Here is a 57,671-nt window from a genome sequence, read left to right as displayed (position 1 = left end):
TCGCGCGGCCAAAACCGTGCGGTCCTTCGCGCAATGCCGTCGCAAATAGGATCGCAGCCGCCAGCGTCGCCAGCGATGTGGCGATCACAACCGCCTGCCAAGCGATGCCTGCGGTCAAGGCGCGGAACAAATGCGGCATGGACGATCCAAGGGTCAGCGCCCCGATCAAGAACCCCAGCGCCAGCCCGCGCCCCAGCAAAAACCACGTCGCCATCAGCTTTAACGCGGGGGGATAAACGCCCGCCAGCGCGATCCCGGTGACGAACCGCGCCGCAATCGCGCCGCCCGGCGACGGGTCCAGCAAAAGCGCCGCGTTCGCCGCGCAAGCGATCAAGGCGCTGACGGCCATCAGCGTTTGCATGCGCACCATATCGGGCAGGTTCACGATACTTGACGCCATGGCCCCGGCCACGAACCCCAGCTGCACCGCATTGGTCAGCCATGCCGCTTGCGATGTGCTTAGACCCCAATCCAATACCAGTTCTGGAATGATCGCTGTTGCGGAAAACCACGTTGTCATGACGCCCACGACCCCAAGACAGATCAAAGCAAGCGCGCGCCAGCGGCCCGTCGCGGGCGCGTCAATCGGATTGGTCATTGTTGGGATCCTGTGCCGCTTCGTTACGGGCTGAAATACGCGGGTTTCACCCCCGGCGGCAACTGCGTTGCACGCGGGTCACGCAGCGATGATCACGCCAGCAATGTCGATTCAGGCAAAGCGGCAGCCTTGCGGTCAAACGTATAGCAGGTCGCCGCCCCCGCATCGCGCCCGGCCAGCGCGATCATCTGATCCGCAAACCCCGGACCGCCATGGCGATATCGCGACAGCGCAAGACCGACACGGTCAGGGTTTTCGACCAAAATCTCCTCTGCCTCTAGTACGGCATCAAGCGCCTGCGCGATGGTCATGCGGTCAAAGCGATAGGCGCGTTCCAGCACCCAAACGGTTTCGATCATAACTTCGCGGCTGATAAAGGCAGGGGCCTGCGGCGTGAGCGTGTCAATCAACCCTACAGCAAGCGCAGCTTGTGCGGCATCGTCTAGCGTCAGAAACCGCACCAGCACATTTGTGTCGATCGCAATCACCTGCCGTCACTGCCCCTGGCGGCAATTGCCTCTTCCATCGCCTCTAGACTGACAGGTGCCGCGCCATCCCGCCGCAGCATCCCAGCAAGTGACGCAGCAGGCCGGCTGCGCATCAAACGCACTTCTCCGCCATCAAGGATCAGATACCGCACCCGGTCACCCGCCTGCAACGAGAGCGCCTGCCGCACGTCGCGGGGCAAGGTGGTCTGGCCTTTTGTGGTCAATGTTGATTCTTGCATCACGATCCTCCTGCGCCTTGAATATAACCCCTTCGCCTTACTAAATCAATATTCGCATTACGAATGGCAATTCTGCCGCCCGGACTGGCCGAGCGGCAGTCGCAGTATTTAAACGTCCGGCAGCCCTGGCAGGATCTTGTCCATCGTCGCGGGCAAATCACGCACACGCACGCCTGTTGCGTCATAGATGGCGTTGATGATCGCCGCACCAGCGCCGCAAATTCCCAACTCTCCGATGCCTTTGGCCTGCATCGGGTTGGCGTAGGGGTCACGCTCTGCGATGAAGTTCACGCTAAGCTGCGGCACGTCGGCGTTTACCGGAATGTGGTATTCCGCCAGATCGTGGTTCACCAGATGACCGTCACGGGTGTCTTGGATCAGCTCTTCGGTCAGGGCCATGCCGATCCCAAACGTCATCCCGCCAAGGCACTGCGACCGCGCGGTTTTCGCGTTCAAGATGCGGCCAGCGGCAAAGCTGCCGTGCATCCGGCGCAGGCGCACCTCGCCTGTCACGCTATTTACACCGACCTCGCAAAAGAATGACCCGAACGTGGCCTGACGAAAGTCCTTCTGCGTCTTCCCCGGCTCAATCGCGCCTTCGACGACCATCGGCGCATCGCCAATCAAGTCGGTCAATGGAGTCTGTTTATTCGCAAACGTCGCAGTGCCATCCTTCAGCGTCAAATCGCCCTCGTTGCAGTCCAGCTTGGCCGCAATGGTCTGGCGCAGCTTTTCGCAGGCCAGATAGACCGAAGAGCCAGCCGAGGACGCACCCCACGACCCGCCAGAGCCTGCGGATTTTGGCAGCTTGCTATCGCCAAGCCGCGTCTCGATCCGGTCCTGCGGCACACCCAGCATTTCGCCGGCAATCTGCGTTAGGATCGCATAGGTGCCGGTGCCGATATCCGTCATATCGGTTTCGATCAGCAGCGTGCCGTCCGGGTTGAGGGTTACACGCGCATGGCTTTCGCCAATCATGTTCACCCGCGCCGCCGATGACATACCGTAGCCAATCAGCCATTCGCCGTCGGTTGCGCCCTTCTTGCGGTCCGCCCAGCCAAAGATGGCCGCACCATCGTCCAGCGCCTCGGCCAATTTGTGTGACGAGAACGGTTTGTCCTCGCCCGGGGAACGGTCCGGGATATTGCGCTTGCGCAATTCCACCGGGTCGATGCCGGTCGCGACGGCCAGTTCGTCCATCGCGATTTCCAGCGCGGTCAGGCCGACGGCCTCTCCTGGTGCGCGGACAGAACCGGCGCAGGTCTGGTTCACGCGCACGATTTCCATATGCGTTTCGCGGTTTTCACCCTTGTAAAGAAAGGGGGTGGCCTGCGTGACGGGCTCTGCGAAGGATTCGTCCGGCAGCTGCGACACACGCGCGGTGTGACCGATCCCCGTCAGAACACCGTCTTTGTCGGCAGCGAGCTGGAAATCCTGCACCGTTTCAGACCGGCGCATCACGTTTTCGAACACCTGCTGGCGCGTCAGCATCACGGACACCGGCACGCCCAGCTCTTTTGCAGCTACCGCCGCCGCGACGGCATCAGGGGAAATCCCCAGCTTCGATCCAAACCCGCCGCCGACATATGGCGCGAGCAGATGAACCTTTTCGGGATCGATCCCAAGGGAGTCCGCGACCTCGTTCACGTTGTATTTCAGCATCTGGTTCGACGCATGCAGGGTCAGCTGATCGCCATCCCACCATGCAATCGCGCTATGCGGCTCCATCGGGGCAGAGTTGTGGCCCGGCGTCGTGTAGCGCTGATCGACGGTAAAGGCGGCATCCTGCATCGCAGCCTTCAGATCACCCATAGAGGATTGTTTTTTCTCGGGCCGCTCGACCGCGACACCGTCCGCTTTGGCGTCCGGGACAGCCGTGCCTGCCGTCATCCGTAATTCCAGCGACTGCGCGCCATGGCGTGCGGCCTCAAAGCTATCGGCGACGACCAAGGCGACGGGCTGGCCGATATAGTAAATCTCGGAACTGCCCTGCACGGGGGCCTTATTCGCCGTGCCCTGCGCCGGGTTGCGCAGGAACTTGTCGCCCCACATCACCTTGCGCACGCCGGGCAGCTTTTCAACGGCTGCCGCCTCGACCCCGTCCAATGTGCCCCGCGCGATCGTTGCGCGGACAAGCACGCCGTGCAGCATGCCGGGCTGGTGCGCCTCGTGGGCATAGGTGGCGGTGCCAGTGACTTTTAGCGGTCCCTCTGGCCGGTCCATCGCCGTGCCAAGCAAGCCTTGCGCCATATCGTCCAGCCGGTTGCGGTCGTCCGGCTTGTCCATTTTCAGATGAGCGTTCATGCCGCGTCCTTTCCGCAAAGTTCCTTCAAAGTGGCAATCAGGGTGCGGCGCGTCAGCGGCACCTTGAAGGCGTTGTCCTTTTGCAGCTTGGCATCCGCGAGCAGGATGTCAGCCGCCTTGGCGAACAACTCCGGACTAGGTTTTTGCCCGATCAGCGCCTTTTCAACCGCCGGGTTACGCCAAGGTTGCGATCCGATGCCGCCAAAGGCCAAGGCCGCATCAGTGATCGTGCCTTCGTCCATCTGCACACGCGCCGCAACCGACACCATGGCAAAGGCATAGGACGCACGGTCACGCACCTTGCGATAGGTCTGCGCACCCTTGGCGGGCGCTGGTAGCGTCACAGCAATGATCAGGTCAGAGGGTTCGAGCACGGTTTCGATATGGGGCGTCTGCCCCGGCAGGCGGTAGAACTCCGACAGCGGCACAGAGCGGACCGCGCCGCCCGCGCTTTCAATTTCAACCACGGCATCAAGCAGGCGCATGGCAACGGCCATGTCGCTGGGATGGCTGGCGATACAGGCGTCAGAGGTGCCAAGGATTGCGTGCAGACGCGTCGCGCCTTCCATCGCCTGACATCCACTGCCCGGCTCGCGCTTATTGCAGGGCATAGCTGTGTCGTAGAAATAATAGCACCGTGTGCGTTGCAGCAGATTGCCACCCGTCGTGGCCTTGTTGCGAAGCTGGCCAGAAGCCCCGGCAAGCAGCGCCTCGCTGAGCACCGGATACTGTTTGCGCACCGTCATGTCGGCGGCCAGATCAGAATTGCTGACAAGCGCGCCAATGCGCAGCCCGCCGTCGACTTCCGTGATCTGGTGCAGGTCCAGCCGGTTGATGTCGACCAGCTTGTGCGGGGCCATCACCTCCAGCTTCATCAGGTCCAGCAGATTGGTGCCGCCTGCGATGAAATTTGCCCCCTGCCCCGCGGAGCGGGTGGCGTGGGTCGTGCTATCAGCGCGGATATAATCGAAAGGTTTCATTTGCGCCCCTCCGCGGTTTCACGGATTGCGTCGACAATGTTGGGATAGGCAGCGCAGCGGCACAGGTTGCCCGACATCCGCTCTGAAATCTCGGCGTTGGTCAGGTCCACGTCGCCGGTCAGGTCAGCGCTGACATGGCTCGGCCAGCCGTCCTTGACCTCTTGCAACATCGCAGTCGCCGAACAAATCTGGCCGGGGGTGCAATAGCCGCATTGGAAACCGTCGTGTTTCACAAATGCGTCTTGCAGGTCGGACAGGTTGCCGGGCTGACCAAGCCCCTCGATCGTCGTAATCTCGTCCCCGTCGTGCATGCAGGCCAGCGACAAACAAGAGTTGATGCGCCGCCCGTTCACGATCACGGTGCAGGCCCCGCATTGGCCATGATCACAGCCCTTTTTCGTGCCGGTCAGGTCAAGGTGGTTGCGCAGCGCGTCCAGCAATGTGGTGCGGCTGTCGGCGTCAAGCTGATGCTCTGTGCCATTGATCGTTAGGCTCGTTTTCATCGGGCCGTCCTTTGTTGGGAATGTCGGGCAATGCAGTATTCTGCTGTGCCCGATCAACCCACGCATCGGCCGTCTGGTTCCGCGAAAAGTGTAAAACGCGTCAGTCGTTCGCCTGATATTCCTGCAGTTGAACATTAGGCCCAGCAAAGCGTTCAACCATTGTAACTGTGCCTGCCTGCATCGCAAAATATGTCAGCGTTGCCAAAGCGATAGCTGCGAAGGCACCAGTAATAAAAGCGGTCATTCCGCAGGCCCTCCGTTGCGTCCTTCAAGCTCGTTTAGCCAGATTTCATGGTGTTCCTTGGCCCAATTCCGGTCCACCCGGCCGCCCCACATCGCCCAAAAGGCACCCTGCATCCCGACCGTCCCTATATAGATGTGGCCGATAAAAATCGCGATCAGCATGAGGCCGATGATGGCATGCACCAGCATGGCCCAAGACATCGTACCAAGGCTTGCCCAGTAGTAGGGAAACATCAGCGTCACGCCGGACACGACCATCAGTGCGCCGCCCAAAACCGCCGACCAAAAGATCAGCTTTTGCCCCGCGTTGAACTTTTTCGCAGGCGGGTTCGGCCCGCCGTCAGTCGCCATACCCCCCATGACGCTGAGCCATTTTAGGTCGCGCCATTCGGGAATGTTGCGGCCCATCCACATCACCGCCATCAGCAGGATACCTACAGCAAAGGACGGGAAAAACATCATGTGCCCCCAGGTCGAAATCCATCCGGCCCAGCCCAAAACCGTCTCTCCGAATGGCATCAACAGCGTTTTGCCATAGGCAATCGTCAGCCCCGTCAGCGCAAGGGCAATGAAGCTGATCGAGGTCATCCAGTGCACCGTGCGTTCAAACAAATTGAACCGTTTCACAGTGCGGTTGCTGCGCCCATGGGCAATTGGCACCCGGCCACGCACCGCCAAAATCAGCGCAAGCAAAAACCCCATACCAAGGATCGCCATCGCCCCCAGATGCACCGCCAGATCGGCCACACCAAGGCGCCAGTCGCGGGCAAAGGGACGCTCGAATAAGGCGGCGTTGGCATAGGGCAGCGACGAAATCCCCTCGGTCTGCTGCGCGGGTCGCAGCAAGGCGCCGGTGTCATCGCCATAGATCGACCAGCTTTGCGTCAGCTTTTCGCCGTCAGCCATCGGGCTGGTCGTCATCATCGTATCCGGCACGACGTTATAATCGGGCCGCTGTTGGTCAGGCGAAGGCCCAGTCGCGTAACGTTCGGCCTGAAATGTTGTGCGATCAGCCAATGCCTGTCCGGTCAGCAAAGCGCTTGGTGCGTCCTGCGGGCCCATCTGAGTGCCGTTATATTCCGTCACGCCCCACCGGATTTCAGGCACAGTGCGGGCGTCGCCGTCAAAAATTTCGAACACCTGCCAGACCAAGGCAATCGCCAGTAAAAACGCCACGATGGCACCGCCGATGCGGTAGCGGACGAAGTCGCGCCCGTGGACAATTACCTCGTCGCTCATGCGCCATCCTCCGGGTAATAGGCGGTTTTCCAGCCCCAAGCGCCAGAGCCGAAGCCCCGTGCCACGACGCGTTCGCGGTAGATGTCGGCGATGACTTCGCCGTCGCCAGCCAGTAGGGCGCGGGTCGAACAGACCTCGGCGCAGATTGGTAATTTGCCTTCGGCAATACGGTTCCGGCCATATTTGGCAAACTCTGCGTCAGAGCCGTTCTCTTCTGGTCCGCCCGCACAATAGGTGCATTTGTCCATCGTGCCGCGCGTCCCAAACAGGGTTGCGCGCGGGAACTGCGGTGCGCCAAAGGGGCAAGCGTAAAAGCAATAGCCGCAGCCGATACAGGTATCTTTGTTATGTAGCACGACGCCGATATCGGTCTGATAAAGCGTGCTGACAGGGCAGACCGCAACGCAGGGCGCATCAGTGCAATGCATGCAGGAAATTGCGACGGATTTCTCGCCGGGCTGGCCATCGTCAATGGTTACAACGCGGCGGCGCACCATGCCCCAAGGCACCTCGTGTTCGTTCTTACAGACTGTCGCGCAGGCATTGCATTCGATGCAGCGGTCCGTGTCGCACAGGAATTTCAAACGTGCCATTAGACAGCCTCGATCCGGCAAAGCGTTGCCTTGGTTTCTTGCATTTGTGTCACGATATCATAGCCATAGGTCTGGATCGTGTTCGTTGCCTCGCCAAAGACATAGGGTTCTGTGCCTTCGGGATATTTCGACGTCAGGTCCTCGCCCATCCAGAAACCGGCAAAGTGGAACGGCAGGAACACGGTCCCCTCGCCCACCCGTTTGGTCACGAGCGCCTTCACTTTAATCCGGCCATTTGGTGACGCGACCCAGCAGTCGTTGCCATCGGTCACGCCAGCGCGACCCGCATCGGCTGGATTAATCTCGACGAACATATGCTGCTGAAATTCGGCCAGCCACTTGTTTGACCGTGTCTCGTCGCCGCCGCCTTCAAATTCCACAAGTCGGCCAGAAGTCAGCTGGATCGGGAAATCCTTTGAGTAATCAATCTTCTGGATGCTTTCATACAGCACCGGCACACGCCATTTGCGCTGGTCTTCATAGGTCGCATATTCAGGCAACAGATCGCGGCGGTTGGTCAGCAGCGGCTCTCGGTGCTTGGGGATTGGATCGGGGAAGGTCCAGACCACGCAGCGCGCCTTGCCGTTGCCATAGGGCGCCAGACCATGGGCAATCATCACGCGCTGGATGCCGCCGGACAGGTCCGTTTTCCAGTTCACCCGCTGGATTTTATCGCGCAAAGTTGCGTCGTCGGGGGCCTTTTCCTGCGGGTTATCCGCCAGATACGCCTTGATCGCTGTCAGCGCGTTGGCCGGATAGCTGCTGAAGTGTTCCGCAACCATCTGCTGGTCGCTGTTCAACGTATCGCCATCAGCGCCGCCCCAGCTTTCGTTGATATTGTCCGACCCGCCGGACTGCTGTTGCAAGGCCGCCAGCGTCAACTGATCCATCGCGATCTGCGCTTCATCTTCGGTCATGTTGAACATGTCATGCTTGAAGCGGTCAGCGCCGATGCTGATGATCATCAGCCGTTCTTTGGCGGTCAGCTCGTCAGACCAGCCAAGCGCATCCAGCATGCCAAGCGTGCCTTCGGGGTAGCCATCCTTGATCTCTGAATCGGCAGGAAAGCTGCCCTCAGCCAGCAGGTTCTCTCCGTCATGTTCAACGCCCCAGCGCGCGCGGAAGGGCAAGCCACCCTTGGCCACGGGCATTGTGGTGTCATACAGGATCGGCGTGCCGGGGTGCTTGTCCTCAGGGTTGCCCCATGTTGGCCATGGCAGGCAGTAATAGTCGCCCAAAACAGGTTCAGACATGCCCTTGAGCGTGATGGAGTCAAACTTGTCCTGGTGCTGCATATGCAGCTTGAGCCGCTCTGGGCTTTGGCCAGTATAGCCAATGGACCAAGTGCCTTTGTTGATCTCGCGTAGCATATCCTCTGCGACAGGCTCTTTGTTCTGCACATCGATATGCTTGAACATTTCGTCTGCAAACCCAAAGGCTTCGGCCAGCAGGTAGGTGATCTCGTAGTCCGACTTCGCCTCGAACAGCGGATCGAATACCTTGTCACGCCATTGCAGCGACCTGCTAGAGTTCGTCACCGTTCCGTGGATTTCAGCGGTCGAGGATGCGGGCAGCAGGTACACGTTGTCCTGCTTGTTCGACATAATCGCGACCTGCGTCGGATGCGGGTCAATCACGCAAAGCACATCGACTTTATCCAGCGCCTCGCGCTGCTCTGGCCCGCGTGTGATAGAGTTCGCGGCATGGCCCCAGAACATCATCGCTTTGACCGGATTGGGTTGGTCTAGGTTTTCTTTTGCCTCTAAAATCGCGTCCATATAACGCGACAGCGGCATGCCTTCGGCCTGCATCAGATCCTTGGATGCGAAGCGGCTGACCATCCAATCATAATCCACATCCCAAACGCGGCACCAATGCTTCCAAGCGCCCTCGTCCAGCCCGTAATAGGCAGGCAGGCTATCACAAGACACGCCCATATCGGTCGCGCCCTGCACGTTGTCATGACCGCGAAAGATGTTGGCACCGCCACCCGATTTACCGATATTGCCCAGCACCAGTTGCAGGATCGACGCCGCGCGTGTCTTGGACGACCCGACCGTCGACTGCGTCAAACCCATGCACCAGATCAACGTGCCGGGGCGGTTTTCTGCCAACATCCGGGCCACGCGGGCCGTCTGTTCGGCGGGAATGCCCGAGACACGCTCGACCTCTTCCAGCGTCCATTTCTGGACCTCTTCGCGGATCTGGTCCATGCCCCAGACACGGGCGTTGATGTAGTCTTTGTCTTCCCAGCCTTGGGCGAAAATCTCGCGCACAAGACCCAGCATAAAGCCGATATCGGCGCCGGGGCGGATGCGGACATATTCGTCGGCGTGGGCCGCGGTGCGGGTAAAGCGCGGATCGACGACGATCATTTTGCCGCCATTTTCCTTGCCTGCCAGCACATGCAACATCGACACCGGGTGCGCCTCGGCGGGGTTGCCGCCGATGATCAGGATGGATTTGGCGTTGCGGATGTCGTTGAAGGTATTCGTCATCGCGCCGTAGCCATAGGTGTTCGCCACCCCGGCCACAGTCGTGGAATGGCAAATGCGCGCTTGGTGATCGACGTTGTTGGTGCCCCAAAAGGCAGCGAACTTGCGGAAGATATAGCTTTGCTCGTTCGAGTATTTTGCCGACCCTAGCCAATAGACGCTGTCAGGCCCGAACTCTTCGCGAATTCCCAGCAGCTTCTCGCCCAGCTCTGAAATCGCCTGATCCCAGCTGATGCGGGTCCATTCGCCAGCGACCTTTTTCATCGGGTATTTCAGGCGGCGATCACCGATTGCGATCTCTCGCATGGCCGCACCTTTGGCGCAGTGGGTGCCTTGATTGATGGGGCTTTCAAACGCGGGCTCTTGCCCGGTCCAGACGCCATTTTCGACCTCTGCCCAAAGCGAACACCCGACCGAGCAGAACTGGCAAATCGTCTTGTGATACGTCATGCCCAGCTTTGGCGGTATGGCACTTTGCGCCTGCGCGACGCGCCCGGCCGTTGTGGCCCCGATGGACCCTAGCGCCAAACCAGCAAGGCCAGAGTTGCGCAGAAAATCCCGGCGCGTCGTGCCCGTGCGCGGCGCGGGGGCGGTTATAGTGGTCGTGCGGCGGCGAAGCATCGCGGTCTTCCTCTTAGGGTCAGCTGCGGGCCAGCTTGTAATAGGTGGCGACGTGATCCGTCGTGTTGAACAGCGGCTGCTTTGGGTCTACGGGCGCTGGCTCTTGCACAGCAGCATTGGCCGTGCCCCCCAGCGCCAAACTGGCAGAGGCAAGCGGGACACCCGCAAGAAGGCGGCGGCGCATGGGATCGGGAGTATCGGTCATGGTGTTAACCTTGTCAGGACTAGGTTTAGTTCTAGACCGGACGACGCGCGCAACAACCCTTGCGCCGATCACAACTTCTTAAGGCCTTAACCTGCCGCAAGTTGCGCCGCTTTTTTCAGTGTTCGCCTAGAAACTAGAAACCTGTCAAAGATCTAGGATACGCGCCGTCCGTAAATCGGGACTGAAATGCACAACGTCGCAGGCCTGCCCGGCCGCCAAGCGCCCCTCAGTCCCAGCCACGCGCAGCACGCTGGCGGGGGCAGATGTTGCCATGGCAATTGCACGCTCGCACGTCACAGCGCCCTGCGCGACCATAAAGGCAATCGCCTGCGGCAGGCTTAAATCGGCGCCCGCCAAGGTGCCGTCCGCCAGCGTCAGTTGACCTTTCGCCCGTGTGATCTGACGGCCATTCAGCGCAAAGGCGGTCTGATCCGTGCCCGCAACCGCCATTGCGTCGGACACCAGAAACAACGCGCCCCGCGCCTTAGCCCGCACCGCCGCCCGCACGGCGGCAGGATGCACATGGATACCGTCAGCAATGATCCCCGCGGCCCCGTCCCCGTCAAGCGTCGCGCCGACAAGCCCCGGCGTGCGGTGGCCCAGTCCGCTCATGGCGTTGAACAGATGCGTCGTGCAACGTGCGCCGGCGGCAAAGGCCGCCGCGCAGGTGTCGAAGTCCGCGTCCGAATGACCAAGCGAGACAATGACCCCTGCCGCCGTCAGTCGCGCAATTTGGTCTGGCGTGACCGTCTCTGCCGCGACCGTCACCATCAGGTTACGCAGCTTACCTGCGGCATCGCAAAGGTCGTTCAGGTCGCCCTGTGTCATCGGGCGGATCAGGCCGGCAGCATGGGCCCCTTTGCGGGCGACGCTAAGATGCGGCCCCTCTAGGTGCAAACCCAGCAGGTCGGGCAATGCAACCCCGGCGGCAATCGCAGCGCGTGTCACATCGGGCGTGTCCGTAATCAGCGTCGGCAGCATCGCACTGGTACCAAGGCTGCGGTGCGCGGCGATCATAGTACGCAGGGTATCTGCCGTTGGCGCGTCGTTGAACATGACGCCTCCGCCGCCATTGACCTGCAAATCAACCAGCCCCGGCGCAAGGATGCCCGGCGGCATCGCCCGCACCTGCGCGCCCTGTGGCACCTGCGCTGCAATTCCGCCGCAGACGCCGTCCTGTACCACAAGCACGGCAGCGGGATGCAGCCGCGTGCCGTCATGCACGTCGCATCCTGTCAGCGCAATCAACCCCATGCGCCGCGCCGCGCCAGCAACAGCGCCCCGTCTAATGCGCTGCCCGCCGGATCAGAAAACTGCCGTCCAGCGCGCGCCATCCAAGGCCGCAATGCGGTGCCCAGACCGCCCGTCATCACCAGTGGCAAACGATCGTCATGGCCCAAGGCAAGCAGGGCCCGCTCTATCCACGTTGCCGCTTGCGCCATGATCGCGGCGGCTGCGGGATCGGCTTGCGCCGCCTCTGTCACAACCGGGGCCAGCGCACCATAATCCGCTGGTCGCGCCGCCCCGGCAAAATCCACGATGGCATCCGTATCGCCATCCCAGCGCGCCAATACCGCCTGCGCCATTGGCCCCATCGGCTGCATTTCGTCAACCGCTTCCAAGGTCGCGCTGAGCCCCGCACGCCCCAGCCAAGCCGCGCTGGCGTGATCGGATAGCTGCAAGCCCCAACCGCCGACAGCCTTCACTGTGCCGCCGCGCGCCATACCGACAAAGCTCCCCGTTCCCAGCGCGGCGACAGCGCCATCCCGGTCCCCCAGCGCGCCAGTGATCATCGAAGGGCGATCCTCTGTCACTGTGCAGCGTAGCAGTCCCAGCCGAGCGGTCATATCCTGCGCCTGGCACGGCTTTCGCATCCCGGCCAGCCCCAGAAAGCCCCCAGCGACATGGTTCATGTCCGCACTTGCGGCATCCATCGCCTGCGCAATGGCATCCGCAATATTGCTGCAGGCCCCATCAAAATCGCTCGTCGCGTTGGCGGGCCCGCCATGCCCCGTTCCAACGATGCGGCCCTGCGCATCGCACAGCGCCGCACGGCAGCCACTGCCGCCGCCGTCCACCCCAAGGCAGAGATCCTGTTTCACGCCTGCCGCCTCGCTTTTGCACTACCGCGTATTTTGCGGCAGCGGCGCGGTGCACACAAGCCCGCGCGTCAATACGTGGCGCGCCCGCCGGACAGATCGAACACTGCGCCTGTGGTGAAAGAGTTCTCTGGCGATACCGCCCAGACGATCATCTTGGCGGCCTCTGCCACCTCTAGAAACCGGCCGCGCGGGATCTTGGACAGCATATAGTCGATATGCTCTTGGCTCATCTGATCGAAAATCCGCGTGCGCGCGGCGGCGGGCGTGATGCAATTGACCGCGATATCCAGCGTTGCCAGTTCTTTACCCAGCGATTTCGTCAAGGCAATGACGCCCGCCTTGGACGCAGAATAGGCGCAGGCGTTGGGGTTGCCTTCTTTGCCCGCGATGCTGGCGACGTTTAGGATGCGCCCGTAACCCGCCGCCTTCATCCCCGGCACCACGGTGCGGTTGACGTTAAAGGTACCCGTCAAATTGACGTCGATCACCTTTTGCCACGCCGCCGGATCGTAGCTTTCAACAGGCGCGTTCGGCCCTGCGATCCCGGCAGAATTCACGCAGATCAGCGGAACACCAACCGCGTCGCAGGTTGCAGCATATGCCGCCTGCACACTGGCCAGATCGGTGATGTCACAACTTATCGCTGTGCCGCCAAGCCCCTCCATCGCGGCGATGTTCGCCGCATCCATGTCCCAGCTGACAACGCGCACGCCGCGCGCGGTCAGCGCTTGCGCCACGGCATATCCGATGCCCTGCGCAGCCCCTGTGACGACGGCAATTTGACCCTGCATTTCCATCATCCGCGCCCGATAAAGGGCATGGCGCTGGCCATCACCGTCATGAATTGCACGTTTGCGTCCAGCGGCAGTTGCGCCATGTGCAGCACGGAAGACGCCACATGCGCCACGTCCATCACAGGCTCGACCGCCATGCTGCCATCCGCCTGCGGCACGCCCTTGGTCATCGCCACCGCCATATCCGTCAGCGCATTGCCAATATCGATTTGCCCGCAGGCGATGTTGAACGCGCGCCCGTCCAGCGACAACGTCCGCGTCAGCCCGGTAATCGCATGTTTGCTCAGCGTATAAGGTGCCGATCCCCAGCGCGGCACAGAGGCCGAAACGCTGCCGTTATTGATGATGCGTCCGCCTTGCGGGTCCTGCTTGCGCATGATGCCAAAGGCCGCTCGTGCCGCGATCACGGCGCCCATGACGTTCACATCTATAAGGTTTCGAATGTCATCCACGGCCAGCTCGTCAATCGGCGCGCCTTTCAGGCTGACGCCTGCGTTGTTGAACAGCGCATCAATCCGGCCCCAAGCCGCCAGCGCCTTGCCGAAGGCTGCATCAACGGCTGCCGCGTCAGTCACGTCGCAGGGCAAGACCAGCGCGTTGCTGTCGCCCTTTGTCTGGGTCAAAGGCGCGCTTCTGCGGCCCACAAGCCCCACATCCCAGCCCGCCGCGATAAACGCCTGCGCCGTCGCCCGGCCCACGCCAGAGCCTGCGCCCGTAATGATAATGCTTGGCATGTAAACTCCCCCTTAGTGATTGTCGCGCGGCAGATCGTGGGCGATCCGCTGATAGGCCGTCGCCAGTTCCAGACAGCCGCCCTGGGCCAACTGCCCCACATGTTTGCGGTAGATTTCTTGCCAAGGCGTCTGGTGATGCAGGACCGGTTCCACCCAATCGGCGCGTCGCTGCGCCCATTCGGCGTCATCAACCAGCGCGTCCAGACGGCTTTCATTCAGGTCCAGTCGTACCCGGTCACCGGTTTGAAGCAGCGCAAGGCCCCCGCCAACAACCGCCTCTGGCGAGGCGTTCAGGATTGACGGGCTTTCAGACGTGCCACTTTGGCGCCCATCCCCGACAGTCGGAAGATGGTTAATACCCTGCCGGATCAGCGCATCAGGCGGCTGCATATTCACCACCTCGGCGCTGCCGGGGTAACCGACGCAACCAACACCGCGAATGAACAAAACCGTCTCGGCGTCGATCCCCAGATCGGTATCGTTGATCCGGTCATGGTAATCTTCCGGCCCCTCAAACACGACGGCGCGGCCTTCGAAAATTCCCTCTGCCCCCGGCGTCGACAAATAGCGCGCGCGAAAATCAGGAGAGATCACAGAGGTCTTCATGAGGGCGCTATCAAACAGGTTGCCCGATAGAACAAGGAACCCCGCCTTTGTCCGCATCGGATCGCTCACAGGGCGGATCACGTCCAGATCCTCGCTCTCGATCCCGGCCAATGCATCGCCCACCGTTTGGCCGCTGGCGGTCATCGCGCCCATGTGCAGCATCCCGGCTTTGGCCAACTCGCCCATCACCGCAGGCACACCGCCCGCGCGGAAAAAGCTCTCTCCTAGGTATTCGCCGGCAGGCTGCATGTTCACCAAAAGCGGCGCGTCAAAGCCGACGGTTTCCCAATCCTTCACATCCAGCGCCACGCCCACATGCCGCGCAATCGCGGCCAGATGCGGCGGCGCATTGGTGGAACCGCCAATGGCGGTATTCACGACAATTGCGTTTTCAAAGGCTTCGCGCGTCATGATGTCCGACGGCTTTAGATCATCCAGCACCATCTGCACGATGCGCTTTCCGGTCTCATAGGCCATGTTCATTCGCTCGCGGAACGGCGCGGGAATGGCGGACGATCCGGTCAAGGTCATCCCCAAGGCTTCTGCCATCGCGTTCATCGTGCTTGCGGTGCCCATCGTGTTGCAATGCCCAAGCGACGGGGCAGAGGCGCAGGCGCGCTTCATGAACTCGGGATAATCAATCTTACCTTCCGCCAGCAATCGGCGGCTTTCCCAGATGATCGTGCCGGATCCTGCGCGCTTGCCTTTCCACCAGCCGTCCAGCATCGGCCCGCCATTCAGCGCAATTGCAGGCAGGTCCAGCGTTGCCGCCCCCATCAGCATCGCCGGAGTCGTCTTGTCGCAGCCCGTCGTGAGCACGACTCCGTCGATGGGATAGCCGTGCAGCACCTCGACCAAGGACAGATATGCAAGGTTGCGGTCCAGCGCCGCTGTCGGGCGTTTGCCGGTCTCTTGAATAGGGTGAACCGGAAATTCCATCGGAATCCCGCCGCCGTCGCGAATGCCCGCCTTGATCCGGTCGGCGAGGAAGACGTGAATCTTGTTGCAGGGGGCCAGATCGCTACCGGTCTGGGCGATGCCGATAATCGGCCGGTCCGCTTGCAGCTCTTCCGCGCTGAACGTGCCGTTCTGATACTTTTCCAGATACAGCGCCGTCATCCCCGGATTGTTCGGATTATCGAACCACTCCTGCGACCGGAACCGCTTGTTTGCGCGTGTATCTGTCATGGCTTCACCTCTTCCCCAGATGTCTGTTTGCAAGCTGTCAATTTGGTATACCAAATGCAAGCGTAATTCGCGCAGCCCGCGCCCGCCCCTTCTTCTCGTCAAAAATATCCGGGGCACGGCGCACAGCGCCGGCGGGCTGGCCCCCAAGATTTTTCGCAGAAAAATTGCTACTTCTTTGCCTCGGCCGCCATATCAAGCCCGTTCAACGCCCCGACCCTATCCGTGATCGAGGGCACAAAATCAGCACCGTGACCCGACGCCTCGGCCTGCGCGAAATACTGCTTTGCAGCAGAGGCCATGATCGTCGTCAGCCCCGCCGCATCCGCCATCGCCCCGACATATCGCAGGTCTTTGGCCGCATTGGCGATGGTGAACTTGTGCACCTCTTCGCGGTCAACGGCATATGTCATGAAGCTTTCGAAGAACCCGTTGGTCAAACGGCTGCTCCCGATCACTTGCCGCACCTTGGCTGGCGGAATGCCCACTGCCGCGCCCAGCACCGTGACCTCGGCATAGAGCGACGCATAGCCCATAGATATAAAGTTCATCAGCAGCTTCATCTTGTGCCCGGTCCCGGGCCCGCCAACATGACTGATATTCCCCGCCCAGCACTCAATCACAGGCAACACCTGCGCAAACACGGCCTCATCCGCGCCAACCATGGCGTCGAGCGTGCCAGCCTCAGCCTCTTTCGGCGTGCGTCCCAGCGGCGCATCGACCAGCGTGCCGCCCTTCGCCGCCAAAGCCTCCGCCAGCTTGGCGGTGGACACCGGATCAGCCGTCGTCGTGTCGATCACGATCAAGCCGTCGCGCGCCCCTGCCAAAATCCCGTCTGGTCCGTCAAAGACCGCCTCGACCTGCGGCGAGTTACTTAGGCACAGGTGGATGATATCGCAGACCTGCGCCATCTCGCGCGCAGTGGCGACCTCGGTCGCGCCCATGCCGATCAAGCTGTCGATTGGCGCGCGATTGCGATTGCCTTTGACCCACAACGGATAACCTTTTTGCATTAGGTTCTTGGCCATCCCGTGACCCATGTATCCCAGGCCAATAAACCCGATCTTTGGCTTACTCATTGCTCATCCTCCCTCGAAATCCGGCGATTACAGGCTCGCCGTAATGCCGCCATCCACGAAAATCGTTTGTCCGTTTACAAAGCTGCTGGCCTTGGACGACAGGAATACGGCCGCGCCGACCAGCTCTTCGACCTTGCCCCAACGCCCGGCAGGCGTGCGCTTTTCCAGCCAAGCGCTAAAGTCTGCATCCGCCACCAGCGCCGCATTCAACGGCGTGTCGAAATAGCCGGGCGCGATCGCGTTGCAGTTCAGACCGTGCTTGGCCCAATCTGTCGCCATCCCCTTTGTCAGGTTCGCAATCGCCCCCTTTGACGCGGTGTAGGGTGCGATGCCGGGCCGCGCCAAAGCGGTCTGCACAGAGGCGATATTGATGATCCGCCCCGCGCCGCGGGCAATCATATGCCGCCCCACGGCCTGTCCGACATAAAACGCTGAATTCACATTGGTCCGCATCAGGCGGTCAAAAGCGTCAACTTCGAAATCTTCCAGCGGCCCGCGATGCTGCATCCCGGCGTTGTTAATCAGAATGTCGATGGGCCGCTCTTGTTCATAACCGTCAACCGCGGCCTTTACCGCCGCTGCGTCCGTGACGTCGAACACCAGCGTATCAACTGCGAACCCTTCGCCGCGCAGCACCTGCGCCGCTTCGGCCAGCCGGCCTGCGTCCCGCGCATTCAGGACGATCCGCGCGCCCGCTTGTGCCAACCCGCGTGCCAGTGCGAAACCGATCCCCAATGAGGATCCAGTGACCAGCGCGGTGCGCCCGGTCAGATCAAACAATTCCATGGGACCTCCCCCGATTCATATCATTTGGCGCGCTTGACAACGCGTCGTCAAACCGCCTTGATGAAATGGTATACCATTATTTCCCCGATGCAAGGACGGCCCCCATGCCCCGCGCCCTCTTCGCCCACGCGGCCCGCGACCTGCGCTTGACTGACACCCCGGACGCCGCCCCCGGCCCGGGCCAAGTGCGCATTGCCATGAAACGCGGGGGGATCTGCGGGTCCGATCTGCATTATTTCAACCACGGCGGCTTTGGCGCGATCAAACTGCGCGAACCGATGATTTTGGGGCACGAGGTCGCTGGCGAAGTGGCAGAGCTTGGCCCTGATGTGACCTGCCTTACCGTCGGCGATCTCGTCGCCGTCTCGCCCTCTCGGCCCTGCCGCGCTTGTACCGAATGCCTGCGCGGATTGCCCAATCAGTGCCTGAATATGCGGTTCTACGGCTCCGCTATGCCCTTTCCCCATATCCAAGGGGCCTTTCGCGACACCCTGATTGCCGATGCCGCACAATGCGTCCGCGCCACGGGGTTAGACGCCTCTCAAGCTGCCATGGCCGAACCTCTCGCCGTTGCGCTTCACGCCGTCAGCCGCGCGGGCGACATGCTGGGCAAGCGCGTGCTAGTCACCGGCTGTGGTCCTATTGGCATCCTCGTGATCCTTGCCGCGCGCCGCGCCGGCGCAGCGCAGATCATCGCCACAGACATCACTGAGCCGGTGCTGGCCATCGCCCGCCAATGCGGTGCCGATGTGACCTTGAACACGGCGGCCGACCCCGATGCGCTGGCCCCTTGCAGCACGGGCAAAGGGACGCTGGACGTGCTCTTCGAATGCTCCGGCGCGCAGCCTGCCCTGACCTCTGGCATCGCGACCCTGCGACCGCGCGGCAAGATCGTGCAGCTTGGCCTGTCCGGCGACATGAGCTTGCCGATGATGATGATCACGGCCCGAGAGCTGTCTCTGATGGGATCATTCCGCTTTCACGACGCCTTTGCGCTGGCGGTCAAGATGATGCAGGACGGGTTGATCAACACCGCGCCCCTACTGACCCACAGCTTCCCGCTCGCCGACTTCGAAGAAGCATTTGCCACAGCGAACGACCGGACCCGCGCCATGAAGGTGCAACTGGTCTTCGGCCAATGTTGACCTTTGCCGCTGCAGTCCTGTTCCTAGTCGGCACCCCCGGTCCGGGCGTTCTGTCGACCGCTGGCGTTGGCGCTGGCTTCGGCTTTCGCGCTGGCCTGCGGTACCTGACCGGGCTGTTTATCGGCACCAACCTTGTGCTTCTGGCGGTTATCACTGGCCTAGCCGCATTGATCCTCGCTGTGCCGTCCCTGCGCTACCTGCTGATGGCCGCCTCGCTGGGTTACCTGATCTACCTCGCGGCCAAGATTGCCTTTGCCGGATCGCGCATCGCCTTCATCACCGCAGACCGCGCGCCCGGCACCCGGTCCGGCATCGCGCTGCAACTGATCAATCCGAAGGCCTATGCCGTCAACACGACCCTGATGGCGAATTTCGCCTACGCCCCCGAAAACCTGATGTTCGAGACGGCATCGAAGCTCCTCATCATGAACCTGATCTGGATCCCGATCCATCTGGTCTGGCTTTACGCAGGTGCCAGCCTGCATCGCCTGAACCTGACAACGCGCACGCAGCGCCGCATCAACGGCGTTATGGCCGCAGCGATGCTGGCCGTCGTCATCCTCGCCCTCGTGGCAAACCTAAACCAAAGCGGAGCGACCCCATGAATATCCTTATCATCGGCGGCGGCGGCCTGATCGGTCAAAAACTAGCGCGCGCCTTGGCACAAAACGGCACCCTGCGCGGGACGCCGATCACCCAGTTGACACTAGCCGATATCAACGACCCGGCCTCGATCGACGCGCCATTTCCCGTCGCCACCGCGCGCTGCGATATTGCCGATCCGGCATCCGTCGCCGCGACCGTCACCGACAAAATCGACGTGATCTACCTGCTCGCCGCCATCGTGTCGTCCCATGCAGAGGAAGACTTCGACGCCGGCATGTCCATCAACCTATTTGGCACATACAACGTGCTGGAACGCTGCCGCATCCTTGGCACAACGCCAATCGTCGTCTTCACCTCTTCCATCGCGATCTATGGCGGCGAAGCGGTCGATCCGCTGGGCGATCACAGCTACCCGAACCCGCAAACCTCTTACGGCGCGCAAAAGGCCATCGGGGAAATCCTGATCAACGACTACACGCGCAAAGGCTTTATCGACGGCCGCGCCTTCCGCTTGCCGACAATCTCGGTCCGGCCCGGCAAACCCAACCGTGCGGCATCCGGCTTCATGTCCTCCATCCTGCGCGAGCCGCTGAACGGCCAACGTGCGACTTGTCCCGTCGCGGCAGATTTCGAACACTACTACCTGTCACCGCGCAAATGCATCGAAAACCTGATCAAAGGCGCAAACCTTGACGCCGCTGACCTTGGTCAAAACCGCGTCATGCAGATGCCCGGCCGGACGTGGAGCATCGGGCAAATGATCGCCGCTATGACCGACGTCGCAGGCCCCGGTCCAGCCACGCTGATCGACTGGACTCCGCAGCCGGACGTGCAGCGCATCGTGTCGGGCTGGCGCTGGGACATCCACGCCGAAAAGGCAAAACGCCTTGGCCTGACCGCCGACGACAGCTTTCAAGACAACATCCGCCACTATCTGACCGACGATAAGCCGTAAGTCTTCTTCTGGTCAAAAATACCTCGGGGGGAAGGCGAAGCCGGGGGGCAGAGCCCCCCTCTTCCTTCATAACTTTCGTCAAAAGCTGCCTAAACCGCTCAGTTCACCGGTGTCAGCAGTGCCGCACCCTTCAGTTGCGCGGCGACGTTGTCGCGCTGCAACTGCGCCATCGCCGCGCGGGTCTGCACCGTGCCCGACCCCTGATGCGGTTGTAGTACGACATTTTCCAAGCTCAAAAACCGCGGGTTGACCTGCGGCTCTCCAACAAACACATCCAGCCCGGCGCCTGCGATTGCGCCGCTTTCCAGCGCGTCCAGCAGCGCCTCTTCGTCGATGACCGATCCCCTAGAAATGTTGACGATCACGCCCTTCGGCCCCAGCGCAGCAATCACCTCAGCAGAGACGTATTTCTCTGTCGCGGGTCCGCCGACCAAAGCGACAAACATAAAGTCCACGGCCTTTGCCAGTTCCACCGGGTCTGCGTGATAGGTCCAGCCGGGCGTATCTTTTTCACTGCGTGCGTGATAGTGGATGTCCATCTTGAACGCCGCCAAGCGGTCGGCAATATCGCGTCCGATCCGGCCCATGCCCATGATCCCAGCCGTCCCGCCAGATAGTTTACGATTCAATGGCACTGGCCCGTTTTTGGCCCAGTCGCCGCTGCGCACATGCGCCTCTGCCGCGCGCATCTGGCGCCCTTGCATCAGCCACATCGCAATGGCCAAATCTGCCACGTCATCGTTCAGCACGTCCGGCGTATTCGTGACCTTAATCCCGCGCGCATCAGCTGCGGCGACGTCAATGGCATCATAGCCAACGCCGTAATTGGCAACCAGCTTAAGCCCCGGTAGCAGATCCATCTGCGCCGCGCCAAAGGCGTGATGGCCCATATAGGCAACTGCAGTGATCCCGGCGCGCACATCAGCGTCCAAGTCGGCCAAACCAGTTGGCCCGTCCAGCACGGTGGCATCGAAAGCATCGACCAGCGCGGCGCGGTCTGCAGAGTTATAGGGGCCGATGGCCAGCGTCTGTGTCATGGGAAAACCTCTGGTAAATGGTATACCATCGGTGGCAGGACATCGCTGCGCTGTCAACTCTGACCGCATGCCTTGGGTTCGGACCTTTTAGCGCTTAGATGGCATCTGAGCACTGACAATATAGAAAGCCGCACCATGAAACGCATCGCCCTTGGCGCACGCCCCGACCTTGCGCAAAAGGCCAAAGACGCTGGTTTCACGTTTCATGCCATGTATGGCGAGCCTTATTGGGACGAGGACACGGCCTATGCCTTTACCCTGCCCCAAGTCGAAAACGACATCGAGGACCCCGCGACCGAATTGCACGCCATGTGCCGCGAGGCGGCCGCGCATATCATCGCATCCGAAGAGTTGATGGAACGCCTTGCCATCCCGCGCGCGCATTGGGATTTGGTCGCTGACAGCTGGCACACCGCCCAGCCAGAACTTTATGGCCGTTTCGATCTGATCTACGACGGCACTGGCCCCGCCAAGATGATCGAATACAACGCCGACACCCCGACTGCCTTGTTTGAAAGCGCGTCGTTCCAGTGGGACTGGCTGGAGGACATGGTCGCCAGCGGCGGCTTGCCTGCGGGCAGCGACCAGTTCAACGGGATCTTCGAGGCGCTGACCGCCCGCTTTGCGCATCTATATCCCAAAGACACCAACATCCACTTCACCGCCGTGCAAGAGCTGATCGAAGACTACGCCACCGTCGAAACGATGGCCTACGCGGCGCGCGCCGCAGAAATGGGCGCGCATTTTGTCGATCTGGCGCAGATTGGCGTCACGGATGCGGGCCAGTTCGCTGATGCCGACTCCCGCGTGATTGGCAAACTGTTCAAGCTTTATCCGTGGGAAGACCTGCTGCGCGACGATTTCGCGGATCACCTCGCCACCTCTGGCTGCCAATTCATCGAACCTGCGTGGAAGGCGACCGTATCAAACAAGGGCTTGCTGCCCGTGCTGTGGCGCATGTTTGAAGGCCACCCCAACCTGCTGCCCAGCTTTTTCGCGGACGAGGTTGCAGCAGGCACCGATGCGGTGCAGCGCGCGCAAGACGTATTGTCCCAAGGCACCGTCACCAAGCCAATCTTTGGCCGCGAAGGGGCGAGCGTGACCATCCAGCGCGGCGATCAGATCATCGAGAAATCGACCGATCAGGACTACGCCGATCACCCGATGATCGTTCAAGCCTATGCGGAAATGCCCAATTTCGACGGCTTCCACCCGATTATTGGCGCGTGGATTGTGGGACAAACTTGCGTTGGCATGGGCCTGCGCGAAGACCAATCGCGGATCACGCAAAACTTAAGCCGGTTCAAACCGCATTTCATTCAGCCGTAAAGCGACCTATATCACCTTTGGACACAGACCGAGCGAGCAGAGGATAAACATCATGACGCCAGCACGCGCTTTGAAACGATCACGCATCATGCCCGCCATCTTCATTGGTGCCTCGGCCTTTGCGCTGGCGGCCTGCCAAGACGAGCAGGTCGACGCGAATGCGTTCCCAGATTTGGCGTCCTGTGAAGAGGCCGCCAAGGATGGCACGCAGATCTTTACGGTTGAGGATTGCGATACCGCTTTCGCTGAGGCGCTGACCGAATACGAACGCACCGCACCGCGCTATGACGAACTTGCCTTGTGCGAAGAGCAGCATGGCGGCGAATGCGTCGCGCAGCAGTCCAGCAGCGGCGGGTCGATGTTCATGCCTCTGATGGCCGGCTATTTGATGGGCAGCATGCTGAGCAACAACCGCGCCCAGACCCAGCCGCTGTATCGCGATTCCGCTGGCAAATACGCGACCGCATCGGGGGGCACCGTGCTGAACGGCAACAAGGGCAGCGCCAAGATGTCCGCGTCAAACTTCCGCCCCGCAGCGGCTGCCTCTGCGCCGATGTCACGCGCGTCGGTCAAGGCGACAGGCGGGTTCGGTTCGTCGCGCACAAGCTCCTTTTCCAACAGCCGTAGCTTTGGCGGCTGATACTGCCCTGCCTTCGGCTACCTATGGCCCGGGGCAGTTTTTGGACGGGTGGTCATTTAGCGCCTGATACAAAAGACAGCCTTTTTATCGTTTATCAAAGCTTTGCAGCGTTCTGCATATTCTCTGCACATCCAGGCCTTATCGGGTCTTGGATAGCAGCATTGGATGATGACGATGACACAGCCACAAATCGCGCCCAGTCTTTTTGGCACGATCAAAGCAGCGGTGGCATGCGACGACATCCACCAAGCCTGCCAGATCGTCCAGAAACTGCTTGGCGTTTGCCATGGCGGGCTTTCGGGCATTCATTTTCCAGAGCTTGGCGATGCGCCTGCACCCCACGGCGCGCCGTGGTGCAAGACGGGCGCGAGCGATCGTTTTGACCGCATGGTGGGCTATATCACTGCGGAAATCGACGTTATGGACCGCACCCTTGGCGGTGAAACCCTGTCCATTCGCGGCTTTAGGCAATTGCGTACTGGAACAGACAGCATAGCGCTGGCTCATCGGTTCCCGCAGGGGAGTGTTTGGCGCATCACAGCAGATGACGGCGCATCGATCCCGCGACCCGGTGACCGCGTCCGCGTGGACCACCTTGATGTTGATGGTGAAACGGTGCTGTTTGCTGCGGAATATGATTGGTCCAGCTTCAGTCCAAATGCCCTGATGGCCCGGGTCGCCGCGACCTATGGCGCGCTGACTTTCGGCTAAAGCTTCAGTATTCTTACGATTTCGTGACACGCGCCCCGCGCGGTATCCGGAACTTACCAGCCAGCCGCATCGTTCCTTTAGTAATTACTGAAGGAGACGTCATGTCTACGATCACAACAACCAATCCCGCCACCGGCGAAACCATCGCGACCTACCCGCTGATGTCCGAAGGCGAAGCAACCGCAAAGCTGGAAGCCTCTCACGCTGCATTTCTGGAATGGCGCAAGTTTTCCCACGCCGAACGCGCGCCCTATTTAAACAAGATCGCCCAAAAGCTGCGCGACAACGCCGACAAGCTGGCTGCGCTGATGACGCAAGAAACCGGCAAACTGCTGATTGATGGCCAGCGTGAAGTTGAAATCTGCGCCGCCATCTTTGAATACACCGCCAAGAACGGCCCGGACGCGCTGGCGGACGAAGACCGCACCTATGGCAAAGACGGCAAACGCGGCGTTGTCAGCTATCAGCCGCTTGGCGTGATCTATTCGATCCAACCGTGGAATTTTCCGCTTTATCAGCCGGTCCGCGTGCTTGCCGCCAACCTGATGACGGGCAACGGCTGCGTGCTGAAGCACGCCAGCATCTGCACCGGATCGGGCCTGCGCCTGCGCGAGCTATGCATCGAGGCGGGCCTGCCAGAGGATCTGTTTCAAGTCATCCTGATCGACCATGACACCAGCGACAAATTGATCGCGCACCCCCTGGTCCGCGGCGTGACGCTGACCGGTAGCGACGGCGCAGGTCGCCACGTCGGCGCAGTCGCCGCCAAAGCGCTGAAAAAGACAGTGTTGGAACTGGGCTCGAACGACGCCTATCTGGTGCTAGAAGACGCCGATATTGAAACTGCGGTAAAGTTTTCTGTCATGGGGCGCCTTTATAACAACGGTGAAACTTGCGTGGCGGCCAAGCGGTTTATCGTGACGGATAAGGTCTATGACGCCTTTGTTTCGGCCTTTGTCGATCAGATGAAAGCGATCAAGCTGGGCGATCCAACCGCCAAAGACAGCCAGCTTGGACCGTTGTCCAGCGAGGATCAGTTCAAGACGGTCAAGGATCAAGTCGACGACAGCATTGCCAAGGGTGCTAAGGCGCTTTGCGGCGGCGAAGCTCCCGACCGCACAGGTGCCTACTACCCTGCCACCGTACTTGTCGACGTTGCCCCAGGCATGCCTGCTTATGATGATGAAATCTTTGGCCCCGTCGCAGCCGTGATCCGGGCGAAAGATGACGCTGACGCCATGCGCATCGCCAATGAAAGCCGTTATGGCCTTGGCGGCGGGATCTTCTCTAAGGACAAGGACCGCGCGCTAAAGCTGGCCCGCGATCATTTTGAGACGGGAATGATCCGCATCAACTCTTACGGGGCTGCCGATCCGAACATGCCATTCGGCGGCGTCAAAGACTCGGGTTATGGCCGCGAACACGGCGGTTTTGGCATGAAGGAATTCGTCAACGTGAAAGCGATATATCTGCCATGATCACCCTACATGCCCTGAAATACTCCCGCGCGACCCGCGTGCTATGGCTGCTCGATGACCTTGGGCAGCCATGCAACCGGATCGACTATGACCGCACCGAAGAATTTCGTGCGCCGCCCGATCTGTCCAAGGTTCACCCCTTGGGCAAATCGCCGGTGATCGTCGACGACGGTGACATGATTGCGGAATCCGCCACGATCCTGCGGTATCTGGCGGCAAAGTTTGACGATGACACCCACACGCCGCCAAAGGGCACAGCTGACTATTGGCACCACGAGGCGCTGTTCGACTATGTCGAAGCCTCTTTCGCCGAAGTCGCCCTGCAAGCAATCATGCCCGCGTTTCAAGGCAAGCCCGTGCCGGATCAAGCAAAGGCTGCGCTGGACAAACACCTAAACTACATCACGCAGGCCATTGGCGATGGCCCGCTACTGCTTGGCGAAAAGGCCATGCTGGCCGATATCCAGATGTCCTACATCATCGCCTTGCTTGCGCGACTAAACCTGCTGAATGACCACCCTCGGATCGCGGCCTATTGGGACGCGCTGCAACAGCAGCCCGGCTCCATCGCCGCGACACGCTCTGCCGGGCCAATGGCCCCGCCAGCGGAATGACACAGAAGGAAAACACAATGACCATGAATATTCTTATCGCCGGTGCGACCGGCAAAACCGGCCTGCTACTGACCCAAGACTTGCTGGACCACGGACATACCGTCACCGCGCTGGTGCGCGAAAGCTCTGACACGTCGGACCTGCCCGAACGCACGGCCCTGCGCCAAGGCGACCTGACTGACCTGCAAGACGGCGTTTGCGACGGCGCAGATGTCGTGATCTTCGCCGCAGGCTCTGGCGGAAAAACGGGGCCGGACATGACCGACAAGGTCGACCGGGACGGCGCGAAACGTTTGATTGATCTGGCGAAACAGGCCGGCGCGTCCCGCTTTGTGATGCTAAGCTCTGTCGGTGCAGACCAAGAAAATCCGTCGGGCGATCTCGCACATTATCTGAAGGCCAAACACGAAGCCGATGAACACCTAAAGGCGTCTGGCTTGACCTTTGCGATCATTCGCCCCGTCGCACTGACCGACGATGATCCCAGCGGCGACGTCATCCTTGGCGAGAAAGTTGATGTTTCCGCCAAGGCCGCACGTGCAGACGTTGCAGCCGTACTGGCGGACGCCGCAATGACCGGCACTTTCGACGGCCAAGCGCTAAACATGCAATCAGCTTAACCCCTGACTACGCCCGTTGCCCCGCACCGGGCGTAGTCATCCCGATACAGTGTATCGAATGTCGGACTGATCCGGAAAAATGCGTGTGTTTTGAAAGTTACAGACGCAAAGCCGCCAACATCTTGCCGCAAACCACTGATACTGAACCCGAAGGCTGCGGTGCGAACCTGATTGAGACGAACATGGCGTTATGTTAGTTCCTCAAGTGAACAAGACTGTGGCCCCAGACGTTCGAAGATTGATCAAGCAGGAAGTAAGCGCGTGAAAACCCCATCTTTTGAGAATGTTAAGGCATCTGTCAAACTCGTCATCTGGGATCTGGATGAAACGTTTTGGCAGGGAACGCTTTCAGAAGAAGGTATCGTTCAAATTGAATCGCACATTGCGATGATCCGCACTCTAGTTGACCGCGGAATCATGTGTTCGATCTGTTCTAAAAACGATTTCGATCAGGCAAAAGCTGCCATTGAAAAACTAGGCATTTGGGATCTATTCGTTTTCCCCCATATCGCATGGTCGCCCAAGGGGCAGGCCATCACAAAAATGGTAAAGGACATGGGTCTGCGCGATGAAAACGTGGTATTTCTAGATGATAACCACCTAAACCTCGAAGAAGCTGTGTTCTTTAGCCCCAAGCTTATGGCAGTCGAAGCCGTTGGCGATATGACCGGTTTACTGGACTTGCCCGAATTTAAAGGCAAAGAAGATAGCAATCATTCCCGCCTTAAACAGTATAAGGTGATGGAGCAGAAGCAGTCCGAACAGTCCGAGACTGGACTTTCTAACACTGAATTTCTGAAACAATCCGAGATTAAGATCCGCATTGTGACTGATGTGGAAAACCACATGGACCGTGTGCTAGAATTATTGAACCGCACAAATCAACTGAACTTTACCAAAGTACGCGCAAACACCGCGCAAGAGCGTAAGGATTTCGATGATCTTCTTGCCGTCTCTGGGATGCATGCGGGACTGATCGAAGTCCAAGACCGATACGGTGATTACGGTGCCGTCGGCTTCTTTGCTGTGCGCACAAAGTTTTCCGGCACAACGGTGCACCACCTTACGTTTTCCTGCCGCACCCTTAACATGGGTGTGGAACAATGGGTCTGGGATTATCTTGGTCGGCCTGAATTTAAAATCGTCGGTCCTGTAGCGGGCGAATTGACGGAGCCGGTAGATTGGATAACGCAAGTTACCGATTTCGAAACAACAGCAGACCCACAAGAAGAGCGCCGCCTTTGTATGGTTGGCGGCTGCGACTTGTTGCAAGTCTCTTTTTACTGCGGAACGAACCGTGACGAATACGTCAACAAGCAGGATGATCAGGGAATGCTTGTGCGCTACGACGATGTTGGTTTCTTTATCAATCCTCGCGACATGGCATTGAAGCACAATAAGTCCCTGCAACGCTTTATTGGCTACACTTATGAGGAAATGCTAGATCTCGATAAATCGTTGGCGGCGGCCGACCTCATACTGCTGTCTATGTATTTTTCGATCCCTTCCGACTTGCTGTTCACTTATGGCGGCAATGAATTCGGCGGTAAATACTGGGGCACGGTTCCGCCTCGCCGTTTTAAGAAGTTGATGAAGGATCCCGACACCGCGATGCGGTTCTCGAAAGAAATGTTCCATCGCCGATTGGCGCTAGAAGAAAGACTTGAGCTTACGAGACAATCCTTTGTTCACGCTGATGCTTGCAGGACGCCAGGTGTGCCGTTGTTCATTCTAGGATCTGCCACACAGCATGGACAACAGGCAGAGCGTACGCAGGACATGCGCCTGGCGTTTAATGCAATGTGCCGCAATTTCTGTGAAACGACGGAAAACACTCATTTCATTGACGTAGACAAATTACTGGAAGCGGACGAATTTGCTGACAGCGATCACTATACGCGCACCGGATATTTCAAAATTGCGGACTTCGTTAATAAACAGACCGCTCTTTTGGAAAAAAATGACATAGTAGAGACCACTGAAAGGTCAAATGAAAGCGCGTCTGCTTGAGAGGATGCAAAAGTAGCTTCACGGCAGAATATCCAAGATATTGTCGTGGCATGCATGGAAGTTATTTTTTTGCTCTGGCAGCTTAACGTTACCGTTGGGTGGCGGGGGATTAAAACCTTCCCGACGTAAGCCATGACGTTATGCATACGCTTTGCGAAGAGGACCTGACATGAGCCGCAACATCGAACAGGTCTCTGCAAAAGAAGCCTACGAGCGCGCAAAATCCAATCCACAACGTCGATACCCATCACCAAATCTTGGTGCAAACAGGTTGCGCCCTACAGCGACACCCGTCGGTCGACCTTCGTTTCAAATTTCACCTGATGAGTCGTTTTTTACCATTGGGTCCTGCTTTGCGCGCAGTCTTGAAGTGGCTTTGATCAATGCTGGCATGCAGGTCACTAGCCATGAAGTCGATCTAGGCATCATTGGTGATAGCCGAGGGTTTACGCCAAACTTTTTCAACAAATACTCCGTCCACTCCATATATAACGATCTGAAATGGGCGCTTGAAAGGGAGACCTTTCCCGGCGCCGACATCCTCTATCACGTCGAGGGAAAGAGCTGGTATGCAGATCTACAATTAGGACTGGCAAAGCTCGAATTTCCAGTCGAAGCTATATTGGCTTTTCGCACACAATATCTTGATGTACTTGCACGCGTTGCCGACGCCGATATTGTCGTCGTGACTCTCGGCTATGTAGAAACTTGGTTTGATACTAAGCTTGGCATTTACATCAACACCTCTCCACCTCTTGCGCTCGTAAATGCAGAGCCGGACAGATTTGAATTCCGAGTATTAAGTTACGAGGAGGTACTAAGCGGCCTGCATGATATTCAGGAACTTTTGGAAAAACATCGCACAAAACCGCTGCGCATGTTGCTGACCGTATCACCCGTCCCGTTACTATCGACCTTTCGTGACATGGATGTTTTGGTCGCCAATACATATTCAAAGTCAGTCCAACGCGCTGCAATTGATGCGTTTATTCGGGACTCTGATAATATCGATTACTTCCCATCCTATGAATTTGTGATGCTTTCAAATCCGGACGTTGCATGGCAGGATGACGATTTTCGCCATGTATCGCCAGACCTTGTTGCATCCATTATGGCAAACGTCATTGACCAATACATAACGGACCCGACAAACATCGACGGCGAACAAAGTATAGCCCATAATGTAGCCGCGACCATGCGGCTTTCGGCCAAGGCCAAGGATTACCACGGCGTCATTACCGCTGCGGAAGGTGCCCCTGATCTTGTGACACGGTCAACTGATTTAATGCTGTTATTGGCGCAGGCTCACGTCCAAATTGGGGACACAGGAACAGCTATCGACCTTTTAGTTGACGCCGACAATCTACCAACATCAAAAGGTGGCCCGCTAGAAGCGCTTATCAACTTAGCGCTTGATGTTGGAGAGATAGAAGTTGCGCGCCATTACCTGAAAGAACATGAGCAGCGCTATCCTAAACGTGCAGGATTTCGAAACCGCACGCTACGCGCAAATAATCTAGGTTAGGTCAATTAAATGCAAATGTTCAGTAGGACCTATAAGCTTAAAGAGATGATGATATAATATTTAGAAATATAAGTTCTTAATGCGCGCTCATTTTTACCTCTATAAGTTAGGGTATCTGTAGTCGCACCTTACTTGTGACATGTCGAAACGCGGCTTCGCCAAAACGATCTTAAACATATTTAGTACGCAATATTCCTCCGCCGAAAATGAAATGCCACGTCACCAAACCACTCTCGGCAATAGATTGAGAAACGCGATATCCTCAGATTAATTGTACATAGGCATCAGCCCTATACAGGCAACTGGCGCAAATATTAATTTGCCTCCGCTGCTCACGACAACAGCTTCTTTCGACTTTCAATAATTGGGCACAGTATCGCGTTTTACGGCTTGTTCACAAAGTGTTGGTTTTGGGACTCCCAATAACACTACAACCAACTGAAACCTGCCGTCCCGGACGGCCCAGCAGGCCGCCCGGGACACAGTTTTAGTTAGACGGTCTGTGGGTCCAGATCGACCGACCACAGCTCTACGTCGGCGCTGTCCATCAGACGCACGGTCATCACGCCGGTATCGGCCGCAATATCGACCTTGCCAAAGAACTGCATCCCGTCGCTTGGTGGCAGGTTTGCTTGGCCCGGCTCTGGATGCTTGGCGAAACGCACTTCGGGGCCAAAGGTATTGTCATAATCGCTGGGCCCGAAAGTGCCCGCGTGCAGCGGACCAGAAACGAATTCCCAGAACGGGTCGAAGTCCTGAGACACCGCGCGATCCGGGGAATAGTGATGCGCGGCCGTGTAGTGCACGTCAGCCGTCAGCCAAACTGTGTTTAGGATCTGCGCCGATTTGATGAAGGACAACACAGCGGCTACGTCTTTTTCACGCCCCAGAACCGGACCGTCGCCATTGGCACCGTTTTCCATAGCCGTTTCGCCATCGCGCACCATCATGCCGATGGGCATGTCAGCGGCGATAACTTTCCAAGTCGCGGTCGAGTTGACCATCTCGCGCTTCAGCCAGGCCAGCTGTTCGGCGCCCAGAAATGGCGTGCCTTCTGCTTCGGTATTGGCGGTGTTGTCGCCGCGATAGGTGCGCATATCGATCAGGAAGATATCCAGCAGCGGGCCGTAGGATACCTTGCGATAGACACGCATCGGCTCTGCCAGATTTTGCCGTGTGGGCATCATCTCGTGGAATGCATGGGCAGCGCGGGCGGACAACAGCTGCATCGATTTGACCGTATAGCGGTCGTCGCTGGCCAGCACCTCGTTCGGGTACCAATTGTTCGTGACCTCGTGATCGTCCCACTGGGCAATCATCGGTACGGCGGCATTAAAGGCGCTTACATTGGCGTCCATGTAGTTGTACAAATGCTGCCCGCGAAATTCGTCCAGCGTCTCGGCAACCTTGGACTTGGCGGGCGTCACAAGGTTCCTCCACATCGTGCCATCAGCCAATTCGACCTCTGGTACGATCACGCCGTCCGCGTAAACCGTATCGCCAGAGTGAAGGAAGAAGTCAGGCGCGTGGCCCATCATCGTGGCATAGGTCGTCATGCCACCGCGATCTTCGTCGATGCCCCAGCCCTGCCCTGCCGTGTCGCCGGACCAGACAAAGCTGATATCTCGGCGGCCCATCGGTGCTGTACGAAACGTGCCCGTGGTCGGCTCTGACAAAGTGCCGTCAGCCAGATCGGCCATGGTCACGCGGTAAAAGATGTCTTGATCACTGGGCAGCCCGGTTAGCGCTAGTTTGCCGGTGAAATCGCTGGGCGTGCCGACGGCCAGTGCTGGCACCATGCGTGCATCTGACATGTCCTCGGTCGTGGCCCATTCGACCATCATCTTGGCCTCGCGGTCGGCGCGGCCCCAGATCATTGCCCCGTCATGGGCGACATCGCCAGACATGACACCATGCGTGATCAGGGGACGCGACTGCGCGCGCGACAAGGACGGCATGGCAAGGGATACGCCAAGGGCGGCACTGCCAAGCAGGGTCTGGCGACGGTTAAAGGAAATCCGGGGCATCTGTGCTTCTCCGCTGATGAGTTAATACAGCGGGTGGTGAGGCCGCCGCGTAACAAACCGGTGCGGATGATGCGACAGTTTGATGAAAACATGCGGGACGGCGCGATCTAACTGTACTGACACCTGGGCAAACAAAAGCCCCCGGCGATGCATCACCGGGGGCTTTATCAATCATTTGCAGCAGGCTTTAGCCACCGATGCTTTTCGCAGAGGCCATGCCCGGTGCCTTGGACTCGCCGCCCAATTTTTCGCGCACGCCAGCTTCGATCTTGTCGCCGGTTGGCCCGTCGATATTGCGCCAGTATTCAAAGGCGCGCAGCAGCACCTTTTCGCTAACACCGTCCGACAAGTGCCCAACGACGTTGCCGACCAGACGTTCGCGCGCGGCATCGTCCATCACGTCGCGCACCAGAATACCGGCTTGCGTCCAGTCGTCATCATCCTCGCGCAAAGTATAGGCCTGCCGGACCATATCGCCGTCCGCATGCCAAAGCGGCTCGTCATGGGCCTGCGGTTGCGCTGCCGGGCCGCCATAGGAGTTCGGTGCATAGACCGGATCGGCGACATTGACGGTGCGACCTGCGCCATCCTTGGAATAGCTGTGCACAGGGGCCTGCGGGCTGTTCACCGGGATCTGTTTGTAGTTCACGCCAAGGCGCGCACGGTGCGCGTCGGAATAGGCAAAACCACGCGCCAGCAACATCTTATCCAACGACAGACCAACCCCCGGGACGATATTGTTCGGCTCGAACGCCGCCTGCTCGATCTGCGTGTGGAAATCGGCGGGGTTGCGGTTCAGCGTCAGTTTACCGACCTCAATCAGGGGATAATCGGCATGCGGCCACGTCTTTGTCAGATCAAACGGATTGATGCGATAGGTCTTTGCATCCTCGAACGGCATGATCTGCCACTTCAGCGTCCAACTGGGATTATTGCCCTTAGCAATGTTATCGAACAAATCGCGGCGGTGATAATCGCCATCCGAGCCCGCCAGTTTGTCAGCCTCGTCCTGCGACCAATAAGCGTTCCCGTCACCTTGATCGGTGTGGTAATGGAACTTGACCCAGAACTTTTCGCCCTCGGCATTGATCAGCGAATAGGTGTGGCTGGAATAGCCGTTCATTTCGCGCCAGGTTTTTGGGATGCCGCGATCACCCATCAGATAGGCCACCTGATGCGCGCTTTCTGGCGACAGCGTCCAGAAATCCCACTGCATATCGTGGTCGCGCAGGTTGTTGTCGGCGCGGCGCTTTTGGCTGCGGATGAAGTGCTGGAACTTCATCGGATCGCGAATAAAGAAGACGGGCGTGTTGTTGCCAACCATGTCGAAGTTGCCATCTTCGGTATACATTTTGACCGAGAAACCGCGCGGGTCGCGCCAAGTGTCAGGGCTGCCGCGCTCGCCCGCGACAGTCGAAAACCGCATGACAACATCGCATTTCGCGCCCGGCTGGAAAATTTTAGCCTTGGTATAACGCGACACATCCTGCGTCGTCTCGAACGTGCCAAAAGCGCCAGAGCCTTTGGCGTGGGGCTGACGTTCGGGGATCCGCTCGCGGTTAAAGTTCGCCATCTGCTCTAGCAGATAGTGATCGTTTAGCAGGATCGGACCGTCTGGGCCGATGGTCAGCGAATGCTCATCGCTTTGCACGCGGATACCGGCGTCAGTCGTGGTGGGGGGCACGGATTTGTTGTCAGTCATGTCAGACCCTTTCGCAGCGGATGCTTTGTTTTGTCTGACGGACAAACGCACCCTGCTGCGAAACAGTTCCGCATGGAACTCAACCTGCGGCCTATGTTGTCGGCCGCAGGTAAGAAAGAGTTACAGCCCCAGCTTGTCGCGCAGCCCGTAATACCAGCTGCCCATCACCGAATAGGGCACGCGCAGCGCACGCCCGCCGGGGAACGGATACCATTTTAGCCCGGCAAAGACGTCGAACCGCGATAGATCGCCGTCAATCGCCTCGCTCAAGATGCGGCCAAACAGGTGCGAACCTGTTACGCCATGGCCAGAATAGCCGTGGGCGTAATAGGTGTTCCGCCCAAGGCGGCCCATCTGCGGCACGCGGCTAAAGGACAGCGCAAAATTGCCCGACCACGCATAGTCGATCTTTACGCCCTTTAGCTGGGGAAAGACCTTGTCCATGTTGCGCCGCAGCTTCGCCTCGATATCCGCAGGATCAGCGCCGCCATAGACCGTGCCACCGCCGAACAGCATCCGTTTGTCAGCCGATAGGCGATAGTAATCAAGGATATAGCGGATATCTTCGATGCAATCGTCGCCGGGCATCAGTTCCTCTGCCAGCGCAGGGTCCAGCGGCTCTGTTGCCATGACCTGCGTCGACACGGGCATCACGCGCGGTTCCAGATCCGGCACGGCATGACCCAGATAGGCATTGCCGCACAGCACCAGCGTCTTGCAGGTGACAGAGCCTTGCGCCGTCTTGACCACAGGCTGCGCAGCCTCGGTATCGGCGGACAGGATCGGCGACATTTCGTAAATCTTGCCGCCAAGGCTCTCGATCGCGGCAGCCTCACCTAGGGCAAGGTTCAGTGGGTGCATATGACCGCCGGTGCGATCAATCAGGCCACCACTGTAAAGGTCTGACTTCACATGCTTTTGCAGCTGATTGCGGTCCAGCATTTCCTGATTGTCGATGCCATAGCCGCGCCACAGCGTCTGACGCGCTTCCAGCTCTTTCAGGTGGGCATCCGTCAAGCCGACAAAGACATTGTTTGGCTTCAGATCACACTGAATATCGTATTTTTCAACGCGCTGACGGATGATCTCTCCGCCCTCTTGTACGATGCCTGCAACAAATGTTGCGGTGTCCTTGCCATAGCGCCGCTCAATCGTTTGCAGCGATGCGTTCAGCCCGTTCACCACCTGACCGCCATTGCGGCCAGAGGCGCCCCAGCCGACGCGCGCGCCTTCAATCACAACAACGGAATAGCCTTTTTCCGCCAGATGCAGCGCAGTGGACAGGCCGGAATAGCCCGCGCCCACGACACAGATGTCCGCCTGAATATCGCCCTGCAGCGCAGGCCGATCCGGCGATGGGTTCGCGGATGCCGCGTAATAGCTTGTCGTATGGGCGCCGGTCCCGGCGTATGGGTGATTTTGCATCACACCGTCTCCAAATAGGTATCGTATTCAAATTCAGTGACATGCCGGTTGAACCGGTGCTGTTCCTGCCGTTTGCAATCGACCAACATGCGCTGCAAGCGCGGCGCATAGATGGACTGGATATGCGCGCCGTTTTTGAACGCCTGAATAGCCGTCGCCCAGTCAAGCGGTAGGTGAGCCAGCTCTTTTTCCTGCGCATAGGCGTCGCCCACCAGGGCCTTTGTCGGCTCCCACGCGCCCTCGATCCCGAGCAGGGCACCGCCAAGGATGGATGCGAGCACCAGATAGGGGTTCGCATCCGCGCCAGCGACGCGGTGTTCAATCCGCCGCGCCTTGTGATGGCCGCCCGGAATACGCACGGCGACCGTGCGGTTCTCGTAACCCCACGCGACCGATGACGGCGCGTGCGTACCCGGCAGCAAGCGCCGGAAAGAATTCTCGTGCGGCGCAAACACCAGCGCGTTTTCCTGCATCGTGTGCAGCAGACCCGCAACGGCGTGCATCATGATCGGCGTGCCCTCTTCGCCGCCGTTGTCAAAGACGTTGTTTCCGTCTTCATCCTCGAGCGAAAAGTGGACGTGGAAACCACTGCCGGCGCGGTCGCCGTAGGGTTTCGCCATAAAGGTCGCAGCAAAGCCGTGCTTGCGGGCAATCCCCCGCACGAGTCGCTTGAACAGCACGGCGTCATCGGCAGCGCGCAGGGCGTCGCCAACATGGCGCATGTTAATCTCGAACTGGCCGGCGCCGTTCTCTGAAATGGCGCTGTCGGCCGGGATACCTTGGGCGTAGCAGGCGGCATAGACGTCGTTCAGGAACTCGTCAAAATGCTCTAGCTCATCAAGGCTAAGCGCGCCGTCGCTATCCAAACGCTTGCCGGTCACCGGGGACAGGGGCGGCTGAGGGATCGTCTCGGTCGGATCGACAAGGTAAAATTCAAGCTCTGTCGCGACGACGGGCGTCAGTCCTTTTTCGGCATACCGCTTCACGACCGCATCCAGCGCATGACGCGGATCACCCATAAACGGGCGGCCATCTTCGTTATAAAGGCTCAGTGGGATCAGCGCGGTGGGCCGCGACGTCCAGTTGATCGGCAAAATGCCGCGCCCCGTATATTGGCAAATGCCGTCAGCGTCGCCGGTTTCAAACACCAGCGCCGATACCTCAATATCCTCGCCCCAAATATCCAGACCCGCCAGCGACAGCGGCATACGGACAGAGCCTTCAAGGATCTTGCTCGCTTGCGCGACGTCCAAACGCTTGCCGCGCAGGGTGCCGTTTAGATCGCAGATGCAAGCAAAAATGTTTTCGATGTCAGTCTGTTCGTTCAGCCATTGCAGGTGCTCGGCATGGTCCATGAAAAATGGCCTTTAAGTTGCTCAGATATGACTTGGATTTAGTGTGATAAGGCAGCTCAAGTCAATGAATCGCAGCGGCGGCGTCATTTGTCGCCGCGTCAGTGATTCATGGGGCCGCGGGCATGCACATTCACCGGGGTCACGGTACGCGACAACTGGCGTTCGCGGTGCCAGATATAGATCCCAGCGGCGATAATGATCGCCCCGCCGCCCAGCGTCCAAACGGTCGGCCACGTGTCAAAGAAAATGATGCCAGAGATTCCGGCCAGAACGATCTGAATGTATATTACTGGCGCAAGGATGCTGGCATCCGCCAGCCGGTGTGCCGCCACCGCTAAAATATGCGCAGTGCCGCCAAAGATCCCGATCAGCAGGAAAAACGTCCAATCCACAGCACCGTGCGGCCAAACCCACGTCGACATTGCAAAAGGCGCAAGGCAAGCCGTTGCAAGCCCCGCGGACCAAAGCTGGCTGGTTGCGTTGCTTTCAATGCCAGCCAGTTTGCGCGTCAGGATAAAATACAGCGACGCCATGCACAGCGCGCCGATGTTCAGCAGCATTGCCGGGTGAAACGCCAGCCCCCAAGGTTGCATGACCACGATCACCCCCAGAAACCCGACGCAAACCGCAACAAGCCGGTGCCGCCCGACCTTTTCGCCCAGCATCGGGATCGCCAGTAGCGTCACGACAATTGGCCCGGCGAACATGATCGTCGTCGTCACCGTGATCGGCAGAAACTTGAGCGCGGTAAAGTTCAGGATCGTCGACAGGAACAGAAAGATCGACCGCAGGAACTGCACCTTTGGCCGCTGAGAACGGAACAGCGACGGCCCGCCTTGCGGCATGAACACCACCAGAGCCAACACGAAATGCATCGCATAGCGGGCAAAGACCACCTGCAGCGCAGGCAGCCCTGCGGTCACCAGCCATTTGGCCGATGTGTCGATCATCGTGAAAAACACGACCGTCACGACCATCAACCCCAGCCCCAGCGCCGTGCGGTCCACCCTTGGCGGGACGACCCCGGCCATCACCAACGCCTTTGGTGTGGCCATGCCATCACAAGAACAGCGTGACGATAGGTGGCCAGATCAGCAATACGCTCAGCGCAATCAGCTGCAGCACGATAAACGGTAGGAACCCCTTAAAGATATCCGTCAGGCTGATATGCGCAGGTGCCACGGACTTTAGGTAAAACGCCGCTGGACCAAAGGGGGGCGACAGGAAGCTGACCTGCATGTTCATACAGAACACCACACCGAACCAGATCGGAATATAGCGCGCATCGACAGAGCCAAGGAAGCCGATCTCTTCTGCGGGAAGCCGCACCACGATGGGCAGGAACACGGGCATAATCAGCAGTACAATGCCGACCCAGTCCATGAACATGCCCATGATCAGGAACACGAACATCATCACCAGAATGATCCCCATCGTCGGCAGATCAGCGCCCACAATCAGGTTCGCTACATAAGTCGGCCCGCCCACTAGTGTGTAGGCGGCGGCCAGCGCAGCTGCACCGATCGTGACCCAGATGATCGTACCTGTCGACCGCAGCGTGCGGATCAGACTGTCCCAGACGATTTCAAACGTCATCTCGCGCCGCAGCGCGCCAATCACGAAGACTGCGATCACGCCCATGCCTGCGGCCTCTGTGATGCCGGTGATACCGCCATAGATCGAGCCAAGCACGACGCCGATCACAACGGTTGGCGCGATCAGGCCCTTGCCCATTTCCCAGCCCTTGGCCGTGCGGTCACGGCCGCAGACAAAGAAGATCAGGATAAGGCAAAGCACGAATGTGCCAACGATCCATGGAATATCGCTGACCATCCCCAGCGGGATCGGGTCCTGCCCTTCGCGGATTGCATTATCGCCAGTCACAGTGAAAAACACAGCCCGCACGAACAACACGCCTGCGACCCAAGCGGTAAATCGCGACATAAATCCAAGAAACATCAGCCCCTTATCGCCGCCCTTTGGCTCTCCTGGGACCTCTGGCGGCAGCGGGGCCATCTCGGGGTTTATCTGAGTGCGCACGACGATATAGATCAAGAAAAACGACGCCAGCATGAAGCCGGGTAGGAACGACGCGGTAAACAGCGCCTTGATGCTGGTTTCTGTCACCAGCCCGTAAAAGATCAACACAATCGACGGCGGGATCATGGTGCCAAGCGAGCCTGACGCGCAAATCGTGCCAATCGCAAGGTTCTGGTTATAGCCCAGCCGCAACATTTGCGGCAGCGCAATCAAGCCCAGCAAAACGACTTCGCCGCCAATGATGCCCGACATCGCCGCCATGATGACGGCCATGATAGAGGTCACGACCGCAATGCCGCCGCGCACGCGGGACAGCCAGACATTCAGCGACGAATACATATCCCGCGCAATGCCGGATCGTTCCAGCAATGCGGCCATAAAGATGAACAGCGGGACAGAGATCAGAACATAGTTCGTCATCTGGCGGTACACCGCCTGCCCCAGCACCGACATCGGTCCTCGACCAAAATCACCCCACAGTAATTCAGGCGAGAATTTCAGCGACAGCGTGACGACCGCCAGAAACGCACTGGCGAAACCCAGCGGCATGCCGATTGCCAGCAAGGCGAACATGCCAAGCAGAACAATCAGGCTTAGGGTGCCGATATCGACCATTACTTCTGCTCCTCAAGCGTGCGGCGAATATTCTCGATTTCGACCTCGTCGATATCGTCGTTAGAGCCCATCTCTGACGGGTCTTTGTGCCAATCTGCGAACAGGTTCGACACGGCCTGCAACGCCACCAATACGATGATCAACAGCAACGCGGGTTTTACGATACCCGGAATGGGCGGATCCCACGCTGTGCCGAAGGTTTCCATCCGCATAAAGCGGTTTTCAGCGTCGGTATAACCGCCCCAGACCAGTGCCACGGCAAAGCCAACAATCAGCAGGACAGAGATACAGTCAGACAATTTCTGCGCCCATCGCGGCATCATGTCGTAGATCACATAGATGCGGATGTGGCTGCGCTGCTGCATGGCATAAAGCCCCGACAGCAGGAAAACAAAGGCGGCGATCCAAAGGCTTAGCTCGTTCGCCCATAGGGTCGGCTTGGAAAAGACATAGCGGGACACGACCTCGTAGAACATGACCAGCACGATAAAAGTGGTCATGATCATCGACAGGCGGCCCAGCACGACGGACACAAGGTCAAAGACCCCCTCGGGCGGGGATTCAATCGCGCCCTTTGTGTCCGATAGGAACAAAGACGCGAAAAACAGCGCAAGGCTAAAGATAATCAACATCACCAGCACCAGCGGGCGCCCCGCGGGGCGGATCATCTCGAACATGCCGTAGGCGGTGTCGCTGAATAGGTGCTGCGCGATCAGCCAGACATATAAGGCCAGCGTCAGTCCGATAAAGACCATCATCGCGGTCTTTACAGGCCCGCGCATCCGGCCCAGCCAAAGCGAATTGTCGTGCATCTGTGGTCTCCCCCCACGTGGTGTGCCTGCGGTCGTGCGCGCTTAGAAAGGGCGGGTCCATAACCGGACCCGCCCAAATCTGTCGTGGCTTATTCGGCCAACAGACCCAGCTGTTTCAGGTAGGCTTTGTGGCTGTCGACCAGCTTTGCGGCCTCTGGCGAACGTGTCGCCCAATCAGCCCATGCGACCTGCGCACCAGCACGGAACGCAGCGCGATCCTCTGGCGTCCAGTCATACAGCGTGACGCCGGCGGCGGTCAGCTCTGCCGCAGCTTCAGAGTTTGCCTTCTCGTTCGACAATGCGATCTGAAAGCCCAGCTTTTGCCATGCGGTGTCGATGATCCGGCGCTGACCTTCGGTCAGGCCATCCCAAACGGCTTTGTTACAGGCCAAATGGTCGGACGGCATCGAATGAAAGCCGGGATAGGTGGCATGCTTAACGATGTCATACAGACCCAGACCAACGTTGTTGGCCAGACCCGACGCATCAGCCCCGTCGATGATCCCGGTTTCCAGCGCCGTAAAGATTTCAGTGAAATCCATCACGATGGGTGTGGCACCCAGTTCTTGGAAAATCTCGGTCTCCATCCCCGGAGGCGAGCGGAATTTCCAGCCCTGCAAATCAGCTAGACCAGCAATCGGCTTAGAGGACGACAGCGATTCCTGGCCATAGATCGACCAGCCAACCAACTGCATGCCCTGGGCATTATACAGCTCTTGTGCGGCATCATATCCGCCGCCGTAATACAGCCAGCTATACTGCTGCCACGGCGTGTCATAGCCGCCCATGATGTCACCGACGAATTGAAACGCAGGGTTTTTGCCGGTCTGATAGGCACCGCCCGTCGCGTCGCAATCCAGAATGCCGTTGATCGCGGCGTCAAACGTCTCTGTCGTGGCCACGACAGAGCTGGAATAGAACATTTCAATCGTCAGATCACCGTCCGACATGACAGTTACATCATCCGCGAACTGCGCCAGCATTTTGCCGCTGGGGTGTTCAGTCGCATAGTGAGTCGAGATGCGCAGGTTAGTCTGCGCGAACGCCGGGGCAGCAACAGCAGCCACAGCAACGGCAGACAACATGATTGTTTTCAATGACATCGTGGTCTTCCTCCCTTAGCAGTCCCGAAGGCTGCCATTTTATCATTTCTACGCGCCCTCCCCGGCACGCAAACGAAGATGGTATACCATCTGAAGAAACGTTAGCGAGGTGCTTCTCGACACGCAACAAATTTCGGTATACCAAATTTGAACGCCGCCTCGGGGCGCCTTGAAACCCCGCCAACGCGACTCAAACGCCAAAGGATAACATGGCCGATCAGACCCTGCCCGCCCAGATAGCCGATCAATTGCGCCGCGACATCCTGCGCGGCATCCTGCGTCCCGGCATGTCGATCAAGGAACGTGATAACGCCGATAAACTTGGCGTTAGCCGCACGCCCCTGCGCGAAGCGGTGCGTATCCTTGCGACCGAAGGGCTTGTTGAACTGCGCCCCGCGCGCAGCCCCATCGTTTCCATCCCGTCTGTCAAACAGGTCGCCGACGACGTTGAAGTCTTGCTTGCTATCGAAAAGATGTCGGCCGAACTTGCCTGCGCCCGGGCCACTGAGGCGGAAATCGACGCGCTTGCTGCCATCGTGGACGTGATGGCCGATAAATTCGACACCGTCGACGCGGTCGAGATGTTCGAGATCGACATGAGCTTTCACGCGGGCCTTGCCCGTGCGGCCCACAATCCGTCCTTAGCCGACATTCACAGCACATTCCTATCCCGGCTGTGGCGTTCACGGTTCTTATCCGCGATCCAGCGCCGTAACCGCGAACGTGTTGTCGATCATCACAGCCAAATCGTCGCTGCCCTGCGCGCCCGCGACACGGATGCCATCCGCAAAGCGCTTGGCGCGCATCTGGACCGGCTCGCGCCGGACATTATCAACGTTATCACCCAAGAAATCGAACAAGCCTCAGCCACGGCTGACAGAAAGGACGACCTATGAAACTGCTACGCTTTGGACCAGTCGGACAAGAAAAGACCGGTATTATGGATGCAGACGGCCAAGTCCGCGACCTGTCCGCCCATGTCCCCGACCTGTCCGGCCCCGCTGTCGCCCTTGAGGCGCTGGATAAAATTCGCACCATCGACATCAACGCCCTGCCCGTCGTGACTGATCCCGGCCGCATCGGGTCTTGCCTGTCGTCCGTGCCGAACTTTTTCTGCATCGGCCTGAACTACGCCCTGCACGCCAAAGAGTCCGGCATGGATGCCCCGGCAGAGCCAATCATTTTCTCCAAGGCGACCTCTGCCCTGTCAGGCCCTAACGACGATGTCATCATCCCGCGTACATCAAAGAAGGGCGATTGGGAGGTTGAATTAGGTGTCGTGATCGGCAAAACCGCGCTTTACGTGTCGGAAGAAGACGCGCTGGACTATGTGGCAGGCTATTGCACGATCAACGACGTGTCAGAGCGTAGCTTTCAAACCGAACGCGGCGGCCAGTGGATCAAGGGCAAATCTGCCCCGACTTTCGGACCAACCGGCCCCTATCTGGTGACGGCGGATGAAGTGGGCGATCCACAAAACCTGCGCGTCACGCTGAAACTGAACGGCGACACGGTGCAGGATTCCAATACATCCGACATGATCTTTAGCGTGCGCGAGATCGTCAGCTACATGTCCAGCTTTATGGAACTGCGCCCCGGCGACATTATCGCCACGGGCACGCCCTCTGGCGTGGGCATGGGCATGAAACCGCAACGCTTTTTGCGTCCGGGCGATGTGATGGAGGTCGAAGTCGAGGGTCTTGGCGCGCAAAAGCAGACTGCGGTCGCGGCAAAGTAAGCATTGGATCGCCGCGCAAAGCGCGCCGATCCCGTCGGGGCGCTGCCCCCACACCCCCGAGATATTTTTGACGAGAAGAAGGGGGGGACAGCGAGGGCTGTTCCCCTTTTCAATATTTAGTCAGTGCGCCGCGCCGCGGTCCTTGTGGAGCCGTTTTCCCGATCCCATCTAACCACGGGGCGCGCGGATGCTCTTGGGGATCATATTTTGGATTACATCTACGTCGTAGCTGGCCTAATCGGCTTGTTTTTGGGCGGCGAAGCGCTGGTGCGCGGCAGTGTCGGCATTGCGCGGCGCATGGCAATTCCGCCCCTGCTGATCGGCTTGACCGTCGTCGGGTTCGGGACATCAACGCCAGAACTGTTGGTCTCGGTCCAAGCGGCCATGCGCGGCGTGCCTGACATTGCCGTTGGCAATATCATCGGATCAAACATCGCGAACATTCTTCTGATTGTCGGCCTGACCAGTCTGGTCTGGCCCATCCGCGTCTCTGGCGCGACGCTGCGGCGCGATACCGCTGTTATGGTCGCAGCAGCGCTGGTGATGGTGCCCATATTTGCCACTGGCGAAATCGGACGCCTGCCCGGTCTGTTGTTGGTCGCAGCATTGGCAGGATACTTAACTTGGGCCTATCTGCAGCCCGGACCCGCATCAGACAATGATGACACCGCAGTCCCGACGTCGGTGGCAAAGTCAGCCCTTTGGGTCGCGGTGGGACTTGTCGCGCTGATGTTCGGTGCGCGGTTTCTGGTCGATGGATCGGTGTCCATAGCCCGTAGCCTTGGCGCGTCAGAGGCGTTTATTGGCCTGACCATTGTTGCGGTCGGCACATCGCTGCCAGAGCTAGCGACATCTATCATCGCTGCCTTTCGCCGTCAGTCCGAAATCGCCATCGGCAATATCGTGGGATCAAACATTTTTAACGTTCTCGGCATCCTTGGCGTGACTGCCATCATCAAGCCGGTCCCCGTAGCAGACCGCTTTTTGGCTTTCGATCTGCCCATTATGATTGCCGCGACACTTGCCCTGACAGCCCTGTTACTGACCCGCCCGGTCATTGGGCGCGGCATCGGATTGGTCGTGCTTGCGGCTTATATCATCTACGTCTGGTCAGCGCAGTAACCAGCCCAAGGTCGGCTCTGTCGGCCCGCCGGGCTTGTATTCTGCGCCAAGCGGCAGCGGCCAGCCAAGGCGTTCTGCGACGGCAAAGATATGGGGGTAGTTCAACTCTCCGTGGTCCGGTGCGCCGCGGTCTGGGACAGATGCAAATTGTATATGACCAATGATCGGCAGCAGGCGTTCCAATTTGTGCGTGACGTCCCCTTCCATCAGCTGCACATGATAGCAGTCGAACATCAGCCGCAGATTGGGCGCGGCGACCTTCGCGATGATGCCTTCTGCCTGCGCTGTCGTTGTCAGGAAATAGCCCGGCGCGTCGTAGCTGTTCAGCGGCTCGATCAGGATCGTGCGCGTGGTTGCGGCGCAGGCATAGCGCAGGGTGTCGATAAAGGCGGCCTCTGCCTCTTGCCCTGTCGCGAAACCAGCCATGACGTGGATCGCGCCTGCATCAATCGCATCGGCGTAGGCAATCGCCTCGTCTACAGCGGCGCGTGCCTCGGCCCCGCGCGCAGGCAAAGCGGACAGGCCGTTTTCACCAGGGCCGCCCCGCCGGGTATTCAGACCAAGCATCCGCAGGCCGGTGCCTAACAAAGCCGCCGCGACCTGCTGCGCCGGCACGTCATAAGGCCAGTGACATTCCACTGCCGCAAATCCCGCCCTATGTGCCGCCCGGATTGCATCTGGCAAAGGCAACTCTTGCCACAAAAACCCAAGGTTTGCTGAAAACGTCAGTCCCATTGCACACCAAACTCCTGCACCACTTGGCCCACCTGCGCATCCGTCAACGACCGTGCGCCCATGCCGCGCGTCAGCAGCGCCAGCCGCGCGGTGTCCTCTAATTCTTCGATTGCGTAACACGCAGCCTCGATATCCTTGCCCGCCACGACGGGGCCGTGATGCGCCAACATGACGGCCGCGCGTTTGCCCGCCAGCCCGCGCACGGCCTGTCCCATCGCCGGATCACCGGGCAGGAAAAACGGCAGCAGCTGCACCTTGCCCAGCTTCATCACCGCATAGGGCGTCAGTGGCGGCAGCCAGTTATCGGCAGGGCCGCCATCCAGCAGCGACAGCGCGACAGAGTGGCAAGAGTGCAGATGCACCACCGCCCCCGCCGTACTGCGGGTGTCGTAAAATGCGCTGTGCAGCGGCATTTCTTTCGTCGGCTTGTCACCACTGATATGCACACCTTTGGCGTCAAACCGCGCCAAGCGCGCCGGATCAAGGCGACCAAAACTTGACCCCGTGGGCGACACCAGCAGCCCGCCGTCTTCGGTCCGGGCAGAGATATTGCCCGACGATCCCCCCGTCAGCCCGCGATCATACATCGACCGGGCCAGATCGCAGATCAGCTCGCGTAGCTTCGCCTCGCTCATGCCAGCGCCCGCGAGAAGAAGTCTTCCGTCCCGAAATTGCCTGACTTCAACGCGAGTGCGACGCGGGCACCGCCGCTATCTGCGGCGCACCACGGCACGCCAGGCGCGATCTCTGGCCCAACGTGCAGGCGGGTGACGCCAAGCGCCTGCGTCACCGCACCGCTACTTTCACCGCCCGCGACAACAAACCGGCGCACGCCGGCATCGCGCCGGGCGACGGCGATGGCTGACAGCGCCTCTTCGACGATGCTGCCTGCGCGGGCGCCGCCCATGGCGTCCTGCGCGGCCCGCACCTTGTCCGGGCTTGCGGTGGCATAAACGAGTGGCGCGCCGCTTTGCTGCGCGAGCCAGTCCAGCGCCGGCTGCACCCCTTCCGCATCCAGAACCAAAGGATCAAGCTGATAGCTTGGGTTCGCCGCGGCATAGGCGGCGACTTGTTTCTGTGTCATCGCCGAACATGACCCCGACAGCACCAAGGCCGGGCCATCCGGCATGGTAAAAGCGTCGCTGCCAACCGCATCGATCAACCCCGCCGTGCGGTACAAGTCAGGCAAAGGCATGGCCACCGCGCTGCCGCCCGTCATCAAGACATCGTCTTGGCAGGCCGCCGCGATCACATGCAGATCATCATCCGCCACGGCGTCGACGATCACATGCGGTGCTTCCGTTTTATCAAGCGCAGCGCGCAAAGCCTGCGCCCCCCGCGCCACGGTCAAACGGTCTATCAGGGCGACGTCACCGATGACCTGCGGCGCGAGCAACCGCATCAGGTTGCTATCGCGCATTGGGGTCAGCGGGTGATCCTTCATTGGGCTTTCCGCCAAAGGCTGCTGCCCGACAAACAAATTGCCCATAAACACGGCCCGCCCGTTTTCGGGGAACGCGGGGCAATAGATTGTCTGTTTTGCCCCCAAACGCGCCATGATCGCCTCGGCCACGGGGCCGATATTGCCCTGCGGCGTGGAATCGAATGTGCTGCAATACTTCCAGTAAAACCGTTGAACGCCCCGTGCCTGCAACCAGTCTAGCGCTGCCATCGCCTGCGCGACGGCCTCTTGCACGGGCAAGGTTCTGATTTTCAGCGCGATCACCTCGAACGGTGCGGCATCGCCCCCATCCGGCACGCCGATGCGCAAGGACACAGGCTGGCCAGATCGCGCCAGCAGGCCCGCAAGGTCCGTCGCCCCGGTGAAATCATCCGCAATCGCGCCAAAGAAACCGCCCTGCATCATGTACGTTCCGGCAAGGTCAGCCCGGCATTGCGCGCATAGACTTTTGCAACGGCGGCATCATCTTCGCGGCCCAGACCAGAGCCGCTGGCCGCCATAAACTGCTGCAACGCCGCGGCCGTAATCGGCGCGCCAAACTTTTCAGACTGGGCAATCTCTAGCACGATGCCCAAATCCTTGGGCCAGATATCAACCGCGCTCAGCGGCGTATAATCACCATCACGCACATGCGGGCCGCGGCTTTCCAGCGCCCAGCTGGTGCCGGCGCATTGGGGAATAACCTCTAGAAATTGCGCGGGGCTGACGCCTTGGGTCATGCCAAAGGTCATCGCCTCGGCCATGGCCGCGATATGTACGCCCACCAGCATCTGGTTGATCGCCTTCATCGACGAGCCTGCGCCGGCGGCATCGCCCAGTTCGAACACCTTCGATGCCATAGCATCCAAAGCGGGCCGTGCTTTGGCAAAAGCCTCGGGGCTGCCGCTGGCCAAGATCGACAGTTCGCCATCGGCCGCGCGAAAAGTGCCGCCTGACACAGGCGCATCCAAATACAGAAGGCCCAAGTCGGCGCAGCGCTGCGCCAAGTCGCGGGCCAAAGCGGGTGCCATTGTCGCGCAGGCAACCACGACCGCCCCTTTGGCCATTTGGGCAGCAATGCCGCCTGTCCCGAACAAAACCGCTTCGGTCTGTGCGCCATTCACGACGACCACGATTACTGCGTCCAGCGTTGCTGCCACGGTCGCAACATCACCCGGCGCGCCGCCAGCGGCCTGAAACCGTGTGACCGCATCTTGGTTCACGTCAAACCCGTGCACGGTCAGGCCAGCGCGGTGCAACGCACCCGCCATGCCAAACCCCATGGCCCCTAAGCCAAAAATTCCAACCCGATTGTTCGACATGATAACCACTCCCGCGTAGCGCTTTTTAAAATGGTATACCAAATTTTCAAACCTGCCAAGCGTTGGCGTCCGCTGAAAACACAAAGGGCGCGGCAGATGACCTGCCGCGCCCTTTACGTTGATGTTTGACCGGTATTAGGCGCGCAGAAACGCCACGACAGAGCCGCCCTGTTTTTGCATGGCGCGGTTTTCAGCAAAGTGGATTGCCCGGCTGCTGGCCAGGGCCGCGCGCTGATCCTTCGTCCCTTGCAACGCCACCGGGGCACCGACCGCAATCAACTGGCCCTGCGCCGCATCTGCCATATCGGCAAAGCCCGCCGCCGCAAGCTGCGCATTGATCGCAGCCTCCAGATCTCGCGCCTCGGGCAGCGCGTCCGACACGGATGCAACCAGCAAATCGCCATCCTCGGTAAAGGCCATGACGGTCTGATCAGTGCCAAGATGAGCGGCAACAGCGATTGCGATTTCTTCAAGCATGATCGCGCAGCGCTGCGGCGCGGGATCGGCATGATAGGCTGCAATCAGATTGATGTTCACAGCCAGCACCTGCACCGATGCCACATCCTTGCGCGGCAGCTGCGTCAGGTAATTCGACATCGCCACAGCATCAATCGTCGGCAAAGCCGTGCCGCGCGCTTTTGCACCGACCTGTGCAAGGCTGCTTATCGCGAACTTCTGCGCGACAGTGCCAGCCCGGCCGCGATACCCGGTGATGCGACCCTGAGCGGCAAAGGCAAGCTGCGCGGCTTCAAGCCGCTCTACCAGCTGATCCACATCAAACGGCTTGGTGGCATAATCGTCGGCGCCAGCCCGGAACGCATCGCTCATGTGTTCCACATCGCGCATCGCGGTCAGCATTGTGATCGGCGTCTCGCGGTAGGCAGGCAGATCGCGCACGGCGCGGCACAAATCGATGCCGTTCATCACGGGCATGCTGATATCAAACAGCAGGTTGTCAAAGATCGTATGCGGATCGGACAGCAGCGCCAAGGCAGCCTCGCCAGAGGCGACAGTCACGACCTCTCCGATCTCATTGGACTCGCCAATCATCGTCAGCAGATCAAGGATGAATGGGTCATCATCCACCACCAGCGTGCGCATGCCGCGCGACCGAATGACCGGGCCGGGCAGGTTCGCAGGCACGGGCAGACCAGCGTAAAGGATTGGCTGCGTTTCTTCGGCTGGCACAATGAATGTGCCCGTCTTCCCGCGGGCCTGATGCAGTAGTTCTAACCCGGCAAACGTGGCGGCGCAAAAGCTGCCGACCAGCGTGTAAACCGCGCCGACCATCCAGAAAGATGCCCCCATCACCGCCGCGGTGATCGCACCGATCAGCCCCGTCACGATGCCGATAAAGATATACCCAAGTACCATCAGACCACTTTCGATTTTCCTCGTCTGCAAGGCGGCGTGCAGCTGACACGCAGACGAATTTTTAATGCCTCACGAGCCAACCTGAACGTGTGTTGCGGCTAAATTATGGCTCTTCGCAGGAATAATCATTTTAAAATAAGGCGGCTATGTCCTGTTTGCGCCGCAACGCAGAAAGCCGGGCGCTGCATGTGCACCCGGCTTTCGTTAACTCAGTCGCCTGACTTTGGCTTAGTCAGCGCGCCGCCCGGCCCCGGTCAGCCGCGCAATCACGACAAAGAACAGCGGCACGAACAGCACGCCGATCACCGTTGCGCTGATCGTGCCGCCCAGCACTCCTGCACCAATCGCTTGGCGTCCGCCCGAACCTGCGCCCGTGCTTAGCACAAGCGGCACGACACCCAGCGAAAACGCCATTGACGTCATGATGATAGGCCGAAACCGCTGGCGCGCCGCATCAATTGCCGCATCAACGACGGGTGATCCCGCCTCGATTTGTTCGCGGGCAAATTCGACGATCAGGATTGCGTTTTTACCCGTCAAACCAATGACCGTCAGCAGGCCCACCTGAAAGAAAACGCCGTTTTCAAACCCGCCCAGCCATGCGGCAAGCAAGGTGCCCAGCACACCAATCGGCATGGCCAACATGACCGCAAAGGGGATCGACCAGCTTTCATAAAGTGCAGCCAGCGCCAAGAACACCGCCGCCAGTGACAGCGCGTACAGCAGCGGTGCCTGATTGCCGCTTTCCTGCTCTTCCAGCGACAGACCCGTCCAAGCGGCCCCGAACCCTTCGGGCAGTTGCGCGACCAGCCGTTCAATTTCGGCAATCGCCTCCCCGGTGCTGACGCCCGGCGCAGGCGAGCCTTGGATCTGCATGGCAGAGATGCCGTTGTAACGGTTCACGCCCTGCGGGCCGAAGACCCACGACGCCTCGGCAAAGTTCGAAAACGGCACTAACCCGCCGCTGGCATTGCGCACGCGCCATTTATCGAGGTCCGACGGCGCCGCCCGCGCCTCTGCCTCGCCTTGCACATAGACGCGCTTGATCCGGCCGCGGTCGATGAAGTCGTTCACATAACGCCCTGCCCAAGCGGTCGTCAGCAAAGCGCCAACATCCGTGGCCGACACACCCATCGCGCCCGCCTTGCGCCAGTCGATATCCAGATTGAATTGCGCCGCGTCCTCTAGCCCGCTTGGCCGCGCCGAGGCGATCAGCGGGCTTTGCGCCGCCATCCCCAGCAGTTGATTACGTGCGGCTAGCAGCTCTTCGTGGGTCTGCCCGGCGCGCGCCTGCAAGAAGAAGTCAAAGCCAGAGGCATTGCCCAGTTCGATCACCGATGGTGGCACAATCGGGAACACCATGGCGTCCTGAATTTGGCTGAACGCACCAAAAGCGCGCCCTGCTAGCGCTTGCACGCTTTGACCCGGCTCTGTCCGTTCTTCCCAATCCTTCAGTCGCACAAAGGCCAGCGCTTGGTTCTGCCCCTGCCCGCCAAAGCTGAAGCCGACAACGCCGAACACGGATTCAACGATGTCCGATTCCTGCTCTAGGAAATAATTCTCGGCCTGCTCTAGCACGGCCTGCGTCCGCTCTGCCGTGGCACCGGTTGGTGTCTGGATCAGCGTAAACAGGATGCCCTGATCCTCTTCCGGCAGGAACCCGCCCGGCGTGCGCAAGAATAGGAACACCGTCGCCGCGATGATCGCGATATAGACGATCCCCATCCGGAACGGACGCCGCACAATCCAGCCCACGCTGGCCGCATAGCCCGCCAGCGTTGCGCCAAATCCAGTGTTGAACCATGCAAACGGGCCGCGCGCCTTGGCATGGCCCTTGGGTTTCAGCAGCGTCGCGCATAGAGCGGGCGTCAAGGTCAGCGCCAGCACCACCGACAACACCATGGCCGAGATGATAGTGATCGAGAATTGCTTGTAAATCACACCTGTTGAGCCCGGAAAGAACGCCATCGGCACGAACACAGCGGTCAAAACCACCGCGATGCCGATCAGCGCCCCGGTGATTTCGTCCATGGACTTGCGCGTCGCCTCCAGCGGGGTCGCGCCTTCTTGTTCCATGATCCGTTCGACGTTTTCGACAACGACAATCGCGTCGTCCACCAGCAATCCAATCGCCAACACCATCGCAAGCATCGTCAGAGAGTTAATCGAGAACCCGAACATCGCCAGCACGCCAAAGGTGCCCAGCAAAACCACGGGCACGACCAGCGTCGGGATCAGCGTTGCCCGCAGATTCTGCAAGAACAGCAGCATGACAAAGAACACCAGCACGACCGCCTCAATGAGCGTCTTGACCACTTCCTCGATCGAAATCAGCACGAAAGGCGTCGTGTCATAGGGGATTACGTATTCGACGCCCTCTGGGAAAAAGCGCGACATCTCCTCTAGTCGGCTCTCAACCGCCGTGGCGGTATCAAGCGCGTTGGCGCCCGGTGCGAGCGAGATTGCCATGCCCGTCGAATTGGACCTGTTGTAACGGGTAATCGTGGAATAATTCTCTGATCCGATCTCAACCCGGGCGACGTCATTGAGCAGCACAAGGCCGCCGTTCGTGCCAGCGCGAATGACGATCTGGCGGAAATCCTCTGGCGTGCGCAGCAAAGATTGCGCGGTGATCGTCGCGTTCAATTGCTGCCCGTCCAGCGCCGGTAACGCGCCAAAGGAGCCAGCCGAGATTTGTGCGTTTTCCTCTGACACGGCAGCCACAACATCCGACGGCGTCAGGTTGAAGGCCGCCAGCTTTGCCGGGTCTAGCCAGATGCGCATGGCGTATTGCGACCCAAAGACCTGCACGCTGCCCACGCCGTCCACACGGCTGATTTCGTTGACCATATTCGACGACAAGTAATCCGACAGGTCCGTCGCGCTATAGCTGCCATCCTCTGAAATTAACGCGACAACCATCAAGAAGCCAGACGACGATTTCTGCACCGTCACACCCTGCCGCTGCACCGCCTCTGGCAACAACGTCGTCGCCTGCGCCAACTTGTTCTGCACCTGCACCTGCGCGATGTCTGGGTCTGTGCCTGTCTCGAACGTCAACGTAATGCTCGCCCCGCCAGCAGAGGAGGAGCTGGACGAGAAATAGCGCAGCCCGTCCAGACCCGTCATTTGCTGCTCGATCACCTGCGTCACCGTATTCGCCACCGTCTCGGCCGAGGCACCGGGGTACACCGCGCGGATCGCGACAGAAGGCGATGCGATCTGCGGGTACTGCGCAATCGGCAACGACAGGATCGATAGGATGCCAAGGCCAGAGATGAACAGCGCAATGACCCAGGCAAAGATCGGGCGGTCGATAAAGAAACGGGCCATGAGAGGTCTTTCGAAAATAGATAAAGGCTGCAAAGCCGGGTGTCAGTCAGACACGCACCCCAACGAATGGGCGCGTGCCATGACTGATCGCATTATTCAGTCGGGGCAGCGTCCGCAGGTTCCGCATCGCTGGATTGCTCTGTCGGCGTGACCGTCGCACCGGGGGCGACCTTTTGCAGGCCCGCCACGATGACGCGGTCGCCCGCCACCAGACCATCATCGACGATCCAGCTAGGACCCCGATCGGTGACGACATTCACAATCTTGGACTGCACCACGTTATCCGCATCCACCGTCATGACCGTCGCTTGGCCCCGCTGGTCACGGCTGACCGCTTGCTGCGGCACCAAAAAGACATCATCCAGCGTGCTGGTCGGAATTTCGACCTGCACATACATCCCCGGCAACAACAGCTTGTCCGGATTGGCAAATTCCATCCGCAGCAGGACCACACCGGTCTGCTCGTCCACGTTCGGCTCTGCCGCGGTCAGGCTGCCGGTCTGATCAAAGGTGGACCCATCGGCCAACGTCAGCGTCACTGTCGGGTCAAAGCGGTCAACCTGTCCCGCCCCTTGATCACGCCGCCAGACCAACAGATCCGCCGCCGACTGGGTCACGTTGACATAGACCGGATCAATATTACGGATCACAGCCAGCGGAGTCGCCTGACTGGCGGTCACCAAAGCACCGGCGCTTGTCTCTGACAGACCGATCTCGCCGGACAGGCGCGCCTTGATCGTGGTGCGGTCACGTTCGATCTGGGCCACAGTGCGCTGCGCCTCTGCCGCTTGCAAATTCGCCTCGGCGCCGGCGCGCGCGGCATCGGCGTCGTCTTTTGTCGCGGTGCTGGCGACGTTACGCGATTGCAACTCGTCTGCGCGCGCCGCCGCTTTGCGCGCCGCATCCAGCTGGGCCTGCGCCTGCGCCACCGCCGCATCAGCCTGCGCCAAAGCTGCGTCATAGCTGGCCGGATCAATGCGGTACAGCGCGTCGCCTTCGGTCACGGGCGCGCCTTCGGTAAACAAGCGCTCTGTGATGATCCCTGCCACCTGGGGCCGCACTTCTGCCATGGCAGAGGCCGCGACGCGGCCCGGCAACGTCGTCGTCAATGTCGCCTGCTGCGGCTGCAAGGTCACGACTGTGACGGCAGTAGGCGGCCTGCCTTCTTGCGCTGCGGACTGCGTTGAAATCCCCGCCCACGCCAGCGTGGCAATCAGAAGGGGGGCGTAGACGGGACGCATTAACATGACAGAAACCTTGTTATTCAAATTGCTACCGCGCCGAAAACACAAATTGCTTTAGCTATCAATCCAGCGATAGACGCGGCACGTCTGTGCATCACGATTTTGCGCAACCCCCTTGCCAATGCGGATCAGCGGCCCAGACGCGGCGGGCTAGCAAAGGGCAGAGGTCAAATCGGGGCACTATGATGCCCTTTTGCGGAATCATTGCAGTGGCAGGTTCGCACGCAGATCAATGGCCGGCGCGGCCACTGTCCAAAGACTGTGCAGCATCGGATAACGCACCACGGAACAGTCCAACCAATGGCGATGGGTTCTCCTCGGACCGTGCCATAATACCGACGGCGCCTTCTGTTGGTCCCATGTCCAAATCCAACGCAACCAGCCGCCCTGCGTCCAGATCGTCCGCGACAACCCCGCGCGAGATAAACCAGACCGGCCGCAGCGCACCAAGCGTCATGGCGCGCCCCAGCGCCCCTGATACACATTCGATCCGGTCCGCAAACAACGGCACCCCGCGTGAAATCATCAGCCGCGCCATCAGCGGGCGGATCGCCGAGGCTTCTGGCGGATAGATGATCAAGTCGCCTTCCAACTGCTCTAGCCGTGTTGCGCCGCGCCGGGGATGGTCGGGCGCGACGACCGCAACCACCCGCTCTGCGTAGAGCGCCGTAAACGATAGCCCCCTCATCGTGGCGGCGTCGCCTAGCCGGCCAACCACCAGATCAAGATCACCGGCGCGCAAGCAATCCGTCAAAAACCCGTGCGATCCTTCGACGACATGCAAGACCGTCTTGGGCGAGGCACCGCGAAATATTTCAATGGCAGCGGGCAAAACCTGCGCCGCAACGCTTGGCAAAACGCCGATTTTCACGGCGTGCCCCCCAGCCTCGCTATGCGATGCGATGCTGCTGATCCCCTGCCGCAGCGCTGCTGTGCTTTGTTCGGCATATTGAAGAAACACCTGTCCCTCGGGAGTCAGGCGTACGCCAGCCCGGTCGCGGGTCATCAAGGTGACGCCAAGGATGTTTTCCAGATCCCGCAACGTTTTTGAAATCGCAGGCTGGGTCAGGTTCAACTGCTCTGCCGCGCGCTTCAACCGGTTTGCGCGGGCAATCGCGACAAAGGCTTCAAGATGGCGGAATTTGATCCTGCGATCCATTTTGTTTCCATTTAGGGCAACTAAGACGGCGATCTTATCAATTTACTTTCCATTTTCATAAGCCAGAATGAAGAGGCGGGGAAGTTTCAATCAAAAAAGGCGTGATATGCGAACTCAGGTTGCGATCATCGGGGGCGGACCGTCCGGGCTTTTGCTAGCTCAACTTTTGCAGCGCCGCGGCATCGACAGCATCGTATTGGAACGCAAAACCAAAGACTACGTGCTGGGCCGCATCCGCGCAGGCGTGTTAGAGCAGGGCCTTGTCGGCCTGCTAGAAGAGGCCGGTTGCGTTGATCGGCTCCATGCCGAAGGGTTCAGCCACGATGGCACCTTGATCGCGTATGGCGACGAGATGTTTCGCATTGATTTCAAGGAACACACCGGCACGCCGGTGATCGTCTACGGCCAGACAGAAGTGACCCGCGATCTTTACGAGGCGCGCGAAAAGGCGGGTGGGCCCATCGTATTCAACGTCGAGGACGTGGTGATCCACGGGGCCGACACCGACACGCCGCATGTGACCTACACGGTGGACGGAACCGCACAGCGGATCGATTGCGATTTTATCGCGGGATGCGATGGCTTTCACGGGGTCAGCCGCAAAACCATTCCAGCAGATCTGCGCCGCGAATACGAAAAGGTCTATCCCTTCGGCTGGCTTGGCATCCTTAGTGAAACCCCGCCCGTCAGCCACGAGCTGATCTATTCAAACACACCCCGCGGCTTTGCGCTGGCATCGATGCGCAACGAAAACCTGTGCCGATATTACATTCAGTGCTCTGTTGATGACAGCATTGACGACTGGTCTGACGACGCCTTTTGGGACGAGTTCAAAAAGCGCCTGCCTGCGGATTTGGCGGCCAAGCTTGTCACTGGACCAAGCATCGAAAAGTCCATCGCGCCGCTGCGATCGTTCGTCACCGAACCGATGCGCTGGGGGCGGCTGTTCCTATGCGGCGACGCAGCCCATATCGTGCCGCCCACGGGCGCCAAGGGCCTGAACACCGCCGCCTCTGATGTGCACTATCTTTATAACGGGCTGCGCGAATTTTACGAAACAGGCAGCGCTGACGGGATCGACACCTATTCTGCCAACGCCCTGTCGCGGGTCTGGAAGGCAGAGCGGTTCAGCTGGTGGTTCTCATCCCTGATGCACCGCTACCCGGATCAATCCGACTTTGATCAAAGAATGCAAATCGCCGAGCTGGAGTTTCTGCGCAGCAACAAGGCCGCGCAAAAGGCTATGGCCGAAAACTACGTGGGCCTGCCCTACTGATGGAGAGCGATGTGACCAACAGATATGACGCCGGCATGCAGACCCGCCGACAGGTTTTGGGTGATGCCCATGTGGACAGGGCCGAGGCAACAAAGGTTGCCTTTGACGCGCCGTTTCAAACGATGATCACCGAAGGCGCTTGGGGCACGTTGTGGTCGGACGATACGATCACTCGCCGCGAACGATCTATGCTGACGCTGGCAATACTGGCCGCAACTGGGAATTTCGACGAAATTCCAATGCACATCCGCGCCACGCAAAACACCGGGGCCGCGCCGCAGGATGTGTTGCAAGCTTTTATGCATGTCGCGGTCTATGCAGGCGTGCCAGCGGCGAACCATGCCATCAAACTTGCCAAACAGACCTATGCCGAATTGGGAGTAGAAATATGAGCCCAGCCAAAACCACACCCCCATCAGGCGGTTTCATCCCGCGGGACCGCGACTGGCAGCCGGACGCCCTGACCCCCGGCTACAAAACCAGCATCAAACGCAGCCCGCAGGCGGCCTTGCTGTCGTTTCCGTCGTCCTTGTCAGAAGAAACCTCTCCGGTTTTTGGACACGGATTGCTGGGGGCTTTGGACAGTGACCTGATCCACAACTACGCCCAGCCCGGTGAAAGCGCGATTGGGCCGCGGATTATTGTCCATGGCCGTGTGCTGGATGAAATGGGGCGCGGTGTGCCCGGTGCCTTGCTGGAGTTTTGGCAGGCCAATGCGGGCGGGCGGTATCGGCACAAAAAGGAAAGCTATCTGGCCGCCCTTGATCCGAATTTCGGCGGCTGCGGCCGCACGATTACGGCCGAGGATGGATCATATGAGTTTCGCACGATCCAACCCGGCCCCTACCCGTGGCCGAACGGCATGAATGACTGGCGCCCCGCGCATATCCACTTTTCAGTTTTTGGCCATGGCTTTGCCCAGCGTCTGATCACCCAGATGTATTTCGAAGGCGATCCGCACATCCCGCTGTGCCCGATTGTCGGCATCCTGAAATCCCAAGACGCCGTCGATGCCCTGACAGCCGTGCTGGACATGCACCGCACGGTGCCGATGGACAGCCGCGCGTACAAGTTTGACATTGTGCTACGTGGGCGGCGTCAGACCTACTTCGAAAACCGCAAGGACGGGATGTAATCATGGTGCAAAAGCTAGACTATTTGCGCGAAAGCCCCAGCCAAACCGCTGGCCCCTATGTCCACATTGGTTGCACGCCCAATTTTACCGGCATTGATATCTATAGCGGCGATCTTGGGACCGTCATGAAGACCGGTCCGGTGCAAGGCAAAGAGATCGTGATCAAAGGCATCGTTTTTGATGGCACCGGCACGCCGCTGCGCGATGCGATGATTGAAATCTGGCAGCCTGACGCCGCCGGCCTGTTCG

At 59.4% G+C, this 57,671-nt stretch carries 53 protein-coding genes (2 of these 53 only partly in view); 18 read left to right on the top strand and 35 right to left on the bottom strand.

What is annotated here, in order from left to right:
* From KBW81_RS17750 to KBW81_RS17665, 18 genes are all read right to left on the bottom strand, one after another.
* On the bottom strand, window positions 1–598 hold the 5' portion of the coding sequence (locus KBW81_RS17750; protein WP_254249110.1) for an MFS transporter. Its footprint begins 635 nt before the window's first position; the window shows 598 of its 1,233 coding nt (coding positions 1–598); its start codon is at window positions 596–598; the stop codon falls past the left edge of the window.
* Window positions 599–690: 92 nt separating this feature from the next.
* Window positions 691–1,086, bottom strand: a complete 396-nt coding sequence (locus KBW81_RS17745; RefSeq protein WP_254249109.1) for a PIN domain-containing protein — start codon at window positions 1,084–1,086, stop codon at window positions 691–693.
* Entirely contained in the window at window positions 1,083–1,325 is a 243-nt protein-coding gene (locus KBW81_RS17740; protein ID WP_090188933.1) for an AbrB/MazE/SpoVT family DNA-binding domain-containing protein, read from the bottom strand. The genes KBW81_RS17745 and KBW81_RS17740 overlap by 4 nt, the downstream gene beginning before the upstream one ends.
* 108 nt (window positions 1,326–1,433) lie before the next feature.
* Complete coding sequence (locus tag KBW81_RS17735) at window positions 1,434–3,629, bottom strand: xanthine dehydrogenase family protein molybdopterin-binding subunit (RefSeq protein ID WP_254249108.1); 2,196 nt, start codon at window positions 3,627–3,629, stop codon at window positions 1,434–1,436.
* A complete protein-coding gene (locus KBW81_RS17730; protein ID WP_254249107.1) occupies window positions 3,626–4,609 on the bottom strand; it encodes an FAD binding domain-containing protein in 984 nt (327 codons plus the stop codon). The genes KBW81_RS17735 and KBW81_RS17730 overlap by 4 nt, the downstream gene beginning before the upstream one ends.
* Window positions 4,606–5,112: a 2Fe-2S iron-sulfur cluster-binding protein gene (locus KBW81_RS17725; RefSeq protein WP_254249106.1), complete on the bottom strand. Its 507-nt coding sequence runs from the start codon at window positions 5,110–5,112 to the stop codon at window positions 4,606–4,608. Before KBW81_RS17725 ends, KBW81_RS17730 begins: the two co-directional genes overlap by 4 nt.
* Before the next feature lie 100 nt (window positions 5,113–5,212).
* Window positions 5,213–5,356 carry a hypothetical protein gene (locus KBW81_RS17720; RefSeq protein ID WP_254249105.1) on the bottom strand — a complete coding sequence of 48 codons (144 nt, stop codon included), beginning with the start codon at window positions 5,354–5,356 and terminating at the stop codon, window positions 5,213–5,215.
* Window positions 5,353–6,594: a formate dehydrogenase subunit gamma gene (locus KBW81_RS17715; protein ID WP_254249104.1), complete on the bottom strand. Its 1,242-nt coding sequence runs from the start codon at window positions 6,592–6,594 to the stop codon at window positions 5,353–5,355. The genes KBW81_RS17720 and KBW81_RS17715 overlap by 4 nt, the downstream gene beginning before the upstream one ends.
* Window positions 6,591–7,187: a formate dehydrogenase FDH3 subunit beta gene (gene fdh3B / locus KBW81_RS17710; protein WP_090188942.1), complete on the bottom strand. Its 597-nt coding sequence runs from the start codon at window positions 7,185–7,187 to the stop codon at window positions 6,591–6,593. Before fdh3B ends, KBW81_RS17715 begins: the two co-directional genes overlap by 4 nt.
* On the bottom strand, window positions 7,187–10,303 hold the full coding sequence (locus KBW81_RS17705; protein WP_254249103.1) for a formate dehydrogenase subunit alpha: 3,117 nt from the start codon (window positions 10,301–10,303) through the stop codon (window positions 7,187–7,189). The genes fdh3B and KBW81_RS17705 overlap by 1 nt, the downstream gene beginning before the upstream one ends.
* Window positions 10,304–10,322: 19 nt before the next feature.
* On the bottom strand, window positions 10,323–10,508 hold the full coding sequence (locus KBW81_RS17700; protein ID WP_254249102.1) for a hypothetical protein: 186 nt from the start codon (window positions 10,506–10,508) through the stop codon (window positions 10,323–10,325).
* Between the two features lie 144 nt (window positions 10,509–10,652).
* Window positions 10,653–11,762: an N-acetylglucosamine-6-phosphate deacetylase gene (gene nagA / locus KBW81_RS17695; protein ID WP_254249101.1), complete on the bottom strand. Its 1,110-nt coding sequence runs from the start codon at window positions 11,760–11,762 to the stop codon at window positions 10,653–10,655.
* Entirely contained in the window at window positions 11,753–12,610 is an 858-nt protein-coding gene (locus KBW81_RS17690; protein WP_254249100.1) for a glucosamine kinase nucleotide-binding domain-containing protein, read from the bottom strand. The genes nagA and KBW81_RS17690 overlap by 10 nt, the downstream gene beginning before the upstream one ends.
* A 68-nt stretch (window positions 12,611–12,678) precedes the next feature.
* Window positions 12,679–13,410 (bottom strand): SDR family NAD(P)-dependent oxidoreductase, encoded by a 732-nt coding sequence (locus KBW81_RS17685; protein ID WP_254249099.1) that lies wholly within the window; start codon window positions 13,408–13,410, stop codon window positions 12,679–12,681.
* The gene (locus KBW81_RS17680; RefSeq protein ID WP_090188950.1) at window positions 13,407–14,138 is read right to left on the bottom strand and encodes an SDR family oxidoreductase; all 732 of its coding nucleotides are present in this window, start codon (window positions 14,136–14,138) and stop codon (window positions 13,407–13,409) included. The genes KBW81_RS17685 and KBW81_RS17680 overlap by 4 nt, the downstream gene beginning before the upstream one ends.
* Before the next feature lie 12 nt (window positions 14,139–14,150).
* On the bottom strand, window positions 14,151–15,932 hold the full coding sequence (locus KBW81_RS17675; protein WP_090188951.1) for an IlvD/Edd family dehydratase: 1,782 nt from the start codon (window positions 15,930–15,932) through the stop codon (window positions 14,151–14,153).
* 167 nt (window positions 15,933–16,099) lie between these two features.
* Window positions 16,100–17,008 (bottom strand): NAD(P)-dependent oxidoreductase, encoded by a 909-nt coding sequence (locus KBW81_RS17670; RefSeq protein WP_254249098.1) that lies wholly within the window; start codon window positions 17,006–17,008, stop codon window positions 16,100–16,102.
* Between the two features lie 27 nt (window positions 17,009–17,035).
* The gene (locus KBW81_RS17665; RefSeq protein ID WP_254249097.1) at window positions 17,036–17,794 is read right to left on the bottom strand and encodes an SDR family oxidoreductase; all 759 of its coding nucleotides are present in this window, start codon (window positions 17,792–17,794) and stop codon (window positions 17,036–17,038) included.
* A 104-nt stretch (window positions 17,795–17,898) separates the two neighbouring features.
* On the opposite strand from KBW81_RS17665, the gene KBW81_RS17660 reads away from it, so the two are divergent.
* The 3 genes from KBW81_RS17660 to denD are packed head-to-tail and all read left to right on the top strand — an operon-like array spanning window position 17,899 to window position 20,500.
* Window positions 17,899–18,939 carry an L-idonate 5-dehydrogenase gene (locus KBW81_RS17660; protein WP_254249096.1) on the top strand — a complete coding sequence of 347 codons (1,041 nt, stop codon included), beginning with the start codon at window positions 17,899–17,901 and terminating at the stop codon, window positions 18,937–18,939.
* Window positions 18,933–19,544 carry a LysE family translocator gene (locus KBW81_RS17655; protein ID WP_090188958.1) on the top strand — a complete coding sequence of 204 codons (612 nt, stop codon included), beginning with the start codon at window positions 18,933–18,935 and terminating at the stop codon, window positions 19,542–19,544. The genes KBW81_RS17660 and KBW81_RS17655 overlap by 7 nt, the downstream gene beginning before the upstream one ends.
* Window positions 19,541–20,500, top strand: coding sequence for a D-erythronate dehydrogenase (gene denD, locus KBW81_RS17650; RefSeq protein WP_254249095.1), 960 nt, complete (start codon window positions 19,541–19,543; stop codon window positions 20,498–20,500). The genes KBW81_RS17655 and denD overlap by 4 nt, the downstream gene beginning before the upstream one ends.
* Before the next feature lie 98 nt (window positions 20,501–20,598).
* Here the strand turns inward: denD and KBW81_RS17645 are convergent, their stop codons facing one another.
* Window positions 20,599–21,537 (bottom strand): 2-hydroxyacid dehydrogenase, encoded by a 939-nt coding sequence (locus KBW81_RS17645; RefSeq protein ID WP_254249094.1) that lies wholly within the window; start codon window positions 21,535–21,537, stop codon window positions 20,599–20,601.
* A 135-nt stretch (window positions 21,538–21,672) separates the two neighbouring features.
* Here KBW81_RS17645 and KBW81_RS17640 point away from each other — a divergent pair, with 135 nt between their 5' ends.
* The 8 genes from KBW81_RS17640 to KBW81_RS17605 all read left to right on the top strand — a co-directional run bounded on the left by KBW81_RS17640 (window position 21,673) and on the right by KBW81_RS17605 (window position 30,464).
* Window positions 21,673–22,866 (top strand): glutathionylspermidine synthase family protein, encoded by a 1,194-nt coding sequence (locus KBW81_RS17640; protein ID WP_254249093.1) that lies wholly within the window; start codon window positions 21,673–21,675, stop codon window positions 22,864–22,866.
* Between the two features lie 52 nt (window positions 22,867–22,918).
* Window positions 22,919–23,506 carry a DUF1190 domain-containing protein gene (locus KBW81_RS17635; RefSeq protein WP_254249092.1) on the top strand — a complete coding sequence of 196 codons (588 nt, stop codon included), beginning with the start codon at window positions 22,919–22,921 and terminating at the stop codon, window positions 23,504–23,506.
* 174 nt (window positions 23,507–23,680) lie between these two features.
* On the top strand, window positions 23,681–24,217 hold the full coding sequence (locus KBW81_RS17630; protein ID WP_254249091.1) for a hypothetical protein: 537 nt from the start codon (window positions 23,681–23,683) through the stop codon (window positions 24,215–24,217).
* Window positions 24,218–24,318: 101 nt separating this feature from the next.
* Window positions 24,319–25,695, top strand: coding sequence for an NAD-dependent succinate-semialdehyde dehydrogenase (locus tag KBW81_RS17625; protein ID WP_254249090.1), 1,377 nt, complete (start codon window positions 24,319–24,321; stop codon window positions 25,693–25,695).
* Complete coding sequence (locus KBW81_RS17620; RefSeq protein ID WP_254249089.1) at window positions 25,692–26,309, top strand: glutathione S-transferase family protein; 618 nt, start codon at window positions 25,692–25,694, stop codon at window positions 26,307–26,309. The genes KBW81_RS17625 and KBW81_RS17620 overlap by 4 nt, the downstream gene beginning before the upstream one ends.
* 23 nt (window positions 26,310–26,332) lie before the next feature.
* Complete coding sequence (locus KBW81_RS17615; RefSeq protein ID WP_254249423.1) at window positions 26,333–26,929, top strand: SDR family oxidoreductase; 597 nt, start codon at window positions 26,333–26,335, stop codon at window positions 26,927–26,929.
* Between the two features lie 261 nt (window positions 26,930–27,190).
* A complete protein-coding gene (locus tag KBW81_RS17610) occupies window positions 27,191–28,939 on the top strand; it encodes a hypothetical protein (protein WP_254249088.1) in 1,749 nt (582 codons plus the stop codon).
* A gap of 169 nt (window positions 28,940–29,108) precedes the next feature.
* Window positions 29,109–30,464: a GSCFA domain-containing protein gene (locus KBW81_RS17605; RefSeq protein ID WP_254249087.1), complete on the top strand. Its 1,356-nt coding sequence runs from the start codon at window positions 29,109–29,111 to the stop codon at window positions 30,462–30,464.
* 491 nt (window positions 30,465–30,955) lie between these two features.
* On the opposite strand, the gene KBW81_RS17600 is transcribed toward KBW81_RS17605, so the two are convergent.
* The 8 genes from KBW81_RS17600 to KBW81_RS17565 form a co-directional block, all read right to left on the bottom strand.
* Complete coding sequence (locus KBW81_RS17600) at window positions 30,956–32,491, bottom strand: alkaline phosphatase D family protein (protein WP_254249086.1); 1,536 nt, start codon at window positions 32,489–32,491, stop codon at window positions 30,956–30,958.
* A 187-nt stretch (window positions 32,492–32,678) separates the two neighbouring features.
* Entirely contained in the window at window positions 32,679–34,193 is a 1,515-nt protein-coding gene (locus tag KBW81_RS17595; RefSeq protein ID WP_254249085.1) for a catalase, read from the bottom strand.
* A 120-nt stretch (window positions 34,194–34,313) separates the two neighbouring features.
* Window positions 34,314–35,618 (bottom strand): NAD(P)/FAD-dependent oxidoreductase, encoded by a 1,305-nt coding sequence (locus KBW81_RS17590; RefSeq protein ID WP_090188976.1) that lies wholly within the window; start codon window positions 35,616–35,618, stop codon window positions 34,314–34,316.
* The gene (locus KBW81_RS17585; protein WP_090188978.1) at window positions 35,618–36,973 is read right to left on the bottom strand and encodes a glutamine synthetase family protein; all 1,356 of its coding nucleotides are present in this window, start codon (window positions 36,971–36,973) and stop codon (window positions 35,618–35,620) included. The genes KBW81_RS17590 and KBW81_RS17585 overlap by 1 nt, the downstream gene beginning before the upstream one ends.
* 98 nt (window positions 36,974–37,071) lie before the next feature.
* Window positions 37,072–38,004, bottom strand: a complete 933-nt coding sequence (locus KBW81_RS17580; RefSeq protein ID WP_254249419.1) for a DMT family transporter — start codon at window positions 38,002–38,004, stop codon at window positions 37,072–37,074.
* Between the two features lie 28 nt (window positions 38,005–38,032).
* Window positions 38,033–39,628, bottom strand: a complete 1,596-nt coding sequence (locus KBW81_RS17575) for a TRAP transporter large permease (RefSeq protein ID WP_254249418.1) — start codon at window positions 39,626–39,628, stop codon at window positions 38,033–38,035.
* A complete protein-coding gene (locus tag KBW81_RS17570) occupies window positions 39,628–40,440 on the bottom strand; it encodes a TRAP transporter small permease subunit (protein WP_090188982.1) in 813 nt (270 codons plus the stop codon). Before KBW81_RS17570 ends, KBW81_RS17575 begins: the two co-directional genes overlap by 1 nt.
* A gap of 89 nt (window positions 40,441–40,529) precedes the next feature.
* On the bottom strand, window positions 40,530–41,543 hold the full coding sequence (locus KBW81_RS17565; protein WP_090188984.1) for a TRAP transporter substrate-binding protein: 1,014 nt from the start codon (window positions 41,541–41,543) through the stop codon (window positions 40,530–40,532).
* A 209-nt stretch (window positions 41,544–41,752) separates the two neighbouring features.
* Between KBW81_RS17565 and KBW81_RS17560 the strand changes: the two genes are divergently transcribed.
* The 3 genes from KBW81_RS17560 to KBW81_RS17550 all read left to right on the top strand — a co-directional run bounded on the left by KBW81_RS17560 (window position 41,753) and on the right by KBW81_RS17550 (window position 44,403).
* Window positions 41,753–42,439 carry a GntR family transcriptional regulator gene (locus KBW81_RS17560; RefSeq protein WP_254249417.1) on the top strand — a complete coding sequence of 229 codons (687 nt, stop codon included), beginning with the start codon at window positions 41,753–41,755 and terminating at the stop codon, window positions 42,437–42,439.
* Window positions 42,436–43,281 (top strand): fumarylacetoacetate hydrolase family protein, encoded by an 846-nt coding sequence (locus KBW81_RS17555; RefSeq protein ID WP_254249416.1) that lies wholly within the window; start codon window positions 42,436–42,438, stop codon window positions 43,279–43,281. The genes KBW81_RS17560 and KBW81_RS17555 overlap by 4 nt, the downstream gene beginning before the upstream one ends.
* Window positions 43,282–43,488: 207 nt before the next feature.
* Window positions 43,489–44,403: a calcium/sodium antiporter gene (locus KBW81_RS17550; RefSeq protein WP_254249415.1), complete on the top strand. Its 915-nt coding sequence runs from the start codon at window positions 43,489–43,491 to the stop codon at window positions 44,401–44,403.
* On the opposite strand, the gene KBW81_RS17545 is transcribed toward KBW81_RS17550, so the two are convergent.
* From KBW81_RS17545 to pcaQ, 8 genes are all read right to left on the bottom strand, one after another.
* A complete protein-coding gene (locus tag KBW81_RS17545; RefSeq protein ID WP_254249422.1) occupies window positions 44,392–45,132 on the bottom strand; it encodes a hydroxypyruvate isomerase family protein in 741 nt (246 codons plus the stop codon). The genes KBW81_RS17550 and KBW81_RS17545 overlap by 12 nt on opposite strands.
* Window positions 45,129–45,773: a 3-oxo-tetronate 4-phosphate decarboxylase gene (gene otnC, locus KBW81_RS17540; protein ID WP_254249414.1), complete on the bottom strand. Its 645-nt coding sequence runs from the start codon at window positions 45,771–45,773 to the stop codon at window positions 45,129–45,131. The genes KBW81_RS17545 and otnC overlap by 4 nt, the downstream gene beginning before the upstream one ends.
* Window positions 45,770–47,005, bottom strand: a complete 1,236-nt coding sequence (otnK, locus tag KBW81_RS17535) for a 3-oxo-tetronate kinase (protein WP_254249413.1) — start codon at window positions 47,003–47,005, stop codon at window positions 45,770–45,772. Before otnK ends, otnC begins: the two co-directional genes overlap by 4 nt.
* Window positions 47,002–47,901, bottom strand: coding sequence for an L-threonate dehydrogenase (gene ltnD / locus KBW81_RS17530; protein ID WP_254249412.1), 900 nt, complete (start codon window positions 47,899–47,901; stop codon window positions 47,002–47,004). Before ltnD ends, otnK begins: the two co-directional genes overlap by 4 nt.
* A 135-nt stretch (window positions 47,902–48,036) precedes the next feature.
* Window positions 48,037–49,275, bottom strand: a complete 1,239-nt coding sequence (locus KBW81_RS17525) for a response regulator transcription factor (protein WP_254249411.1) — start codon at window positions 49,273–49,275, stop codon at window positions 48,037–48,039.
* A gap of 228 nt (window positions 49,276–49,503) precedes the next feature.
* Window positions 49,504–52,608, bottom strand: coding sequence for an efflux RND transporter permease subunit (locus KBW81_RS17520; RefSeq protein WP_254249410.1), 3,105 nt, complete (start codon window positions 52,606–52,608; stop codon window positions 49,504–49,506).
* 92 nt (window positions 52,609–52,700) lie between these two features.
* A complete protein-coding gene (locus KBW81_RS17515; RefSeq protein ID WP_254249421.1) occupies window positions 52,701–53,849 on the bottom strand; it encodes an efflux RND transporter periplasmic adaptor subunit in 1,149 nt (382 codons plus the stop codon).
* Window positions 53,850–54,081: 232 nt separating this feature from the next.
* A complete protein-coding gene (pcaQ, locus tag KBW81_RS17510) occupies window positions 54,082–55,011 on the bottom strand; it encodes a pca operon transcription factor PcaQ (protein ID WP_254249409.1) in 930 nt (309 codons plus the stop codon).
* 106 nt (window positions 55,012–55,117) lie between these two features.
* On the opposite strand from pcaQ, the gene pobA reads away from it, so the two are divergent.
* The 4 genes in view from pobA to pcaG are tightly spaced (at most 2 nt apart) and all read left to right on the top strand, a layout consistent with a single transcriptional unit that may run on beyond the window.
* A complete protein-coding gene (pobA, locus tag KBW81_RS17505) occupies window positions 55,118–56,287 on the top strand; it encodes a 4-hydroxybenzoate 3-monooxygenase (protein ID WP_254249408.1) in 1,170 nt (389 codons plus the stop codon).
* Entirely contained in the window at window positions 56,287–56,679 is a 393-nt protein-coding gene (pcaC, locus tag KBW81_RS17500; protein WP_372804620.1) for a 4-carboxymuconolactone decarboxylase, read from the top strand. The genes pobA and pcaC overlap by 1 nt, the downstream gene beginning before the upstream one ends.
* A complete protein-coding gene (gene pcaH, locus KBW81_RS17495) occupies window positions 56,676–57,422 on the top strand; it encodes a protocatechuate 3,4-dioxygenase subunit beta (RefSeq protein ID WP_254249407.1) in 747 nt (248 codons plus the stop codon). Before pcaC ends, pcaH begins: the two co-directional genes overlap by 4 nt.
* Before the next feature lie 2 nt (window positions 57,423–57,424).
* On the top strand, window positions 57,425–57,671 hold the 5' end (the start) of the coding sequence (gene pcaG, locus KBW81_RS17490) for a protocatechuate 3,4-dioxygenase subunit alpha (RefSeq protein WP_254249406.1). Its footprint extends 368 nt past the window's final position; the window shows 247 of its 615 coding nt (coding positions 1–247); its start codon is at window positions 57,425–57,427; its stop codon lies beyond the right edge, outside the window.

Origin of the sequence: Loktanella salsilacus, assembly GCF_024206795.1 — a bacterium.
Classification (GTDB): Bacteria; Pseudomonadota; Alphaproteobacteria; order Rhodobacterales; family Rhodobacteraceae; genus Loktanella; species Loktanella salsilacus.
This window is presented reverse-complemented; position numbering and strand designations above follow the sequence as displayed.

Coding starts and splice junctions, on each gene's coding strand:
- KBW81_RS17560 (WP_254249417.1), top strand. CDS start 41,753: ATGGCCGATCAGACCCTGCCCGCCCAGATAGCCGATCAATTGCGCCGC.
- KBW81_RS17645 (WP_254249094.1), bottom strand. CDS start 21,537: ATGACACAGACGCTGGCCATCGGCCCCTATAACTCTGCAGACCGCGCC.
- KBW81_RS17630 (WP_254249091.1), top strand. CDS start 23,681: ATGACACAGCCACAAATCGCGCCCAGTCTTTTTGGCACGATCAAAGCA.
- pobA (WP_254249408.1), top strand. CDS start 55,118: ATGCGAACTCAGGTTGCGATCATCGGGGGCGGACCGTCCGGGCTTTTG.
- KBW81_RS17590 (WP_090188976.1), bottom strand. CDS start 35,618: ATGCAAAATCACCCATACGCCGGGACCGGCGCCCATACGACAAGCTAT.
- KBW81_RS17555 (WP_254249416.1), top strand. CDS start 42,436: ATGAAACTGCTACGCTTTGGACCAGTCGGACAAGAAAAGACCGGTATT.
- KBW81_RS17570 (WP_090188982.1), bottom strand. CDS start 40,440: ATGCACGACAATTCGCTTTGGCTGGGCCGGATGCGCGGGCCTGTAAAG.
- pcaC (WP_372804620.1), top strand. CDS start 56,287: ATGGAGAGCGATGTGACCAACAGATATGACGCCGGCATGCAGACCCGC.
- KBW81_RS17515 (WP_254249421.1), bottom strand. CDS start 53,849: ATGCGTCCCGTCTACGCCCCCCTTCTGATTGCCACGCTGGCGTGGGCG.
- KBW81_RS17525 (WP_254249411.1), bottom strand. CDS start 49,275: ATGGTACTTGGGTATATCTTTATCGGCATCGTGACGGGGCTGATCGGT.
- denD (WP_254249095.1), top strand. CDS start 19,541: ATGAATATCCTTATCATCGGCGGCGGCGGCCTGATCGGTCAAAAACTA.
- KBW81_RS17625 (WP_254249090.1), top strand. CDS start 24,319: ATGTCTACGATCACAACAACCAATCCCGCCACCGGCGAAACCATCGCG.
- nagA (WP_254249101.1), bottom strand. CDS start 11,762: ATGGGGTTGATTGCGCTGACAGGATGCGACGTGCATGACGGCACGCGG.
- KBW81_RS17725 (WP_254249106.1), bottom strand. CDS start 5,112: ATGAAAACGAGCCTAACGATCAATGGCACAGAGCATCAGCTTGACGCC.
- KBW81_RS17565 (WP_090188984.1), bottom strand. CDS start 41,543: ATGTCATTGAAAACAATCATGTTGTCTGCCGTTGCTGTGGCTGCTGTT.
- ltnD (WP_254249412.1), bottom strand. CDS start 47,901: ATGTCGAACAATCGGGTTGGAATTTTTGGCTTAGGGGCCATGGGGTTT.
- KBW81_RS17720 (WP_254249105.1), bottom strand. CDS start 5,356: ATGACCGCTTTTATTACTGGTGCCTTCGCAGCTATCGCTTTGGCAACG.
- KBW81_RS17740 (WP_090188933.1), bottom strand. CDS start 1,325: ATGCAAGAATCAACATTGACCACAAAAGGCCAGACCACCTTGCCCCGC.
- KBW81_RS17595 (WP_254249085.1), bottom strand. CDS start 34,193: ATGACTGACAACAAATCCGTGCCCCCCACCACGACTGACGCCGGTATC.
- KBW81_RS17640 (WP_254249093.1), top strand. CDS start 21,673: ATGAAACGCATCGCCCTTGGCGCACGCCCCGACCTTGCGCAAAAGGCC.
- KBW81_RS17580 (WP_254249419.1), bottom strand. CDS start 38,004: ATGGCCGGGGTCGTCCCGCCAAGGGTGGACCGCACGGCGCTGGGGCTG.
- pcaQ (WP_254249409.1), bottom strand. CDS start 55,011: ATGGATCGCAGGATCAAATTCCGCCATCTTGAAGCCTTTGTCGCGATT.
- fdh3B (WP_090188942.1), bottom strand. CDS start 7,187: ATGGCACGTTTGAAATTCCTGTGCGACACGGACCGCTGCATCGAATGC.
- KBW81_RS17675 (WP_090188951.1), bottom strand. CDS start 15,932: ATGACAGATACACGCGCAAACAAGCGGTTCCGGTCGCAGGAGTGGTTC.
- KBW81_RS17615 (WP_254249423.1), top strand. CDS start 26,333: ATGAATATTCTTATCGCCGGTGCGACCGGCAAAACCGGCCTGCTACTG.
- KBW81_RS17665 (WP_254249097.1), bottom strand. CDS start 17,794: ATGGAATTGTTTGATCTGACCGGGCGCACCGCGCTGGTCACTGGATCC.
- KBW81_RS17715 (WP_254249104.1), bottom strand. CDS start 6,594: ATGAGCGACGAGGTAATTGTCCACGGGCGCGACTTCGTCCGCTACCGC.
- KBW81_RS17600 (WP_254249086.1), bottom strand. CDS start 32,491: ATGCCCCGGATTTCCTTTAACCGTCGCCAGACCCTGCTTGGCAGTGCC.
- KBW81_RS17620 (WP_254249089.1), top strand. CDS start 25,692: ATGATCACCCTACATGCCCTGAAATACTCCCGCGCGACCCGCGTGCTA.
- KBW81_RS17680 (WP_090188950.1), bottom strand. CDS start 14,138: ATGCCAAGCATTATCATTACGGGCGCAGGCTCTGGCGTGGGCCGGGCG.
- KBW81_RS17730 (WP_254249107.1), bottom strand. CDS start 4,609: ATGAAACCTTTCGATTATATCCGCGCTGATAGCACGACCCACGCCACC.
- KBW81_RS17520 (WP_254249410.1), bottom strand. CDS start 52,608: ATGGCCCGTTTCTTTATCGACCGCCCGATCTTTGCCTGGGTCATTGCG.
- pcaH (WP_254249407.1), top strand. CDS start 56,676: ATGAGCCCAGCCAAAACCACACCCCCATCAGGCGGTTTCATCCCGCGG.
- otnC (WP_254249414.1), bottom strand. CDS start 45,773: ATGAGCGAGGCGAAGCTACGCGAGCTGATCTGCGATCTGGCCCGGTCG.
- KBW81_RS17685 (WP_254249099.1), bottom strand. CDS start 13,410: ATGATGGAAATGCAGGGTCAAATTGCCGTCGTCACAGGGGCTGCGCAG.
- KBW81_RS17635 (WP_254249092.1), top strand. CDS start 22,919: ATGACGCCAGCACGCGCTTTGAAACGATCACGCATCATGCCCGCCATC.
- KBW81_RS17655 (WP_090188958.1), top strand. CDS start 18,933: ATGTTGACCTTTGCCGCTGCAGTCCTGTTCCTAGTCGGCACCCCCGGT.
- KBW81_RS17660 (WP_254249096.1), top strand. CDS start 17,899: ATGCCCCGCGCCCTCTTCGCCCACGCGGCCCGCGACCTGCGCTTGACT.
- otnK (WP_254249413.1), bottom strand. CDS start 47,005: ATGATGCAGGGCGGTTTCTTTGGCGCGATTGCGGATGATTTCACCGGG.
- KBW81_RS17735 (WP_254249108.1), bottom strand. CDS start 3,629: ATGAACGCTCATCTGAAAATGGACAAGCCGGACGACCGCAACCGGCTG.
- KBW81_RS17670 (WP_254249098.1), bottom strand. CDS start 17,008: ATGAGTAAGCCAAAGATCGGGTTTATTGGCCTGGGATACATGGGTCAC.
- KBW81_RS17705 (WP_254249103.1), bottom strand. CDS start 10,303: ATGCTTCGCCGCCGCACGACCACTATAACCGCCCCCGCGCCGCGCACG.
- KBW81_RS17585 (WP_090188978.1), bottom strand. CDS start 36,973: ATGGACCATGCCGAGCACCTGCAATGGCTGAACGAACAGACTGACATC.
- KBW81_RS17575 (WP_254249418.1), bottom strand. CDS start 39,628: ATGGTCGATATCGGCACCCTAAGCCTGATTGTTCTGCTTGGCATGTTC.
- KBW81_RS17700 (WP_254249102.1), bottom strand. CDS start 10,508: ATGACCGATACTCCCGATCCCATGCGCCGCCGCCTTCTTGCGGGTGTC.
- KBW81_RS17605 (WP_254249087.1), top strand. CDS start 29,109: ATGAGCCGCAACATCGAACAGGTCTCTGCAAAAGAAGCCTACGAGCGC.